Annotated in this window: 44 protein-coding genes and 2 pseudogenes (2 of these 46 running past the window's edge); 17 read left to right on the top strand and 29 right to left on the bottom strand. The window is 72.0% G+C overall.

The window, feature by feature from the left end:
• Nucleotides 1-474: the 3' end of an ATP-binding protein gene (locus ACIBVN_RS01470; RefSeq protein WP_397131429.1), read on the top strand. The gene continues 1,497 nt to the left of window position 1, outside the view; only the last 474 of its 1,971 coding nucleotides appear in the window; the start codon falls outside the window, past its left edge; the stop codon is at nt 472-474.
• A 15-nt stretch (nt 475-489) separates the two neighbouring features.
• Here the strand turns inward: ACIBVN_RS01470 and ACIBVN_RS01465 are convergent, their stop codons facing one another.
• Genes ACIBVN_RS01465 through ACIBVN_RS01450 form a run of 4 tightly spaced genes read right to left on the bottom strand, consistent with a single transcriptional unit; the run spans nt 490 to nt 6,421 of the window.
• The gene (locus ACIBVN_RS01465; RefSeq protein ID WP_397131427.1) at nt 490-1,617 is read right to left on the bottom strand and encodes a substrate-binding domain-containing protein; all 1,128 of its coding nucleotides are present in this window, start codon (nt 1,615-1,617) and stop codon (nt 490-492) included.
• Nucleotides 1,614-2,612 (bottom strand): ABC transporter permease, encoded by a 999-nt coding sequence (locus tag ACIBVN_RS01460; protein ID WP_397131425.1) that lies wholly within the window; start codon nt 2,610-2,612, stop codon nt 1,614-1,616. Before ACIBVN_RS01460 ends, ACIBVN_RS01465 begins: the two co-directional genes overlap by 4 nt.
• Nucleotides 2,606-4,117 (bottom strand): sugar ABC transporter ATP-binding protein, encoded by a 1,512-nt coding sequence (locus ACIBVN_RS01455; protein ID WP_397131423.1) that lies wholly within the window; start codon nt 4,115-4,117, stop codon nt 2,606-2,608. The genes ACIBVN_RS01460 and ACIBVN_RS01455 overlap by 7 nt, the downstream gene beginning before the upstream one ends.
• A gap of 12 nt (nt 4,118-4,129) precedes the next feature.
• Nucleotides 4,130-6,421 carry a LuxR C-terminal-related transcriptional regulator gene (locus ACIBVN_RS01450; RefSeq protein WP_397131421.1) on the bottom strand — a complete coding sequence of 764 codons (2,292 nt, stop codon included), beginning with the start codon at nt 6,419-6,421 and terminating at the stop codon, nt 4,130-4,132.
• Nucleotides 6,422-7,224: 803 nt separating this feature from the next.
• Between ACIBVN_RS01450 and ACIBVN_RS01445 the strand changes: the two genes are divergently transcribed.
• The 3 genes and pseudogenes from ACIBVN_RS01445 to ACIBVN_RS01435 all read left to right on the top strand — a co-directional run bounded on the left by ACIBVN_RS01445 (nt 7,225) and on the right by ACIBVN_RS01435 (nt 9,249).
• Nucleotides 7,225-7,452, top strand: a complete 228-nt coding sequence (locus ACIBVN_RS01445) for a hypothetical protein (RefSeq protein WP_397131419.1) — start codon at nt 7,225-7,227, stop codon at nt 7,450-7,452.
• Between the two features lie 9 nt (nt 7,453-7,461).
• A pseudogene (gene vph, locus ACIBVN_RS01440) lies at nt 7,462-8,324 on the top strand (viomycin phosphotransferase).
• A 49-nt stretch (nt 8,325-8,373) separates the two neighbouring features.
• Nucleotides 8,374-9,249, top strand: coding sequence for a LysR family transcriptional regulator (locus ACIBVN_RS01435; protein WP_397131417.1), 876 nt, complete (start codon nt 8,374-8,376; stop codon nt 9,247-9,249).
• Between the two features lie 10 nt (nt 9,250-9,259).
• Here ACIBVN_RS01435 and ACIBVN_RS01430 read toward each other — a convergent pair whose 3' ends face one another.
• From ACIBVN_RS01430 to ACIBVN_RS01405, 6 genes are all read right to left on the bottom strand, one after another.
• The gene (locus ACIBVN_RS01430; protein ID WP_397131415.1) at nt 9,260-9,985 is read right to left on the bottom strand and encodes an alpha/beta fold hydrolase; all 726 of its coding nucleotides are present in this window, start codon (nt 9,983-9,985) and stop codon (nt 9,260-9,262) included.
• Between the two features lie 47 nt (nt 9,986-10,032).
• Entirely contained in the window at nt 10,033-10,989 is a 957-nt protein-coding gene (locus ACIBVN_RS01425; RefSeq protein WP_397131413.1) for an alpha/beta hydrolase, read from the bottom strand.
• A gap of 85 nt (nt 10,990-11,074) precedes the next feature.
• Nucleotides 11,075-12,100: an alpha/beta hydrolase gene (locus ACIBVN_RS01420; RefSeq protein ID WP_397131411.1), complete on the bottom strand. Its 1,026-nt coding sequence runs from the start codon at nt 12,098-12,100 to the stop codon at nt 11,075-11,077.
• Nucleotides 12,101-12,131: 31 nt separating this feature from the next.
• Nucleotides 12,132-14,951, bottom strand: coding sequence for an AAA family ATPase (locus ACIBVN_RS01415; protein WP_397131409.1), 2,820 nt, complete (start codon nt 14,949-14,951; stop codon nt 12,132-12,134).
• Nucleotides 14,952-14,996: 45 nt separating this feature from the next.
• Nucleotides 14,997-16,211, bottom strand: a complete 1,215-nt coding sequence (locus ACIBVN_RS01410) for an MFS transporter (RefSeq protein WP_397131407.1) — start codon at nt 16,209-16,211, stop codon at nt 14,997-14,999.
• 142 nt (nt 16,212-16,353) lie between these two features.
• Nucleotides 16,354-17,169 (bottom strand): aminotransferase class IV family protein, encoded by an 816-nt coding sequence (locus tag ACIBVN_RS01405; RefSeq protein ID WP_397131405.1) that lies wholly within the window; start codon nt 17,167-17,169, stop codon nt 16,354-16,356.
• A 165-nt stretch (nt 17,170-17,334) separates the two neighbouring features.
• On the opposite strand from ACIBVN_RS01405, the gene ACIBVN_RS01400 reads away from it, so the two are divergent.
• Entirely contained in the window at nt 17,335-18,264 is a 930-nt protein-coding gene (locus ACIBVN_RS01400; RefSeq protein ID WP_397131403.1) for a helix-turn-helix transcriptional regulator, read from the top strand.
• A gap of 7 nt (nt 18,265-18,271) precedes the next feature.
• Here the strand turns inward: ACIBVN_RS01400 and ACIBVN_RS01395 are convergent, their stop codons facing one another.
• From ACIBVN_RS01395 to ACIBVN_RS01385, 3 genes are all read right to left on the bottom strand, one after another.
• Nucleotides 18,272-19,456: an Ig-like domain-containing protein gene (locus ACIBVN_RS01395; protein ID WP_397131401.1), complete on the bottom strand. Its 1,185-nt coding sequence runs from the start codon at nt 19,454-19,456 to the stop codon at nt 18,272-18,274.
• A 37-nt stretch (nt 19,457-19,493) separates the two neighbouring features.
• Complete coding sequence (locus ACIBVN_RS01390; protein ID WP_397131399.1) at nt 19,494-20,450, bottom strand: family 43 glycosylhydrolase; 957 nt, start codon at nt 20,448-20,450, stop codon at nt 19,494-19,496.
• Nucleotides 20,451-20,682: 232 nt separating this feature from the next.
• On the bottom strand, nt 20,683-22,350 hold the full coding sequence (locus ACIBVN_RS01385) for a GAF domain-containing protein (RefSeq protein WP_397131644.1): 1,668 nt from the start codon (nt 22,348-22,350) through the stop codon (nt 20,683-20,685).
• Between the two features lie 142 nt (nt 22,351-22,492).
• Between ACIBVN_RS01385 and ACIBVN_RS01380 the strand changes: the two genes are divergently transcribed.
• The gene (locus tag ACIBVN_RS01380) at nt 22,493-23,134 is read left to right on the top strand and encodes a response regulator (protein WP_397131397.1); all 642 of its coding nucleotides are present in this window, start codon (nt 22,493-22,495) and stop codon (nt 23,132-23,134) included.
• Here ACIBVN_RS01380 and ACIBVN_RS01375 read toward each other — a convergent pair.
• From ACIBVN_RS01375 to ACIBVN_RS01355, 5 genes are all read right to left on the bottom strand, one after another.
• A complete protein-coding gene (locus tag ACIBVN_RS01375; protein WP_397131395.1) occupies nt 23,041-23,796 on the bottom strand; it encodes a CBS domain-containing protein in 756 nt (251 codons plus the stop codon). The genes ACIBVN_RS01380 and ACIBVN_RS01375 overlap by 94 nt on opposite strands.
• 63 nt (nt 23,797-23,859) lie before the next feature.
• Complete coding sequence (locus tag ACIBVN_RS01370) at nt 23,860-24,519, bottom strand: DUF305 domain-containing protein (protein ID WP_397131393.1); 660 nt, start codon at nt 24,517-24,519, stop codon at nt 23,860-23,862.
• 197 nt (nt 24,520-24,716) lie between these two features.
• Entirely contained in the window at nt 24,717-25,202 is a 486-nt protein-coding gene (locus ACIBVN_RS01365) for an HPP family protein (protein ID WP_397131391.1), read from the bottom strand.
• Between the two features lie 108 nt (nt 25,203-25,310).
• Nucleotides 25,311-26,423, bottom strand: a complete 1,113-nt coding sequence (locus tag ACIBVN_RS01360) for a YbdK family carboxylate-amine ligase (RefSeq protein ID WP_397131389.1) — start codon at nt 26,421-26,423, stop codon at nt 25,311-25,313.
• 195 nt (nt 26,424-26,618) lie between these two features.
• Nucleotides 26,619-27,605, bottom strand: a complete 987-nt coding sequence (locus ACIBVN_RS01355; RefSeq protein ID WP_397131387.1) for an NAD-dependent epimerase/dehydratase family protein — start codon at nt 27,603-27,605, stop codon at nt 26,619-26,621.
• A gap of 200 nt (nt 27,606-27,805) precedes the next feature.
• On the opposite strand from ACIBVN_RS01355, the gene ACIBVN_RS01350 reads away from it, so the two are divergent.
• From ACIBVN_RS01350 to ACIBVN_RS01340, 3 genes are all read left to right on the top strand, one after another.
• On the top strand, nt 27,806-30,637 hold the full coding sequence (locus tag ACIBVN_RS01350; protein ID WP_397131385.1) for a SpoIIE family protein phosphatase: 2,832 nt from the start codon (nt 27,806-27,808) through the stop codon (nt 30,635-30,637).
• 98 nt (nt 30,638-30,735) lie between these two features.
• On the top strand, nt 30,736-30,861 hold the full coding sequence (locus tag ACIBVN_RS01345) for a hypothetical protein (RefSeq protein WP_397131383.1): 126 nt from the start codon (nt 30,736-30,738) through the stop codon (nt 30,859-30,861).
• A 78-nt stretch (nt 30,862-30,939) separates the two neighbouring features.
• A complete protein-coding gene (locus tag ACIBVN_RS01340; RefSeq protein WP_397131381.1) occupies nt 30,940-32,403 on the top strand; it encodes an aKG-HExxH-type peptide beta-hydroxylase in 1,464 nt (487 codons plus the stop codon).
• Nucleotides 32,404-32,414: 11 nt separating this feature from the next.
• Here the strand turns inward: ACIBVN_RS01340 and ACIBVN_RS01335 are convergent, their stop codons facing one another.
• A complete protein-coding gene (locus tag ACIBVN_RS01335; protein WP_397131379.1) occupies nt 32,415-35,270 on the bottom strand; it encodes a tetratricopeptide repeat protein in 2,856 nt (951 codons plus the stop codon).
• Between the two features lie 110 nt (nt 35,271-35,380).
• Here ACIBVN_RS01335 and ACIBVN_RS01330 point away from each other — a divergent pair, with 110 nt between their 5' ends.
• Complete coding sequence (locus tag ACIBVN_RS01330; RefSeq protein WP_397131377.1) at nt 35,381-36,148, top strand: BTAD domain-containing putative transcriptional regulator; 768 nt, start codon at nt 35,381-35,383, stop codon at nt 36,146-36,148.
• 58 nt (nt 36,149-36,206) lie between these two features.
• Here the strand turns inward: ACIBVN_RS01330 and ACIBVN_RS01325 are convergent, their stop codons facing one another.
• On the bottom strand, nt 36,207-37,934 hold the full coding sequence (locus ACIBVN_RS01325; protein ID WP_397131375.1) for a beta-galactosidase family protein: 1,728 nt from the start codon (nt 37,932-37,934) through the stop codon (nt 36,207-36,209).
• 118 nt (nt 37,935-38,052) lie between these two features.
• On the opposite strand from ACIBVN_RS01325, the gene ACIBVN_RS01320 reads away from it, so the two are divergent.
• From ACIBVN_RS01320 to ACIBVN_RS01310, 3 genes are all read left to right on the top strand, one after another.
• The gene (locus ACIBVN_RS01320; protein ID WP_397131373.1) at nt 38,053-38,883 is read left to right on the top strand and encodes a helix-turn-helix transcriptional regulator; all 831 of its coding nucleotides are present in this window, start codon (nt 38,053-38,055) and stop codon (nt 38,881-38,883) included.
• Nucleotides 38,884-39,039: 156 nt separating this feature from the next.
• On the top strand, nt 39,040-39,867 hold the full coding sequence (locus tag ACIBVN_RS01315) for an NAD(P)H-binding protein (RefSeq protein ID WP_397131371.1): 828 nt from the start codon (nt 39,040-39,042) through the stop codon (nt 39,865-39,867).
• Between the two features lie 98 nt (nt 39,868-39,965).
• Nucleotides 39,966-41,189, top strand: coding sequence for a family 16 glycosylhydrolase (locus tag ACIBVN_RS01310; protein ID WP_397131369.1), 1,224 nt, complete (start codon nt 39,966-39,968; stop codon nt 41,187-41,189).
• Between the two features lie 54 nt (nt 41,190-41,243).
• On the opposite strand, the gene ACIBVN_RS01305 is transcribed toward ACIBVN_RS01310, so the two are convergent.
• The 3 genes and pseudogenes from ACIBVN_RS01305 to ACIBVN_RS01295 all read right to left on the bottom strand — a co-directional run bounded on the left by ACIBVN_RS01305 (nt 41,244) and on the right by ACIBVN_RS01295 (nt 44,264).
• A complete protein-coding gene (locus tag ACIBVN_RS01305) occupies nt 41,244-41,966 on the bottom strand; it encodes a helix-turn-helix transcriptional regulator (RefSeq protein WP_397131367.1) in 723 nt (240 codons plus the stop codon).
• A gap of 13 nt (nt 41,967-41,979) precedes the next feature.
• Nucleotides 41,980-42,642, bottom strand: a pseudogene (locus ACIBVN_RS01300) (alpha/beta hydrolase fold domain-containing protein); the annotation flags it as partial.
• 524 nt (nt 42,643-43,166) lie between these two features.
• Complete coding sequence (locus ACIBVN_RS01295; protein ID WP_397131365.1) at nt 43,167-44,264, bottom strand: HesA/MoeB/ThiF family protein; 1,098 nt, start codon at nt 44,262-44,264, stop codon at nt 43,167-43,169.
• A 101-nt stretch (nt 44,265-44,365) separates the two neighbouring features.
• On the opposite strand from ACIBVN_RS01295, the gene ACIBVN_RS01290 reads away from it, so the two are divergent.
• From ACIBVN_RS01290 to ACIBVN_RS01275, 4 genes are all read left to right on the top strand, one after another.
• Nucleotides 44,366-47,533 carry a BTAD domain-containing putative transcriptional regulator gene (locus ACIBVN_RS01290; RefSeq protein ID WP_397131363.1) on the top strand — a complete coding sequence of 1,056 codons (3,168 nt, stop codon included), beginning with the start codon at nt 44,366-44,368 and terminating at the stop codon, nt 47,531-47,533.
• 46 nt (nt 47,534-47,579) lie between these two features.
• A complete protein-coding gene (locus ACIBVN_RS01285; RefSeq protein ID WP_397131361.1) occupies nt 47,580-48,593 on the top strand; it encodes a LuxR C-terminal-related transcriptional regulator in 1,014 nt (337 codons plus the stop codon).
• A complete protein-coding gene (locus ACIBVN_RS01280) occupies nt 48,574-49,620 on the top strand; it encodes a hypothetical protein (protein ID WP_397131359.1) in 1,047 nt (348 codons plus the stop codon). The genes ACIBVN_RS01285 and ACIBVN_RS01280 overlap by 20 nt, the downstream gene beginning before the upstream one ends.
• Nucleotides 49,621-49,693: 73 nt before the next feature.
• Nucleotides 49,694-51,010, top strand: a complete 1,317-nt coding sequence (locus ACIBVN_RS01275) for a cytochrome P450 (protein ID WP_397131357.1) — start codon at nt 49,694-49,696, stop codon at nt 51,008-51,010.
• A gap of 25 nt (nt 51,011-51,035) precedes the next feature.
• Here the strand turns inward: ACIBVN_RS01275 and ACIBVN_RS01270 are convergent, their stop codons facing one another.
• From ACIBVN_RS01270 to ACIBVN_RS01245, 6 genes are all read right to left on the bottom strand, one after another.
• Nucleotides 51,036-51,635, bottom strand: coding sequence for a TetR/AcrR family transcriptional regulator (locus tag ACIBVN_RS01270; protein WP_397131355.1), 600 nt, complete (start codon nt 51,633-51,635; stop codon nt 51,036-51,038).
• Nucleotides 51,619-53,955, bottom strand: coding sequence for a YhgE/Pip family protein (locus tag ACIBVN_RS01265; RefSeq protein ID WP_397131353.1), 2,337 nt, complete (start codon nt 53,953-53,955; stop codon nt 51,619-51,621). Before ACIBVN_RS01265 ends, ACIBVN_RS01270 begins: the two co-directional genes overlap by 17 nt.
• Nucleotides 53,952-54,509: an ATP-binding cassette domain-containing protein gene (locus tag ACIBVN_RS01260; protein ID WP_397131351.1), complete on the bottom strand. Its 558-nt coding sequence runs from the start codon at nt 54,507-54,509 to the stop codon at nt 53,952-53,954. The genes ACIBVN_RS01265 and ACIBVN_RS01260 overlap by 4 nt, the downstream gene beginning before the upstream one ends.
• A gap of 160 nt (nt 54,510-54,669) precedes the next feature.
• On the bottom strand, nt 54,670-55,836 hold the full coding sequence (locus tag ACIBVN_RS01255; RefSeq protein ID WP_397131349.1) for a M6 family metalloprotease domain-containing protein: 1,167 nt from the start codon (nt 55,834-55,836) through the stop codon (nt 54,670-54,672).
• A gap of 62 nt (nt 55,837-55,898) precedes the next feature.
• On the bottom strand, nt 55,899-57,422 hold the full coding sequence (locus ACIBVN_RS01250; RefSeq protein WP_397131347.1) for an alpha/beta fold hydrolase: 1,524 nt from the start codon (nt 57,420-57,422) through the stop codon (nt 55,899-55,901).
• Nucleotides 57,423-57,571: 149 nt separating this feature from the next.
• Nucleotides 57,572-57,671 carry the end of a multicopper oxidase family protein gene (locus tag ACIBVN_RS01245; RefSeq protein WP_397131345.1) on the bottom strand. The gene runs 1,403 nt beyond the window's last position, so only the last 100 of its 1,503 coding nucleotides appear in the window; the start codon falls outside the window, past its right edge; its stop codon occupies nt 57,572-57,574.

Here is a 57,671-nt window from a genome sequence, read left to right as displayed (position 1 = left end):
GACCCCGCCCAGGCCGCGGGGTTCGGCGAGGAGCTCCTGGAGCTGTGCGAGTCCCACCACACCCTGGTGTCGCGCGCGTACGCCCAGCTGGCTCTCGCCGTCGCGTGGTGGAACCTGGGCGACCGCCCGCGGGCCGAGGCCCTGGTGACGGCGGCCACGGAGTTCGCCGGGCAGAACGACGACCGGTGGTGCCTCGCCCAGTGCCTGGAGGTGCTGGCATGGGTGGCCTGCGCCCGGGAGGAGCACGAGAGAGCCGCCGGGCTGCTGGGAGCGGCGCATGCGCTGTGGCAGGCGGCCGGCGCGTCGCCCGAGCGGCTGTGCTACCACGCCCCCTCGCACGAGCGGTGCAGGGATCAGACCCGGCGCACGCTCGGGAGAGGGGCGTTCACGTCCGCGTTCCGCCAAGGGGCGCGGCTCGGGACCGGACAAGCCGTCACTTTCGCGGTCCGTCCCGGGCACCGGCACTCGTCCTGAGGCTCCCTGGCCCCGCTACCCCCGCCAGATCCGCTGGTAGGCCTCGCGGTAGCCGCGTGGCTCCCATGACGTGGCGCCGTTCACGTTCTCCGCCGTGGTCAGGTGGACCGGCGACACGTAGCCGCTCGGCGGGCGACCGGCGAAGGCGCGGTTCAGCTCGTCGACGATCTGGCTGCCCTGCGCGTTCAACGGCTCAGGGACGGTCGCCTGCTGGTAGCGCCGGTCGCGGATGCGCTCGAACGCCGATGGATCGCCGTCCCCGGCGCCGACGGAGTAGGGCGGCCCGCCGCCTGGCCGGCGCGCCGCGCGCAGCGCCGGAGCGGCGTCGGCCAGGTAGAGGTCGTTGATGGCGACCGAGTGCGTCCAGCGGTCGCCGAAGCGTGCCAGCAGGGAGGCGACCACCTGCGGCATGCGGCTGCCGGCGTCGGGGAGCGGGATGTTCTCGTACGCGAGGAGCTTGACGCCGGAGCAGCTCAGCAGCGTCCTCTTGATGAGCTGGGACTTGTTCTCCGCGAACGGGATCGAGGAGTCGGTGAAGATCACGGCTCCGGCGGCGCCGTTCGACCTGGCGATGATCCAGTACGCGCTGATCCTCGCCACGTCCTCCACCCGGCTCGTGACATTGGTGAAGAGCCTGGGATTCGCGCTGGGGCCCGGCGCGTTGGTCGCGTGCCAGCCCACGAGCACGATGCCGGCGGCGTTGGCCTGCCTGACCTGCAGGGCCACGGAATTCGGGTCGAACCCGCCGATGACGATCCCCGACGGCCGCAGCGCGATCGCCTCGCCCAGGGCCGCTCGTATCCCGGCGGGGGTGCCCTGGCCGTCGATCACGCGGAAGCGCCATCGTACGGACTGCGCGGCCTGCCGCACCCCGTTGGCGGTGCCGGCCACGCCGGGGTTGGTCATGGTCGACGCGACGAACACGACGCTCTTGCCGGGGACCGCTCGCGGCCCGCTCGTGGGACCGTCCCAGGGAACGTCCACCGCCTCGGCCCGCGCGACCTCCCGGGCGGCGGTGCGCACCACGCCGGGGCACGGGCTCACGGCGGTCCAGCCGGGAGCCGGCTGCTGCGGGCCGCGCGAGCAGCCGCCCGCGACCACGGCGGCCAGCGCCAGCGCCGCGGCGGCCCGCACGAGGTTCACGTCCGGCTCCTCGCCCGGCGCCGTGCGGCGTAGCCGGCCAGCCCGACCGCGATCAGCAGGGTGATGCCGTTGAACAGCGGTGTCACCCAGAACTCCGCCCCCAGCTGGCCGATGCCGGACAGCCCGATGGCCAGGACCGCGACGGCGACGACCGTGCCCCAGGGGTTGGGCCTGCCGGGTTTGATCGTGGTCGAGCCGAGCAGGGCGGCGACGAACGCCGGCAGCAGATGGTCGAGGCCGACGCTCGGGTTGCCGATCTGCTGCTGGGCGGCGAGCAGGATCCCGGCGAAGCCGGTCACCAGGCCGGAGATCGCGAAGGCGGCGATGACGTACCGGCGGATCGGGATCCCGACCAGTTCGGCCGCTCGCGGATTGGAGCCGATGACGTAGAGATAACGGCCCACGGCGAGCCGCTCCAGCATGAGCCAGAGCACGGCGGCCAGGACGAGGACGTAGAAGGCGGGTATGGGCACGTTCAGGAACGTCGACTCGTACAGGCCGGTCAGTCCCGCCGGCAGGCCTTCTGGACCGGGGAAGATCCGGGCGCCATGGGTCACCCAGCCCGTGATGGCGTACAGGATGCTGCCGGTGCCGAGAGTCGCGACGAACGAGTCGATGCGGACGAACTTCACGAGCAAGCCGTTGGCCATGCCGACCACGACTCCGCCGGCGAGCACGACCAGGCACGCCTGGGGCCACGGCCATCCGGCGTTGACCACGAGGAGCAGCGTCATGACATGCCCCAGGCCCAGGCCGTACCCGATGGAAAGGTCGAAGTGCCCCGTGACGATGGGGATCATCGCGCCCAGCGCCAGGATCGCGATGATCGAGTAGGCGGAGACTATGGCCGTCAGGTTGGCCATGGTGGGGAACGTGTCCGGCAGCACGAACGCGAACACGGCGGCCAGGATGACGGCCAGCACGAGCAGTCCGTAGCCGCCGACCAGCCGGCCGGCGGACAGCCGCCGCCGGCGCGTGGGACCGTTGATCAGCAACGGCCCGTCCCGTAGGCCGTGGCCGCGCGGGCGAGAGCGGCGGCGGTGAGGGCGTCACCGCCCAGCTCGGTGATCATCGCTCCGCGCGCGAACACGAGGGCACGGTCACACATGTTCACGACTTCCTCGAAGTCGGCCGAGACCAGGAGCGCGGCCATCCCGCTCGCCAGGGCGTCGTCGAGCAGCCGGTAGATCTCGGCCTTCGCGCCGACGTCGACGCCGGCCGTGGGCTCCTCCAGGATCAGCAGGCGGGGGCGGGCCTTGAGCCACCGCCCGATCAGCATCTTCTGCTGGTTTCCGCCTGACAGGTCGGTGAAGGACGCTTCCGCGTCGGCGGGGCGAACGCGCAGGCGCGTCATGAGCTCGGCGGTCTCGTCGCGCTCGCGGCGCGGCCTCAGCGGGCTCAGCGGCGATCGTCCGCGCGTGCCTGGGTTGGCCAGCAGGTTCTCCCGTACGCTCAGATTCTCCGCCACCCCCTCCTCGTACCGGTTGCCGCTCACGAGGCCGACGCCCGCGCCGACGGCGGCAGAGACCGAGACCGGCCGGTACGGGAGGCCGTCGAGCAGCACGTGTCCCGAGAGCATGGGGCATGCGCCGGCCAGCACGCGCCCGATCTCCCAGTGCCCGGCGCCCGCGAGCCCGACGAGCCCGAGCAGTTCCCCGGCCCGCAGGTCGAATCCGACCGGTCCCGCCTGGCTGGTGCGCACGTCCTCGAGGCGGAGCAGGACCTCTCGTGGCCTGCGGACCTGGCGCCGGTGGCGCCTGCTCTCCCGGCCGACGATGTCGCGCACGAGACCGGCCGGGTCGCGGCCGGCGAGCGGGCCGTGGCTGACGAGGCGCCCGTCGCGCAGGACGGCGACCCTGTCGGCGATCCGGTAGACCTCGTCGAGCCGATGCGTGACATACAGGATCCCGTGACCGCGCTCGCGGAGCGCACGCAGGACGTCGAAGAGACGGCCGCGTTCGGCGACGGGCAGTGAGGCGGTCGGCTCGTCCAGCACGACGATCTTCGCGTCCGTGGCCAGCGCGCGGGCGATGGCCACGAGTGAGCGCTCGGCGCGCGTCAGGTGGGCGATCGGCTCGTCCGGGTCGAGGTGACAGGCCACGATCCGGAGGGCGTCCCTGCAGCGGTCACCGACCGCGCGCCAGGATATGAGGCCGCCGCGCCGGGCGTATCCCGTGCCGAGGGCGATGTTCTCCGCGACGGACATCCACTCCACGAGGCCGAGATCCTGGTGGATGAACGCCAGGCAGGCGGTGGCGGCCCGGCTGCCCAGCGGCTGGCCGGCCACGATCACCTCTCCCCCGTCGGCCCGGTGGACCCCGGCCAGGATCTTGATCAGCGTCGACTTGCCGGCGCCGTTCGCGCCGAGCAGGGCGAGGACGTCGCCGCGGTGGAGTTCGAGATCCACGCCGTCCAGCGCGTGGATGCCGCCGAAGTGCTTGCGGAGCCCCCGGATCCGGATGAGCGGGTCGGGGGTGGTCGCCGGTCCCGGCGTGGTCATCTCTCGAGGTCCTCAACTGGCCTGGCGCGAGGCCCACGTCTTGGCTATCTGCGACCTGGACGTGAAGTTCAGCTTGCGCAGGATGTTCTCCACATGGCACTCCGCGGTGCGCTGCGAGATGACCAGGTCCTCGGCGATCTGCTTGTTGCTCAGGCCCTGGGCGACGAGTTCGGCGATCTCCCGTTCTCTGCGGGTGAGGATGGAGGCGACGTCGGATCCGGGCTGGACGCCTTCCGCGGGCCGGGTGAGCTTCTCCTCCAGCGCGAAGGCGGCGGCCTGGTCGGGAGTGAGCTGCGAGCCGCGCTCGAAGGCCGCCTTGAACGGCTCTTCCTTGAGGTGGTGCCGGACGGTGGACTCGCACCGGTCGTGGGCGCCCGCCAGATGCCTGAGCCCGGGCAGTGACGTCCCGATCGACTGCCAGGTCATGTGAGCGGCGCCCAGCATCCGGGCGGCCTGCTCGTACTGCTCGCCGTCGGCCAGGATCCAGGCCAGCCCCTCCAGGCACTGGGCGAGGCCCAGATGGTCGTTGCAGCGCAGCTTCAGCCGGACGGCGTCCCGCATCATGGTCGCGGCCTGCCCGTGCTCGCCCTGCCGCCATCGGTCCAGGGCCGCGACCCACAGCGCGTACGAGACCGACCACTCGGCGTTCGCCCGCACGGCCGTCTCCAGGACTTCCTCGCACAGCTTCGCGGAGCGCGGATCGCCCATGAGCACGGCGGTCATGGCCAGCTGGAAGAGCGCCACCCACGCGTTGCCCCGATGGCCCAGGGCGCGGCGCCGGGACAGGGCCTCTTCCAGGAGCTCGAAGGCACGGGTGAAATCGCCGGCCAGCAACGTGGCGAACCCGGTGATGTGGACGGCGCCGGCGAGCTCGGCCTCGTCACCCAGCCGCTCCGCCAGCTCCCGGCACTCATCCAGCAACGGCTTGGCGGCCTGCGCTTCCCCGCGGAGCAGCACGAGCCAGGCGTCGACCCACAAGGCCTTGGCCCGTAGAGCGCCGGCGCCGGGCTCCTGTGCCAGCGCCCGCTCCAGCCAGTGGTGCCCTTCGCTCGGGGAGCTCCACGAAAGCCGATGGCTCCACATCGCGGCGGCGATCTCGAGCGCGGCCCATGCCTCCCCCGGCTCGCTCAGGCAGAACTCCAGCGCGGCCCGTACGTTCCCCTGCTCCTCGGTGAGCCGCGCCAGCCAGTCCATCTGCTGCTCGCCGAACCACTCGGCCTCGGCCCGCGCCGCCAGACCGCGGCACCAGTCGCGGTGGCGCAGGCGCAGGGCCTTGTCCAGGCCGGATTCGGCGAGCCGCTCCGCCCCGTACTGGCGCAGCGTGTCCAGCATCCCGAAACGGCCCTGGCCGCGGCGCTGCACGATCGACTTGTCCACCAGCCGGCCCAGCACGTCCACCACGCTCTCCGGGGCGATCCCGCCCCCCGGGCACACGTGCTGGACGGCCTCCAGGCAACAACCGCCGGAGAAGACCGACAACCGCTCCCACAGCACCCGCTCCTCGTCGGAACACAGGTCATAACTCCAGTCCAGCAGCGCCCGCAACGTCTTCTGCCGCGGCGGCGCGGTGGTGGGGCCGGCCGTCAGCAGACGGAACCGGTTGTCGATGCGCTGGAGGATCTGCTCCACGGACAGGACCTGCACGCGCACCGCGGCGAGCTCGATGGCCAGCGGTATGCCCTCCAATCGCCGGCACAGCCGCGCCACCGTCCCGCTGTTGGCCTCGTTGACCCGGAAGTCCTGCACGACGGACGAGGCGCGATCCTCGAACAGCCGCACTGCCTCGTTGCACAGTGCGTCATCCAGTGACGTCTCAGCCGCGTCCGGCACGGTCAACGGCGGGACCTCGAGGATCTGCTCCCCCGCGACGTGCAGCGCCTGCCGGCTGGTGGCCAGGATGCTCAGCTCAGGGGACATGGCCAGCAGATCGCCGGTCAGGCCGGCACACTCGCGGAGCAGATGCTCGCAGTTGTCGAGCACCAACAGCGCCTGCTTGTCATGCAGGAACTCGGCAAGAGAGCCCAGGTCCGGCTGGGGGCAACCGACGGCGGCGGCGACCGTTTCCACGAGCAGGTCCGCCGCCACAAGCGGAGACAGGTCGATCAGCCAGACCCCGTCACGGAAGTCCCGTGACAGCTCCGCGGCGATCCGGCACGCCAGCCGCGTCTTGCCCACCCCGCCGGCACCGGTGAGCGTCACCATCCGGCCGGCCGCGAGCAGGCGCTTGCCCTCGGCTATCTCCTGCCTGCGACCGACGAAGCTGGTGAGCTCGAGCGGCAGACTCCCCGCACGCGATCGCGTCATCGCGGATGGCACAAACGTCCACCCCCCACATATCCCCGTGACCTGTTGAATTACCCGGCCCCGGTAATGCCATGGCACGGCAGACGTAAATGCTGCGCTAGCCACACTGAATTTTTGCCAACCGCCTTCACCCGTGCCGCTAAAGGGCCGGTTCGTTGGCGATCCCACTACTGCCGGCACCGGCGGCGGGGCGATCGCTGAATCCCGCGCCGCAGCCGACCGGGGTAGATACATCGGATGTCAAGGCTTGTTAAGGGGGTGTTTCGGTGCTATCCCCTTGGACCAAGGCCACCGGTGATCGGAGGAATCAGTGCCCCACGCTTGCGCGCCGACCAGCCGCAACACCGTGCCATCCTCTGCGGTGAGGTGCTTGAGCCGGTCGCGAACAGCGACACCGGACGGGCCAGGCACGACGAAGGCAGGGGCGATCGGGCGCAGCTTAGCCATGCTGGAGATCTTCCGGCGCGACGCCGGCGCGGTCCGATGGCCGACGGGCGGGCGGGGCGTGCCACCAAGAGTTGACCCTTTCAGGTCTCGTAGATGCGCATCCCCCCTGGCCGAGCCGGAAACCGAGCAAAGTGCACCCCAGCAGCATGCCGGGGAGTAGAACTAACCGCTGCGCACACATGCCGCCGAGCCCGCACTCTGGCGATGACGTAACCAGAGCCACATCACGCACATTCATGCAACACTCAAACTCAGCTCCGAACCCAGCGTCGCCAGCGCAACGTCAGTCGTCCGCTACCCCGAGAATCGCCCTCAAACGACCAGGCACGAGAGGCAGCACGACACTGCCGGACCTGATGCTGGTGCACGGCTTCGGCACGTCCGGTGCGCGCCAACCGCCTGGACGCCTCGCCGTCGCGGACCCATATAGGCTGTTCCTGCCCGCGGCCGCCTTCGGCGACCTCGGGGACCTGCCGTTCGTCCACTTCCACGGTCCTAGCGCAGATCGGCTGCGCGGCCCCGGTCTTCGCCGCGGGGACCACATTGACCTGGCGCCGGAGCCGTGCGGCGCTGCCGTCGAGTGATCGGTGAACATGGAGATCCGCGAGGACTGCCGTCCGCTGCTGAGCCGGCTGCTGCCGGAGGTCGAGTCAGGCAGCCTGGTCGTCCGCCGGGGGCAGTTCCATGACGTGGTCGTGGGGTCGGAGCGGGTCGTGTGCCTGCCCCGCACCGAGGCGGCAGCCGCGCGGCTGGCCGGACGGGCGGCGGTGCTGCGTACCCTCGCCGGCCTCGATCTCGGCTTCCGCACGCCGCGGCCGCTGCTCCAGGGCGAAGGCCGGCGAACCGGCGAGCCGCCGTTCCTGGTTCTCACCCGCATTCCCGGCGCGCCTCTTGAGGCCGATGCGCTCGATGACGCTGAGGTGGCTGAGGCGGTGGCGGCGCAATATGCCGCACTCCTGGCCGGGCTCGGAGGGCCGGCGCCGATCCGGAGGTGCGTGCGGTGTTGCCGCATGCGGCCGAGGATCGGTGGCGGGAGTTCGCCGCCGACGTCCGCAGGGAGCTGTACGCGCTCATGTCGGACGCGGGGCGCCGGCGGGCCGAGCGTGAGCTCGGCGCGCTGGACGCCCTTCCGCACCTCACCGCGGCGGTCGTCCATGGCGACCTGGGCGCCGAGAACGTCCTGTGGAGCCGGGTCGACGGGCGGCCCCGGCTCAGCGGGGTGATCGACTGGGACGAGGTCGTCCTGGGAGACCCCGCCGAGGATCTCGCGGCCGTCGCCGCCGGCTACGGCGAGGCGTTCCTGGAGCGGCTGCTGTCACTGGCCGGCCGGCCGTCGAAGGGCCTCCTCTCCCGCTTACACGTGATCCGCGGCACCTTCGCGCTCCAGCAGGCGCTGTCCGCTCACCGCGACGGCGACGCGGAAGAGCTGGCGGACGGCCTGGCCGGCTATCGGTGAGGAGGTCTCGGGCGGCGATAATAAGTGACGAGTGCCATCTCATACAGAGATGGGCCTGGGAGGGTTCCTCGTGGATCTGCGGCAGATGGAGGTGGCCGTCGCGGTCGCCGAAGAGGGCGGGTTCACGGCGGCGGCGCAGCGTCTGCACGTCGTCCAGTCGGCCGTCTCGAGCACGGTACGCGCCCTGGAGCGCGACCTGGGCACTCCGCTGTTCGAGCGCACCACCCATCGGGTGGCCCTGACCCCGGCCGGTGAGGCGTTCATCCCGGCCGCACGAGCGGCGCTACGGGCCGCCGAGCAGGCGCGGGCGGCAGTCGACGGCGTACGGGGACAGCTGCGCGGGCGGATCACGGTCGGCACGATGCAGGGGGTCTGGGCCGGCCTGCACCGTGCGCTGGCCGGGTTGCGGAAGGAGCATCCCGGCGTCGTGGTCCGCCTGCGGCAGGCGGCGGTGGTCGACATCCGGCGGGCGCTCCGGGATGGCGCCGTGGACCTCGCGGTCGTCGCGCTCGACCGCCAGCAGCAGCGAGGTCTGGAGACCCGGTTGTTGTCCCGGGAGGAGATGGTGCTGGTGACCTCGTCCGGGCGCGAGTTCGCCGGGCCGGTGACGCTCGCCGACGCGGCCAGGCTGCCGCTGGTGGACTTCTCGCCCGGCTGGGCGATCCGGCACTCGGTCGATCAGGCGTTCCGCGCGGCCCTGGTCGAGCGGACCACCACGTTCGAGGTGAACGACATCGTGGCGGCGTCCGAGCTCGTCCGCCACGACCTGGGCGTGTGCATCATGCCGGAGTCGATCGCGGCGAGATTCCCCGACCTGGCCTGCCACCGCTTCGCCCAGCACGCGCCGAGGTGGAAGGTCATGGTCGTCCGGCCCAAGGGAGAGGCGCCGCCGGCGGTCGCGGCGCTGCTCCGGCACATCACCTGAGCCTCCGGCGTCAGACGGAGGTTGCCCGGACCGCCTCGCGGATCAGGTCGGCCACGTCCTTGGGGCGGGACACCGCGACGGCGTGCGAGGCGCCTTCCACCTCGACGGCGGTCGCTCCCGCCCGCTTGGCGCCGAACCGCTGGACCTCGGGATTGATCGCCTGGTCGGCGGTGGCGATGACGGCCCAGGAGGGCTTGGTCCTCCAGGCCGCCGTGGCGGCGGTCTCGGTGAACGCCGCGGCCGCCAGCGGCCGCTGCGCCACCGCGAGGACCTTGGTGACCTCGGTGGGGACGTCAGCGGCGAAGATCTCCGGGAACGCCTCAGGGGCGATCGTGACCTCGACCGCGGGGTCTGCGCCCTCGACCGGGTAGGCCGCCTGCCGCAGGCTGGCCCCCAGCGGCGGCTCGGGGAAGCGCCCCTGCAGCTCGCCGAGGCTCTCGTTCTCCTCGAGCACGTACGCGGCGACGTAGACGAGGCCGGCGACGTTGTCGGTGGCGCCGGCCACGGTGATGACCGCGCCGCCGTAGGAGTGGCCGGCCAGCACGACCGGGCCGTCGATCTGGGCGGCCAGGGAGGCGATGTACGCCGCGTCGGAGGCCAGGCCGCGCAGCGGGTTGGGCGGGGCCACCACGGGAACGCCGTGCTGCTGCAGTTCGGCGATGACGCCGCTCCAGCTGGCGGCGTCGGCGAACGCGCCGTGCACGAGAACGACTGTGGGAGTGGTGCTTTCCGTCATGGGGAGGGCTCCTTGATCAGGGTACGCGCGGTTCGGACGGCCGGGTGTCAGGCGCTCAGGGCGTCGCGGAGGAACTCGCCGCCCTGCTGGGTGGCCGCCTTCGCGGCGTACGTGTCGCGCATCGCGTTGACCATGACGAAGTCGTGGATGATCCCCTGGTAGCGCACGGCCGTGACGGGGACGCCGGCGGCACGCAGCTTGGCGGCGTACGCCTCGCCCTCGTCGCGGAGCACGTCGGCCTCGGCCACGATGACCAGCGCGGGTGGCAGCCCGGCGAGCTCGTCCAGGCTCGCGCGCAGCGGCGAGGCGGTGATCTCCGCTCGCTGGGCGGGGTCGGTCGTGTACTGGTCCCAGAACCACCTCATGCCGTCGCGGCTGAGGAAGTAGCCGGTGGCGAACTGCTCGTAGGAGCCGGTGTCGAAGTTCGCGTCGGTGACGGGGTAGAACAGCAGCTGCGCGGCGAGCTTCGGCCCGTTGCGCCGCTTGGCCAGGATGGTGGTCGCCGCGGTCATGTTGCCGCCGACCGAGTCGCCGGCCACCGCGATGCGGGCCGGGTCGAGGTCGTGCTCGGCCCCGTGCTCGGAGATCCACTGCAGCGCGGCGTAGATCTCCTCGATCGCGGTGGGGTATTTCGCCTCGGGCGAGAGGCTGTAGTTCACGAAGACCGTCGCTGCCTGGGCCCGTACGGTCAGCTCGCGGACGAGCCGATCATGCGTGTGGGCGTTGCCGAACACCCAGCCGGCGCCGTGGATGTACAGGACCACGGGCAGGCTGCCCTGGGCGCCGACCGGCCGGAAGATCCGGATGGAGACCTCGCCCGACGGTCCGCCGGGGATGACGAGGTCCTCGATGTCGGCGTCCGGCACGGGGACGTCGCCGTCCTGGACGGCGTCGACGGCCTTGCGTCCCTCGATCGGGCCGAGGTCGTAGAGGAACGGCGGGTTCTTGGTCGCTTCGACGAACGCCTGTGCGGCCTCTTCGAGCACGGGCTTGATATCGGACATGCTGCCTGATCTCTTTCCATGGGCATGTGCGCCGCCGGTGGGCGGCTCATGCCGTCAGCATCGCAATCCACCCATACCGGACGCATCAGTATGTTGACTGACCATTTCGACGCGTCACTACCGGGGCGGACAGGGCGTCCTTGAGGAAGAGGCCGCCCTGCCGGACGGCGGCCAGCGCCGGCGGGCTGTCTCGCAACGGGTCGAGCGAGGCGAAGTCGTGGACGGTCCCGAGATACCGGACGGCGGTGACCGGCACGCCTGCCTCCAGCAGCCGGCGCGCGTACTGCTCGCCCTCGTCCCGTACGACGTCGGCCTCCGCGGAGACGATCAGAGCGGGCGGCAGCCCCGCGAGATCCGCCGTGGTCGCCCGTGACGGCGCGGCGGTGGGCTCGGCCAGCTCGTGCTCGTCGTCGGTGTACTGCTGCCAGTACCACTCCAGCGCCGCGCGGGTCAGCAGATAGCCGGACGCGAAGCGCCGCTGCGACGCGGTGTCGCAGCGCGGATCCGTCATCGGGTAGTACAGCAGCTGGGCCCGGATGCGGGGGCCGCCGCGCCGCTTGGCCATCATGGTGAGCGCCGTGGCCATGGTCGCGCCCGCGCAGTCACCGGCGACCGCCAGCCTCCGGCCGTCCAGCCCCAGGCCGGCGGCGTGCTCGGCCACCCAGGTCAGCACCGCGTACGACTCCTCGACGGCGACCGGATACCGCGCCTCAGGTGTCCGGGTGTACTCGGGGACCACGAACGCGGCGTCGCTGGCAGCGGCGAGCTCACTGATCATCCTGGCGTGGGTCTGCGCGTCGCCGAGCATCCAGCGGCCCCCGTGGACGTAGACGACCACCGGAAGGACCCCGGCCGTCCGGACGGGCCGGAACACCCAGAAGCCGGCGAGCTCGGACGGCCCCACCGGCGCCACCCGGAACTCGGCCTCCACTCCGGAATCCTCGCCCGGGTGGCCCTGGGTCTCCAGCAACGCCTGCCGGCCGTCGTCCGGGCCGAGCTGGTGCAGGTACGGCGGTGCCGCCGAGGCGTCGACGAGCCTCTGGACCAGGGGATCGAGGACGACGGCTGGGCCCTCGCAGGCGCCCCCGTCCGAGGCGGGCTCAGTTCCCACGCACCTCACCTTCCGTTCGTACGTGCAGGGGTCACAGATCGTCGAAGAGGTCGCGGAGCTGGTGACGGCTGCTCACGCCCAGCTTGGGATACACGTTGTACAGGTGAGAGCTGACCGTGCGGGGGGACAGCATGAGCTGCTCGGCGATCTCCCGGTTGCGCAGTCCCCGTGCCGCCAGCCGTACGATCTGGCGCTGCTGGGCGGTCAACTCCCCGAGCGGGTCCGCCTGGACGGGCGAGGTGCCGACGCCGCTGGCCCGCAGCTCCACGCGGGCCTCCTCGGCCAGGCCGGACGCGCCGAGCCGGGTGAACGACTCAAGCGCCGCAGCCAGGAGCGGGCGAGCGTCCAGCGGCCGCCGTTTCCTGCGCAGCCACTGCGCGTAGTGGAGCCGGGCCTGCGCCCGGGCCAGCGGCCACTGCTCGCCCGCCGGGTTCACCGTGGCGAGCCGGAAGTGGTGCTCGGCGTCCTTGGGGTCGCCGGTCAGCGCGTCGGCGTGGTGCAACAGCAGCGTCATCCGGGTCGTCGGCCGCGCGCCCGTCGCGGCGCGCACCGCCGCGACGACGCGCGCCCCCTCGTCCTGCCGGCCCGTCCGCTGGGCGGCCGCGGCCAGGTCGGCGACCGACCGGTGCGACAGGAAGTAGTGCAGCGGCACGCCGTCCTCGCCGAACAGCAGCCGGAAGTGGCGGAACGCCGAGTCGAAGTCGCCCGCCGCCGCGGCGCCGATGCCGGCGGCACGCAGCAGGCGTGCATGGGTGGCGCGGTTCTCCTCCAGGCCGACGGCCGTCCATGCGGGGTCGGCCGGCATGCCGGCGGACTGCCCGCGCAGGGCCCGCAAGGTCGTCTGCAGCGCCTCGACGTCGATCTCAAGATGCCTCAGCTTCTGAACGGCCGCCAGCGTCGCCGTCTCCTCCAGATGCTCGTCTGCCTCCGCCCACCGTCCGGTGTCGATCAGCGCCGAGCCCATCGCCGCGAGCGTGGGCGCGGCGGGGCCCATGGAGCCGTACGCGGCGAGCAGCGCGTACGCCTGGCGGAAGGACTCCACGCACAGCTCGGACTCGTCGGCGTACCAGGCGACGGCGCCGGTCGCGTGCATGCGGGTCATCTCCGCGACGCCGCTCGGCGGCTCCGGCCCGCTCCGCCGTCGACGGATCCGCCGCAGCAGCTCGGGGGCGCCGACCGGGTCGGCCCCGGCCAGGGTCACGTTACGGACCGCCTCGAAGGCGTCGGTCGTCGTCAGCTCGGAGTAGGGCGTGTCGCGGGCCCCGGCCTCGAGCCCGTCGAGAAGGGGGGCGATGGGGCGCCTGACCTCGGGCAGGCCGGACTGGAAGGCGACCGCCTGGAGCACGGCGGCCATGGCGAGCACCGTCATGCCGTCCTTGGGCGGCTCCGGCCGCAGTGCGCTCATCAGCACCTGGAAGCCCTGCCGCTGGTGGCCGAACAGCGACAGGGCTATGCCCGCACCGCAGGCCGCGACGCCCAGGAGGTCCCGATCCTCGGTCAGCGCGGTGACCTTGTCGTACAGCTCGCGTACCCATGAAGGGTCGCCGGCGTTCTGGGCGGCTCGCAGCGCCTTGGCGTACCGCCGTGCCCGGTCCTCGACCTCCGGACTGCGCTCGGCGGACCGTTCCAGCGCCCGTGCCGCCGCGAAGAAGCCGCCGCGTCGTTCGGCGAGTTCCGCGGTGTCCTCCAGCGCCGCCGCGACAGACTCGTCCTGGCCGGGGCACGCGGCGGCCAGATGCCATGCCCGGCGCGCGGGATCGGCGTCGAGAACGGCCGCGAGGTCGGTGTGCACCCGCTGCCGCAGGTGCGCCGGGGCTCCGTGATAGGAGCCCGCGCGCACGAGCGGGTGCCTGAAGGCGACCCGGCCGCCCGCGACGGTGATGAGCCCGGCACTCTCCGCGGGCGCCCACACCCCCAAATCGGACCCGGCTCCCGCCGCGGCCATGATGGTCTCCAGGTCCTCATGGTCAGACGAGGCGGCCGCGTAGAGGATCAGCCGCTGGGTGTCGGCCGGCAGGGCACGCAGCCGGGCGGCGAACATCTCCTGGATGCGCAGGGTCTGCGGCAGCCCGCTGCCGGGCACCGCCTGGCCCGCTCGTACGGCGCGGCACAGCTCGATGATGGCCAAGGGGTTTCCGGCGGCCTGTTCGAGCAGGTCGAGCCGTGCCCGGCCGGTGGGCGGCTCCGGTTGGGCGTCCAGCAGGCGTGCGGCCGCCGCGCGGCTCAGCGGCGCCAGGAGCAGCACGGGCAGGTCCGGCTTGAAGCCGTCCGGCGGCGTGTGGCCCCGTGCCGCGAGCAGCACCGTCACGGCCTGGGCAGCCAGGCGGCGCATCACGAAGCTGAGGACGTCGCGCGAGTCGCGGTCGAAGTGCTGGACGTCGTCGGCGACGAGGAGGAGGGGCCGGCGCCGGGAGACGCCGGCCAGAAGGTTCAGCACTCCGACGCGCAGCGGCATCGGGTCATGCTGCCGGGTGGCGGCGACGATCCCGAACGCCGCTTCGAGCGCCTCCCTCTGGTGTTCGGGGAGATCGCCCGTCTCGGGCAGCAGCGGGAGAAGCAGCTGGTGCAGGGCGGCGAACGACTGTTCCGCCTCGGCCTGGCAGCCCTGCGACGCCAGCACGAGGCTGCCGATCTCTCTCGCGCGGCCCGCCGCGGCCGTCAGCAGCGCCGTCTTCCCCGTACCGGCCTCCCCGAGCAGCAGCAGCGCCCGCGACTCGCTCCGGCCCGCGTCGATGGCGTCCAGGAGGTGGGCGGTCTCGACCCTCCGGCCCACCAGCTCGGGACCGGGTCCCTCGCTCGCCCGGCCCGGCCAGGAGAAGCCGTGACCGGCGGCGACCATCGGCTCATCCATGGTGTTTTCCCCCGTTATGTCCAGAACGGCGACCTATTCTGCCAGTTACTGATGCTTTAGGGCGGTTCCAGGGCGGCGCTCGGTTGTCCAGTAGAGCAGCGCGAGGACGGGAAGCGCGGCGCCCAGGGCGGTCACGCCGGTCCAGCCGTAGGCGTGATAGATGATCGAACCTGTCTGGGAGCCGATGGCCCCTCCGGCGAAGAACGTGGCGATGTAAACGCTGTTGAGCCGTGCCCGCGCACCCGCGTCCAGCCGGTAGATGGTGTGCTGGCCGAGAATGAGGGTGGTCTGCACCGCCATGTCGAGCAGGACGGCGGCGACGGCCAGCAGGATGATGCTGTGCCGGCCGAATCCGGCGAGCGCGGACGCCAGCGCGGCGGCGGCGAACGCCGCGCCGGTCATCGGGCGCACCAGCCCGCGGTCGGCCCAGTGTCCCGCGAACGGCGCCACCGCCGCTCCGGCCGCTCCGACCAGGGCGAACATGCCCACGCCGAAGCCGGAGTAGTGGAAAGCGGGGCCGGTCAGCTCGAAGGACACCGTGGTCCAGAACGCGCTGAACGCGCCGAACATCACCGCCTGGTACAGGCCGCGCCGCACCAGCGCCGGGTGGGTGCGCACCAGCCGCGCGGTGGAACGCAGCAGCCGCCCGTACGACACGTTCGTGCTGGGGGCGTGGCGGGGCAGGGCCGAGCGCAGCGCCAGCGCCAGCACGGCCATCAGGACGGCCGAGCCCAGGAAGACGACGCGCCATCCGGCGACCTGGGAGACCAGGCTGCTCAGGGTACGCGACAGCAGGATGCCGGTGAGCAGGCCGCTCATCACCCGCCCGACGACGCGCCCGCGGGCGTGGTCGGGGGCGAGACCGGCCGCGAACGGGACGAGGATCTGGGCGACGACCGAGGTTCCTCCGGCGATCAGCGAGGCGGCCAGGAGGACGGGGAAGGCGGTGGCGGTGCCCGCCACCACCAGCGCCGCCGCGGTGACCGCCAGCAGGACCACGACCAGCCGGCGCTTCTCGATGCGATCACCGAGCGGGACGAGGAGCAGCATGCCCGCCACATATCCGATCTGGGTCGCGGTGATGAGCCCGCCGGCGGCGGCCGTGCCGATCCCGAAGAACGCGCCAAGCGAGGACAGCAGAGGTTGCGCGTAGTACAGGTTGGCGACGGTCATCCCGGAGGCGACGGCCAGGAGCACGACGAGCCGGCCCGAGGGCGTGGCGGTCCGCTGGGCGGTCTGGAGTTGAACGGAAGGAGTCACAGCTGCCTCTCAGAGTGGAGCCGTCCGAATGTCTTCGAGGCCTTCCAACGGCGGGCATGCGCCGGCGCTTCCTCTGCCAAAGCGATAATCAGCGATGACTGTCATCTCGATCGGAGATGAGCCAGCTGATGCGGCCGGTCGTTCACGGCTTGGTGAGCGGTTCGGCCTGGTAGGCGCGGTGCAGCAGCTCCACGAAGGACGGCGCCTCAGGCAGGGGCACGGCGCCGATCCGGTGTACGGCCACACCCGGTGTCCATGAGTTCATGACCACGGCCCCGGACAGGGCCGGCAGGCCGGCGAGCGTGATCTCCTGGGTGCGCTGGGGGATGCCGAGGCGATCCAGCTGCCGGCGGACGATGGTCATCGTGATCCCGCTCAGCATCTCGGCCACCGGCCAGACCACCGCGGTGCCGTCCCAGAAGGCCAGGTTCCAGATCGACGCCTCGCTGAGCCTGCCCCGGCGATCGACGAAGGCGGCGTCGTCGAAGCCCTGTCCGACGGCCTGGCGGAGGAAATACGTCTTCGCCACCTCGCCGACGTGCTTCACGGCCGGGAGCATCCGTTCGTGCTCGACCGGCGCCAGCGCCAGCGGGCCTTGCGGGCCGGACGCGGCGGGTCCGGTACGGACCAGCACCTCCGGCTCCACCTCGGCCCCGGCCACGGTGAACTCGCCCGCCGGCGAATACACCGTGGCCGTCAGCGAGACGTCACCCGGGCCGCCCTCCAGGGCCGCACGCAGGTAGGACCGCACTCGATCATCAGGCAACGCCCGGCCGAACAACTCCACCGAGGCGACCCGCAGCCGCTCCAGATGGAGGTCCAGGCCCCGGATCCGCCCATCACGCACCTGCATGGCGGTGAAGTGCGCGTAACCCGCGAAGGCGAGCGGCGCCAGCTCCTCGGCGGCCACCGCCCGGCCGTTGCGTTGCACAACAGAAGAGGCAGCAAGAGTGCTCATTGACGTCTTCCCTCAGCTCGTGGTCAGGCCCCGGAGGATCGGGGGCCGCCAATGAGCCTGCCGCGGCGGGGCGACGTCTCCCAGAGCTCTGTTCCGCGTACGACCCGTGGTCCTACTACTGACAGGGTCAGTCTCATATCTCCCCCTATGCGTACGATCGGGACAATGAGCGATATGGACTTTCCGCCCGGCCCGGAAGGGGAGGCGGGTCCGGGCGGCGAGCAGCCGATCGATCCGCGTGCCGAGATCGGCGCGTTCCTGCGCAGCCGCCGGGCCAGGTTGACGCCGGAAAACGTCGGGTTGCCGGTCTTCGGGCGGCACCGGCGGGTGCCGGGACTGCGCCGCGAGGAGCTGGCACAGCTCGCCGGCGTGTCGGTCGCGTACCTGACCCGGCTCGAGCAGGGCCGGGGCAACAACGTCTCCGACGAGGTGGTCCACGCGATCGCGCGCGCCCTGCGGCTGACGGACGCCGAGCACACGCACCTGACGCACCTGGTCAGGTGCCAGCACAGGAAGCAGCCCGCGCCGCCCCACCAGCAGCAGGTACGCGCCACGCTCCGGCAGCTGCTGGCCTCCTTGGACGGGGTGCCCGCGTACGTGACCGGGCCGCGCTCGGACATCCTGGCCTGGAACCGGATGGCGACGGCCCTGTTCGGCGACTGGGACGGGCTGCCGTCCCGGGAGCGCAACTGGGCGCGGCTGGTGTTCCTGCGGCCCGGCCATCGCCGGCTGTTCGCGGAGTGGGAGTCGAAGGCCATCGACGTCGTCGGCGCCCTGCGCCTGTACGCGGGCTGCTATCCGGACGACCCGCAGCTGTTGACGCTCGTCGGCGAGCTGTCGGTGAAGAGCGAGGAGTTTCGCCGCCTGTGGGCCAGGCACGACGTCAAGGAGACCAACCACGGCACCCGGCGCCTGCGTCATCCCCTGGTGGGCGAGCTCACCCTCTCCTTCGAGTCGATGCGCCTGCCCGATGACCCCGAACACTCCCTGACCGTCTACCACGCCCCGCCAGGCTCCGCCGCGGCGGAGAACCTGAGGTTGCTGGGCAGCTGGGGCACGGACATGATCGGCACGACGCCCGAGGCCCTTTACTAAGTAGATTTCAGGGTGCGGCGACGACGGTCACCGTCGCCACCGCGGGCACGTCGGTCCCGGCCACGTCGCCGGAGAGCTCCACCGTCCCGGCGGTCCGCCAGGCGGCGGCGTCCGGTCGCCGCCACACGACCGGACGTTCCTGGGTGCTCCCGTCACTGAGCTTCACCACCACGCGTCCGGGGAGCAGGGGGGCGCTCCCCGCCGCCGTCTCGGCCGCGACCGCCTCGACCGACGACGCCGTCACCCCCGCCAGGCGCTCCCACTCGCCGCCGCGCAGCGGCACCACCACACCGTGCTTGGTGTTCTGCGGCAGCTCGAACTCGCCGTCGTACGGCGCCCACCCGCCCGACTCGAGGTCGGTCGTGACGAACGGGCGGTATCCGTGCTGGGCCGAGCCGTACTGGTCGACGAAGAGGAACCAGCGGTCGGCGTAGTTGTCCTTGAACACGAGCGGGCCCTCGACGTCGCCGTACTGCTCGCGGCCGATCCGCTCGCGCAGGACGACGGCGTCGTCGGCGAACAGCGACGACACCACGTCCGCGTAGAGCTGGCGACCGGCGGGTCCGTTGTCCTTGTGGAAGCGGAACACCTTGCCGCCGTGGCGGATCATCGTCGTGTCGATCGTGGTGCTGCCGGTGTCCAGGTACACCCGCGCCGGGCTGAAGGTCACGAAGTCCTTCGTGGTGGCGTACATGGTGCGGCTGTACGTGGGCCGGGTGTGGCCGGGGTCGTTCTCCTGGTCGAACAGGTTGGCGGAGAAGGTCACGACGTACTCGCCGAGCTGGTCGTCGTAGATGGACTCCGGCGCCCACGCCATCCCGGCGTCCGGCGGCGCGACCTCCACCAGTCGCCCGTCCGACCAGTTCACCAGGTCGTCGGTCTCCCACACCATGATCGAGCGGCTGCCGTGGGCGGACCACACGTCCCATCCGGCGTCGTCGCCGCCGAAGACGCGCAGGTCCGTGGCCACGAGATGGAACCTGTCGCCCGCCGGCGAGCGCACCAGGTGGGGGTCGCGCAGCCCGGTGGTCCCCCGCGTCGACTCCAGGATCGGCTCTCCGCCGTTGAGCCGGAACCAGCGGGCCGGGTCCTCGCCGCGGCTCAGGGAGAGATAGATCTTCTCCGCGTGCCTGTGGGGATCCTCGACGAAGTGCGCCATGACGTACCCGAACGGCGCCTGGTTTCCTGTCATCGGTCCCTTCCGTTCATCTCACGCTTCGACCCACCGGTCACGCGATCACGCCTGTCGCGGGATCGATCGTCCAGGAGTCGCGCCACTCGAGCTGCGCCTTGCCGCCGCCGATGCGCATCGGCAGCCAGACCGGCGCCGAGTGGAACAGGTCGTCCCTGATCCACCGGTCGCCCACGTACACATGACTGATGGCGTCGGAGCCGTGCACGGGGACGATCACCGAGGTCTGCGAGTCGTGGGTGGCCGAGCCGGGCGGCGCGAAGTCGGCCCACTCGCTCCACGGCCCCGCCAGTGACGTGGCCGTGGCGACCTTGTTGTCGTTCGTGGACCAGCCCGTCAGGTCAGAGCCGAACAGGTAGTACAGCCCGTCGGCCTTGACCAGCGCCGGCGACTCGTACCCGTGCTGACCGGCCGGGTGGTCGCCGGGCGGGGCCAGCGTGGTCGAGACGATCTCCTCGACCGCGAGGTGGTCGGCGGAGAGGCGGTAGATGTGCAACCCGTGCTCGCGGTCCTCCGACATCAGGTAGCCGGTGCCGTCGTCGTCCTGGAAGACGCCGATGTCGCGGCTGATGTTGCCGAGCGGCCGCTCGCTGCGCAGGTAGGTGTAGGGCCCCTCCGGCCGGTCGGACACCGCCCAGCCCAGCCGGGCGTAGGCGTAGTCGGGCGAGTCGACGTGCAGGAACATCACGTGCCGGCCGTCGGGGTTGCGCAGCACCTTGGGGCGCTCGACGACCCGCCCCGGGGCGATGTCCGGCACGCCGGGGTCCGGTGCGAGCGCGTGCCCGTGCGAGGTCCACGTCGCCAGGTCGGGCGAGGAGTAGCAGGCCACGCCGCCGAAGGTGCCGCCCGCCGACTTGTCCTCGCCCCAGGCCCAGAACAGGCCGTCGAAACGCTGGATGCCGACTCCGTGGAGCTGCGCCACGTGACCGTGCTGGTCGGTGAAGAGCTTTCCCGGGGCGATGGTCCCTCGTGGTGCGCGCGGATAGGTGGACACACAACCTCCCTCGACTCGGCGAGGGAAAACGTTACCAGGAACACTCGATCTGCCACGGCTCGGGACCGGGAGTTCCTCGACCCCCGGCTCCGCCTTAGCGATTACGGCCGACCAGGAAGAGGCCGCCCTTCAGGCGTTGGCATCGGCTCGAGACCCGGGAGACCGTCATGCCCGGCACCCACGGATATCGTTGTCTATCCGCCTCGGCGTGGAGGCGCCTGGTGGGCCGGCCTCACAGTGGGACCTGCCAGCGCAGCCGCGTGCCCCCCTCGTCGGGGATCTCGAGCTCGGCGGTGCCGCCCAACCGGGCGGCGCGGTCCTCGATGTTGCGCAGGCCGCTGCGGCGTCCCGTCTCTCCCAGGCCCACGCCGTTGTCGGTGACCAGGAGGACGAGCTCGGAACCCACGGCCTCGACAAGAACGTCGGCGCGGGTCGCGCGGGAGTGGCGGACCACGTTGGACAGGGCTTCGCGCAACACGGCCAGCAGGTGCGCGGCGACCGGCTCGGCCACCAGGGTCTCGATCTGCCCCGCCATGCGCAGGCCCGGCATGAAGCCCAGATGGCCGGCGGCGCCCTCCACCAGCTCCACGATCTGCCCGCGCAGACTGGGCGCGGCCTCGCCGGCGCCCTGCAGCGCGAAGATGGACGAGCGGATCTGCCGGATCGTCTCGTCCAGCTCGTCGATCGCGTGCTGGACCCGCTTGGCCGCCTCCGGCCGCTCCACCAGCCGGATCGTGCTCATCAACGTCATCGCCGTCGCGAACAGGCGCTGGATGACCACGTCGTGCAGATCCTTGGCGATGCGGTCCCGGTCCTCCAGCAGACCCAGCCGTTCGGCGTCCCGGCGCGCCTCGGCCAGCTCCAACGCGACCGCCGCCTGGCCGGCGAACGCCTGCAGCACCTGCTGATCCGCCCCGCTGAACGGCAACCGCCCGCTCCGCTTGGCCAGCACCAGCACCCCGCGCACGTCCGGCACGCTGCCGAACGGCACCATCATCACCGGCCCGTAACCCAACCGCCGCAGCGGCGAGCCAGGACGCGAGACGCTCTGCATGTCCGGGGCGGACATCGGCTCACCCTGGGTGAACACCTCACCCGCGAGCGTTTCCGACACCAGGAAGACGGCGCCCAGCAGCTCCTGCTCGCCCTCGCCCTCCGCGAGCTCCACGATCAGCGACTGTTTCGACGGCTCAGGCAGGAGCACCTCGACCAGGTCGGCGTCGGTGATCTTGCGCGCGCAACTCGTCACCAGGCTCAGCACCTGGCCTGGGTCGGCACCGGACAGCAGGCTGGTGGTCACCTCGGACGCCGCCTTCAGCCAGGTCTCACGCCGCCGTGACTCCTCATACAGGCGGGCGTTGTCCACGGCGATGCCGGCGGCGGTGGCCAGTGCTATGACGATGGCCTCGTCCTCCTCGTCGAACTCGCCGCCGCCGCGCTTCTCGGTCAGGTAAAGGTTGCCGAAAATCTCCCCGCGCACCCGTATCGGAACGCCGAGGAAGGTGCCCATCGGCGGATGGCCCGGCGGGAAGCCGTACGACTCCGGGTGGTCGGAGATATGGGCCAGCCTGAGCGGCCGCGCATCCTTGATCAGCAGGCCGATCAGCCCCAGGCCGTGCGGCCAGTGCTCGATCCTGGCGATCTCCTCCTCGCTCAGTCCCACCGGGACGAACTGGATGAGCGTGTGCTCCTGGCCGACCACGCCCAGCGCGCCGTAGCCGGCGTCCACCAGCTTCGTCGCGGTCTCTGTGATGCGGCGCAGCACGCCTTCCAGATCGAGCTCGCTGCCCACCGACACGACCGCCTCGAGCAGCGCGTGCACCCGGTCCCGGGTGGACAGCACGGCATCGAGCCGCGTCTGCAACTCGGCCAGCAGCTCATCGAGCCGCATGTGCGGCATCAACGGGTGCTGCTCGCCATCCACATCTCTCAGTGTCGCACCTGACCAGCCACAACGCCCATCGCCGGTGCTGGAGCGGGCGCGCTTCCCCGGAGCCTCCTTCCTACGTTTGTGCCGTGTGCGGCCGGATAGCGTGGTAAGTGTGATTCGTGTGTTCCTCGTCGACGATCACGAGGTCGTGCGGCGGGGTGTCGCGGCGCTGCTGGAGGCCGAGGAGGACATCGAGGTCATCGGCGACGTCGGCACGGCCGCGTCGGCGATCGCCCGCATCCCCGCGCTGAAGCCCGACGTGGCGGTGCTGGACGTGCGGCTGCCGGACGGCAGCGGCGTCGACGTGTGCCGGGAGGTGCGCTCCCGGGTGCCCGGGCTGGCGTGCCTGATGCTGACCTCGTTCGCCGACGACGACGCGCTGTTCGACGCGGTGATGGCGGGGGCTTCCGGCTATGTGCTCAAGCAGATCCACGGCTCCGACCTGGTCGGCGCGGTCCGTACGGTGGCGTCCGGGCAGTCCCTGCTCGACCCGCAGACCACCGCCGCCATGCTTGAGCGCCTGCGCCGGCAGGCGACCGCGAAGGACCCCCTCGCGGCGTTGTCGGAGCAGGAACGGCACATCCTCGAGCTGATCGGCGAGGGGCTGACCAACCGGCAGATCGGCGAGCGGATGTTCCTGGCCGAGAAGACGGTCAAGAACTACGTGTCCAACCTGCTGGCCAAGCTCAACATGCAGCGCCGCACCCAGGCGGCGGCGCTGGCGGCGCGGTTGCGCGACGGCCGTCGCGAATGACGCCTCCTACATCGCCGGGGGACCGTGAGGAGGTCGTCCTTGTCGAAGGTCACGTCGGACCGCACGTCCACGACGCCCTCGATCATCCGGATCCTCTCCGTCAGCGCGACGGCCTGTGATCTCCACTCGGCCGCGCCGCTGATCTGCACCACGCCCTGGTCGATCTCGATGGTGAACGTCTCGGGACTTGGCAGCACGGCTCCGATGTCCGCGTCCAGTTCCTCGGCCGGGCGGGTGACGGCCCGCAGCACGTCACGCTGGTGCAGGGTGCCCATGATCCGCCCGGTGACCACGTTGATCACGGGTATCTGCTTGATGCGCGTCGCGTGCATCAGCAGGGCCGCGTCCCGCACGCAGGTGCCCGGCGTGACAGTGATCGCCGGCGAGGTCATGAGCTGAGCCGCCGTCGTGTCCGCCGGCTTCTGGTGGTCCTGCCGCTGCCTGACGGGCTCGGACATCGGCATGCCGGGCCGTACCGTGTCGGCCCCCGTGAGCAGCAGGTCATCCTCGAAGACCACGCCCACCGGCCGCCGGTCCGCGTCGATCACGGTCACCGCGCTCACCGCGAACCGTTTCATCGCCTCCGCGATCTCCGTCAATGGGGCGTCCTTCATCACGGCGATGGCCACACAGCCCATGATGTCCTTGACCTCGATCGCCATGACATCCTCCTCCAGTGCGCCGGCACGGACTCGCGCAGGAGTGGCGAATGTCCCGCCGGTCGCTCACCAACCCCTCGTGCCCGGCCCGCGTGACTGCGTGCCCTGCGACTTGTCCCACGTCCCGCACGGCATGTCAGAACCGCCGAACCAGCCGGCCGAGTCCCGCTGCATCTGGAAGATCTCGGCACGCCGGTCATCGCGCGCTTCGGCGGCGAACGCGGCGACCTCGCCGTGCTTGGACCACTCGGACACCAGCAGCTGCTGAGACATCGTGACCGACGTCATGTGCTGGTCGATCATGTCGCACAGGAACGCCTTGTCCAGCGCATCACCCGACAGCCTGGACATATCGCGCATGAGTGGGGCGTAGCCGGTCCCCGTACCCGAACGCTCCGGATACCACTTCTCCAGCCAGGCCTTCATCGTGGCGGTCTGAGCGCCTTGCGTGGCCGAGATCGAGACGCCGAGCGCACGCATCCGAGGCCGGTCCGAGCGTTGCAGGTGCCGGGCCGCCGCCACCGCTTCGTTCTGGTAGGCCACCATGCGGGCCAGATAGTCGGCCTCGTCACTCACGCTCGCGTCGAGCACCGGCCCGGCGGACTCCGACGTGCCCCACCCCGCCAGTGGCGCGGCGCTCGCCTGCCCGGATGTGATCTGCGTGACCTGCTGGGCCACATCGGTGGCTGCGACGGTGACGCCGGTCAGGGCCACGGTCGCCAGCACGGATCCAGCCGCGATCCTCGCAACTGCCGACCGTTTCATGTCCCGACTCCAACACTCTGTCCAAGAATTGGCTTTTCCCTCTTCCTTTCCAGGCTGGCGGTTGCCCCCCTACCGGGCCAGGGCCGTACGACCCTCATGACCGGGACCAACGGCCTTCGCCGGCACCTGTGAGGCGTGGCGTGGCACGTCTCGGAGCGTCATCGCGCGCGGCCTCGAGAAGGTGTCCGGGGCAGGACGGGCTCCAGGTGGAACATCCCGGTGACCACCTCACCGGGCGTCTCGGCGGGCCGGACCCGTCCGGCGACGGCCGACAGCACGTCGCGGGCCGTGACCAGGCCGACCAGTCCGCCGCCGTCGACCACCGGCACGGCGTCGCATCCGGCGTCGAGCATCACGGCGGCGACCCGGGCCAACGGGGCATCCGGCAGGACCAACGGCCTGCGCTCGCTCCCGAGCAGCGCCCGGACCTGGCGCCTGGACTGCTCATAGGGCCCGCCCGACCAGGACGCCGCCAGCTGCTCGCGGGTCAGGACGCCCAGCACGTGACGCCCGTCGACGACCGGCAGGTGGTGCACGTCAGCGCGGCGCATCAGCTCCCAGGCCATCAACGGCGACTCGTCCGGCTTGACGACCACCAGAACACGGCTCATCACCTGCCTGGCGGTCAGCGATTCGACGGTCATGACTTCTCCCTACTCCACCCTCGCGACAACGAGTGCGCCACACCCGGGGACAAAGTCACGAAATGTTGTGACATTGGTCCCATAACCGGCGGGACGGTCGGCTGGGATTCAGCGGAGTGTCGCGCCGGCGAGCAGCTGGGCGAACCGTGGAGGTGTGCCAGCCTGGGACCACATCGTTCGCTGCCGGGCGGCGCCCGTTCCGCGGCCGTCGAGCCGGTGGATCAGCAGGGCGATCGGTTCGGGCTCGGGCAGGCGCGGCAGGAGGAGCTCCAGCAGGGCGCGGTGCGGCATGGCGCGTGAGGTGTACGGATCCACGGCGAGCGCGTCCAAGCCGTGGCGGGCGGCGGCGTTCAGCTCGGCGACGACCTGCCTGTCACTCAACGTCTTGATCGGCACACCACGTGCCACGTCGGCGATGGCCAGGCAGACAAGTGCTCGTGCCATGGCGGCCAGCAGGACGGCGTCCTCGACCGAGAGGCAGGTGTCCATGACGCGTAGTTCCACTGTCGGGTAACGCGGCGACAGGCGGGCGTGGAAGTACACGCTCCGCTCGTCCATGGCCCGGCCGCAACGGATCAGCTGGCACACGGCGGCGTCGTAGTCGGCCGCCGATCGCCATGCCCCGGGCGGCACCGCCGTCGGCCAGCGGCTCCACTGCCGGTGGCGGCGGCTGGCCCAGCCGGTGTCCACGCCGCCGGCGATGGGGGAATTGGCGCTGAGTGCCAGGAGCGTGGCCAGGAAGGGCCGGAGCCGGGTGAGGACCTGCACGCCCAGCTCGCGGGAGGGCATGCCGACGTGTACGTGGCAGCCGCAGGTGCCGGTGCCCGCGACCAGGCCATGGCGGGCCGCCAGCTCCTCATAGCGGGCATCGGCCGTGAGGGCGGACAGACCGGGCGTGTGTCGCGGGACGATGCCGGAGGCGACCAGGTGGCAGCCCAGTTCCTCCGCCGAGCGCGAGGCGAGCAGCCGGTGTCGGGTCAGCTCCTCTGCCAGCTGCTCCAGGTCGGTGCACACGCCGGTGACCGTCTCGAGCTGGTAGCGCATGGCCTCGGCCTTGATGTGGGGGTCGCCGCCGAGCAGCGCCAGGACCGCCGGGGCGCTGAGGGCCGGGCGGCCGTCGGCGCGGTCCAGCAGCAGGAACTCCTCCTCCACCCCCACCGTCAGCGTCCGGCTCCCGGAACAACGTGCCACAGCGGTGGCGACCGTGCCGCTCGCTCCCATCACGGCCTCCCTGAAGCGATGACCCGCTTCGTGCCGCCCGCTCCCATCGCGGCCGCCCCGAAGCGATGACCCGCTCAGCTTCAGGATGGCCGCGCGACGAGGTTCTCAGAAGTGACCAAAGTCCCTGCTCAGTGGGACTTCCGGCCCTACGGGCACCCCGGCGACTCGGCCGCACGCCGCGATCTGCGCCGGTCGTCAGCCCAGAGCGTCGAGCAGCTCGCGCTCGCGCCGGACGCTCAGGCCGGCGCGCCGGTCCCGGTCCAGGCCCTGCTCGCGTTCCCAGGCCAGCGTGTCGGCCAGCAGCTCCGCCCGGGGCCGATGACGGAGTCCCGCGGCGCGCGCCGCCGCCCCGCTCCGCGCCGAGAAGCCCTCCCAGCCCTGCTCGACCAGCCACATCGGCAACGACTCTGCCCCCATGTACTCGGCCACGCCGTTCGCCAGCAGCCACGCCGAGTCGGCGGCGACCACCGGACCGGTGTGCCCGCCGATGGTGCGGGACAGCTCGATCCACTCTCCGAACGGAACGACCGGACCGACCGCGTCATATGTGCCGGTGCGCCCCGCCTCCCCGGCATCCAGCAGCCAGGCCGCGAGGTCCCGCACGTCGACGGCCTGTGTCGGCAGGGCCGGCGCGTCGGGAACCAGCATCGGCCCTCGCGGATCGCGCGCGGCACGGGCCACCCAGTAGCCGGAGCGTCCGCTGCGATCGCCCGGTCCGCCGATGAGACCGGCGCGCGCGATGAGGAGGCGGTCGCCGACGGCCGCCGCCGACGCCTGCTCGCAGGCGACCTTCGCCTCGCCGTACGATTCGCGGCCGGCCTCGTCCTGATCGGCCGGGGCGAGCAGCGCCGTGGACTCGTCCGCGTCCGGCGCGGCATGGGAGGCGTAGGCGCTGACGGAGGACACATAGGCCCAGTGCCCGGCCCTGCCGCCCAGTGCGTCGAGCGCCGCACGGACGAAGCCCGGCTGCCATGACACCTCGATGACCGCGTCCCATTCGCGGTCGAGCAGCGGCTCGTACGCCGCCGGATCACGCCGGTCGGCGGCCACCAGCCGCGCTCCGTCCGCGACGGGCCCGCTCTCACCGCGAGCCAGGCACGTCACCCGATGGCCGCGCTCGACCGCCTGCCGCGACAGCTCCCGGCCCACCCATGCCGTCCCACCCAGAATCAAGATCTCCATCCAGACACCCAAGCACCGCGAACACCGGACACCCATCCGGGTTCACTGTGAGCGGACCCGGGACCCGCCGCAGGGCGGCGCGTTTTGCCTGGTCTTGGGGGGCAGTTCATTAATCTGCGAAGAGGTGATGTCCCGCGTCCGCTGTGATTGGCATCGGACCGATGGCATACCTCTCGTGGCTTGGGGGCGAAAGGATGGTGGTGAACGGGCCCTCCCCCGCGGCTTCGGGCGAGGAACGGCTTCGTCTGCTCGTCTCGGCGTGCGCCGGGCTGAGCGACATCGAGGTGCTCGAATACGCCCTGGACCAGGCGGTCGCCGCCACGCGCGCGCTCGGCGGGATGATCCACTGGGCCGGGCCCGTCGGGAGCCGGCAGCCGCGCATGGTGGCCGCCTCCGGGCTGCCCCCGGCGGCGCTGGAGGCATGGGGACAGACCCGGGACGTGGTCATGCGGGTGCTGCGCGACGGAACGTCCGTCCGCGTCCCCCTCACGCGCGCCGCGTCTGAGGCGGCCGAGGCGATGCCCGTGATGATGACGGCCGTGCCGCTGCACGGCCCCGACACGCCCGTGGGCTGCCTGTCCGTGTTCTGTGACGAGACAGTGGAGCCGGACTTCCTGCGGTCCTTGGCCGCTTGGCTGGACAAGCGCCTCGCCAGGACCGGTGCCGGTTCGGCCGCGAAAGGTCCGTGGTTGCAGGAGCGGTCCGCCGACTCCGGGCTCAGGCAGGCGTTGAAAGCGGTCAAGATCGGATCGTGGGACTGGAACATCCGCACCGGTGAGCTGTGGTGGGACGACCCGGCGCTGACCCTGCTGGGCATCGACCCCGCCACCGCGCCGCACCACATCGACACCTGGGCGGGCATCGTCCATCCGAAGGACCTGCCCAGGGTGATGGCCGCGACCGAGGAGGCCATCCGCACCAGGGCACTCTACGAGGTCGAGTACCGCGCCCGCCGCCCGGACGGCACCACCGGTTGGATGCACGCGCGGGGCCGCCTGGTCCTGGACGAGCGGGGCGAGCCGGTCCGCATGGTCGGCACGGTCTGGGACACCACCGAGAGCCGTGTCGCCCGCGAATCGGCCGGCCGCGCGCTGCGCGACATGAGTGACGCCTTCATCGCGCTGGACCGCGACTGGCGGATCACGTTCGTCAACCGCGTCGCCGAATCCCTCCTCGGCTCCGCCGAGCTGATCGCCCAGGTGGTGTGGGACCTGACCGCCGGGTGCCCGCCCGAGCTGCAGGCGATGTGCCGCCAGGTCGCCGCCGAGCGCGTGCCCGCCAGCCTCGACCTGCGGTGGCCGACCGACGACCGGTGGTACCACGTGCGCCTGGTGCCGGTGCCGGACGGCCTGACGCTCTACCTCGCGGACATCACCGACAAGCGCGTCCAGGACGAGCAGCGCGCGGCCGCCGTACAGGCCGCCGCCGAACGCGCCACCTGGATCCAGGAGCTGACCCTCGCACTCGGCGAGGCGGTCACCCTCCGCGACGTCATGCAGGTCATCGCCCGGCGGGTGCTGCCGCCGTTCGACGCCGCGGGACTCACCGTGCTGGCCGGCGAGGGGGATCACCTGCAGGTGGTCGAAACCATCGGGCGTCCATCCGACATCCTCGGCGAGTTCAGGAACCGGACGACCCTGGCCTCCGCGGCCCTCGCCGACGTGTGCCGGTCACACGTACCGATCTTCATCACGTCGAAACCGGAACGCCGCGCGCCGGACGGCGACGAGGCCCGCCGGACCACGGCACCGGACACGGACAGCTGGGCGGTCCTTCCCCTGCGCGTGCCCAACCAGCCCGCGGGTTGCTGCGTGATCTCCTTCGACCGGCCCCACGAGTTCGCCAGCGAGGAGCGCACCCTCCTCACGGCGCTCAGCGGGCTGATCGCCCAGACGCTGGCGCGGGCCCGCATGTACGACGTGGAGCACACCCGCGCCCAGGAGCTGCAGCGGCACCTGCTCCCCCGCGACCTGCCGTCCTCGCCCTGCCTCGCCGCCGCGGCCCGCTACCTGCCCGGCGGCACCGGGGCGGTCGGCGGCGACTGGTACGACATCATCCCGCTCTCGGCGGACCGGGTCGCCCTGGTCATCGGCGACGTCATGGGCCACGGCCTGACCGAGGCCGCCACCATGGGCCGGCTGCGCACCGCCGTACGCACCCTCGCCGACCTCGAGCTGCCGCCTGGAGAACTGCTCGCCCACCTCAACGACCTGGTCAGCGACCTCGGCGACGACTTCTACGTCACCTGCCTGTACGCGGTGTACGACCCGGCCGACGGCCGGTGCGTCATGGTCAGCGCCGGCCATCCGCCGCCCGTCCACGTGCTCCCTGACGGCACGGTCCGCGCCCTCGACGTGACCTCCGACCCGCCCCTGGGCGCCGCCGAGCCGCCGCTCAGCACGTACGAGCTGCACCTGCCAGAAGGCAGCCTGCTCGTGTTCTACACCGACGGCCTGATCGAGTCCTCCACCCGCGACATCGACAAGGGCATGGCCGAGCTCACCGGGCTCCTGACCGGCCTGCGCCCCGGCCCCTCGGGCACCGACCTCGACCGGCTCTGCGAGTCCGTCACCGCGGCCATGCTGCCGGCCCAGCAGCAGATCCCCGACGATGCCGCCCTGCTCATCGCCCGCACCCACCGCCTCGCGGCTGAGAACATCGCCTCCTGGGACCTTCCTGACGACCCGATCGCGGCTCGCGAGGCCCGCGAGCACGTGCGGCAGCAGCTCGCCACCTGGCGACTGGACGACCTCGTCGCGACCACGGAGCTCATCGCCAGCGAGCTGATCAGCAACGTGATCCGCCACGCCAGAGGCCCGCTCAACCTGCGCCTGCTGCGCAGCCGTACCCTCATCTGCGAGGTCACCGACGGCAGCCTGACCACCCCCCGGATCCGCCGTGCCGCCGAGACCGACGAAGGCGGGCGCGGCCTCCAGCTCGTCGCGGCTCTCTCCCAGCGCTGGGGCACCCGCTTCACCACCGACGGCAAGTGCATCTGGACCGAACAGGCCCTCCCCGCGGCCGGGACGTGACAGGGCCCGGCTGGAAGAGATCGCCACCACACCGGCCCCACACCCGGGCTTCCTAGATTCGACTCGCCAAGTGATCCATGGCGAACGGAGGAAGCAGCATGCCAACTCAGACCGTTGAACTGCCGACGTTCTCGCTGGCGGGAGACGCCGCGCCGAGCGTGACGACCGACGCGCCGCACGAGCGCGCGTGGACCCCGCCCTTCTCCTCTCCTCGCGCCGAGTAACAGGGCCCGAGTAACGATGGCCGGCGGCGGGATGTCCCCCGTCGCCGGCCCCCTACCGGTGAAATCGAGGTGACGTCATTGGCTCCCGTATCGAATGTCGAGCTGATCTCCGACATCGATCTGGCACTCGGCTCGAACCGCCGGTTCGGCTCCGCCGAGGCGATCGAGGCCAGGAACCTGGCCCGCTACCGGCTGGGCCTTCAGGTACTGGCCCGCTACCACCCCTGCGCCGCCGGCAGGCTGTCGCGGCTGTCCCTGGCGGGCGACGCCGAGCTGCGCCCGCTGATGTACGACCCGGTCCTGCGCAACGCGTTCGAGAACGACATGACCGCGCTGGAGCGGCAGGACGGCGAGGCCGCCGACCTGGTGGCCTACCTGGAGAGCGGTGTGGCGGACGCGCTCGACGGCGTCGGGCCTTGTGAACGTCTTTCTCGCCCGGCGGTGCGTCCGTGGCCGGATCGCGCCGTCTCGTGGGTGTGGACGGACCTCGAGACGGGCTCCGAGTCTGAGACGGCACTGAGCGCCCGTCTGGAGGAGCTGCTGGCAGGGACGCTGTCCCAGGACGGCTCCGGCAGCCGGGTGCGTCCCGACGCCGGCCTGCTCGCCGGGCTGCGCCAGGCCGCCGAACTCCTCGCCGAGCTGCTGCCCCACACGGGCGCCGGGGTGCTGCCGCACGTCTCCCTGGTCGGGTTCGTACGGGACGAGCTGGCCGACGGAACCCTCAACTCGATCTCCGGCGGCGACCCGCTGCCCTCGGCTCTCTTCCTGGCCCCTGAGCGGCTGGCCGATCCCTGGACCGCGGCCGAGACGCTCTTCCACGAGGGACTGCACCTGAAGCTGTTCGACGTGCTGCGGACCGGCTCCATGGCCGCCGAGTCCGAGCAGCTGATCCCGATCCCGTGGCGCGTGCAGCCGTGGACCCTGACGCGGGTGCTGTTCGCCATGCACGTCTACGCCCACCTGGTGCTGTTCCGCGCGGCGGCGGCTCAGGCGTCCCCGGCCCTGCGGGCACGGTACGGCGAGCCGCCCGCGGCCGAGTTCGTCGATCTGGCCACCCCCGGCAGCCAGGCAGCCGCCGGCGGCGGGTACACCACCAGCCTGGAACGGGCGACCTATCTCGCCCAGCAGGCCTCCCAGGTGCACGGCGAGCTGCTGACCCCTACCGGCAGGCAGTTCGTCGACTGGCTGATCGGCGGCGTGGCCCCCATCGCTCCCGGAATCCTGCCAGGACAGGCGCCCGCCGCGCCCCGGCGGCCGGCCGCCGAGGTGACGTTGGAGGCGCGGGGCTACCGCCGGGCGGAGCCGGTGCAGGTGTGCCCGATCCCCGAGCAGCGGCAGCTGGTGGCGTTCTCCCCGGCCCCGCGGAGCTTCCGCTGGCTGAACGACCATGCCTGGACGATCTACGCGCTGTGCGACGGCCGGGACCTGTCGTCGCTGCGTGAGCGGTACAGCCAGGTGGCGGGGCCCGGCGCCGAGGACCGGCTGAGCCCCGGGCTGGCCGGCCTGCTCCACGCCGGGCTCATCGTGCCCGTGGGTTCCTGAGGATCCCACGGCTACCCGGCCGTCCCCAGCTCCTTGAAGAGCTGTTCCGCGGTGGCGAGGTGGTGGGCGGCGGCGCTGTCGCCCCGGTCGGCGTAGGCCTCGCCGAGCTCCTTGTGGGTCTCGGCGAGGCCCTTGCGGTCGCCGATGCCGGATCGGATGCGCAGCGCCATGGCGAAGTGCGCGAACGCGTCCTTCTCCCATCCGAGAAGGTGATAGAGCCCGGCCAGGTCGTTGATCACCTGACCCTCGCCTCTCGCGTCGCCGGTTTCCCGATGGATGGCCAGCGCGCTCAGGAGATGCCCGAGCGCGGACTCGTACCGGCCGAGCTTCGCCTCGGTCAGGCCGATGTTGTTCAGCGCACGCGCTTCGCCCTTGCGGCTGCCGGTGGACCGGCGCAGCGCGAGCGCCTCGCGGTAGAGCTCCAGCGCTTCGGCGTGGCGGCCGCGGGCGTCCAGCACCACGCCCAGGTTGTTGAGCGTGTTGGCCTCGCCGTGGGTGTCGCTCGTGCGCCGGTGGATGGCCAGCGCGCGTTCGTAGTGGGCGACCGCCTCCTCCATCCGGCCCAGGTTCCGCAGCACGATGCCGAGCAGGTTCAGCGTCTGCCCCACGGCGTCGTCGTCGCCCGCGTCCTCGAGGATGTCCAGCGCCTCGCGCAGTTCGGTGAGGGCCGCGCCGTACCGGCCGAGCAGCCAGGAGACGGTGCCGATGCTGCGCAGCGCGGCGCCCGTTCCTGCCGGGTCTGCGAGGCGCTGGTAGATCTCCAGTGCTCTGCGGTGCTCTGCCAGGGCCTCGGGGTAGCGGCCCAGGTACTCCAGGGTCGCGCCGAGGTTGTTGTGGGCCACGGCGGCCTCCAGGTGCTCACCGGCCCGCTCGGCGGCGCTCGCGGCCAGGGTGTGCAGCTCCGCGGTGCCGGCCAGGCTGTGGCGTAGGCGCAGCAGCCGGGCCAGTGCCGCGGGCAGCCGCCAGGCGGCCTCCAGGTCGTGGGCGGCGGCGTGACGGGTGGCGGCGAGCACGTTCTCGTACTCGTCCTGCAGCACGAGCGGGTCGTCGATGGTGCGGTACCACTCCAGCAGCCGGCGTACCGCCTCCTCGCGCACCACCCCGTCGTCCTCGGCCTCGGCTCGGTGGCGGGCGTAGTCGAACAGGAGATCATGGAGGTGGTAGCGCTCCTCCGGCGACCGGCTGTGACGGGCCTGAATCAGGCTGCCCGCCCGCAGCGCGTCCAGACGGGCGCGAGCCTCCGCGGCGGAGACGCCGAGCATCGCGGCCAGCGCCCTGGCCGTGAAGCCGCCGCCACCGGGGATCAGGCCCAGGCGGCGGAAGGCGATCCGGCCGGCCTCGGTCAGTGCCTGGTAGGACAGGTCGAAGGTGGCGCTGACGGCGGCGGACGGGGCGTCGCCGAGGTGCAGCGTGCCCAGCCGGCCGCGCTCGGCGAGGTCCGCCACGTACGTGGCGATCCGGCGATGAGGGTGGTCGGCCAGGTGAGCGGCGGCGATCCGCAGGGCCAGCGGCAGGTGCCCGCACTGGCGGGCGAGTTCGGCCACGGCGGCGGGCTCGGACTCGGAGCGGTGACCGATGACGGCGGACAGCAGGGCGACCGCCTCGGCGGCGCTCAGGATGTCGAGGTCGACGGTACGCGTGGCGTTGTGCAGCGCCAGGCCGGAAAGCCGGTTCCGGCTGGTGACCAGCGCCAGACAGCCCTCGGTGCCCGGCAGCAGCGGCTGGACCTGGGCGGAGTCGGCCGCGTTGTCCAGCAGCACCAGCACGCGCCGGCCGGCGAGCAGCCGCCGATAGGCGGCGGCGAGCTCGTCCTCGCTGCCGGGCACCTGCTCCGGAGGCATGCCCAGGGCGCGGACGAACCGGTCCAGCGCCTCCCGAGGCGTGATCGCCTCCTCCGGGCGGTGCCCGCGCAGCTCGATGAAGAGCTGCCCGTCGGGGAAGCGCTCGGCCATCCGGTGTGCCCAATGCACCGCGAAGGCGGACTTGCCGACGCCGGGCATGCCGCTGATGACCGTCACCGCCTCCAGGCGGGTCCCGGCCGGCGCGGTCAAGTCCCGCAGAGCGGCACCGCGCCCGGTGAAGCCGGCCAGGTCGGGGGGAAGCTGCCGGGGTACGGGCGCGTCGAAGCGTTTGCGGCGCTCCTCCTCCCGCTGGAGGATCCCGGCCCGTGCGCGGCGCAGCTCCGGCCCCGGATCCAAGCCGAGCTCCTCGGCGAACACCCGGCGCGCCTCGTCATAGGCGGCCAGTGCCTCCCTGGGTTGTCCCGAGCGGTCCAGGGCGTCGATCATCCTGCTCCACAGGGACTCGCGCAGCGGGTGTTCCGCCAGCAGCCCGCGGACCTCCCCGGCGATCAGGGCGTGCCTGCCGAGCCTGGCCAGCGTGTCGGCGTACTCCTCGAAGACGGCCAGCCGGAGCCCGTCGAGCCGGAGCCGCTCCGCCGCGATCAGCGATGACTCCGGCACGTCCGCGAGCGCTCCCGCCCGCCACAGGCCGAGTGCCTCCTGGAAGCGTCGCACGGCACGTTCCAGGTGGCCGGCCTCTGCCAGCTCCCGTGCCAGGGCGGCGAGCTGCTCGAAGACCTGGGCGTCCGACGAGGTGCCCTCGAGCCCCAGCCGGTAACCGCCCGGCTCCCTGACCAGCCCGCCGACGCCCTTCCCGCGCAGCCGGGAGATCAGCGAGTGCAGGGTGCTCTCGACACTCCGTGGCGGCGCCGTGCCCCACAGCTCGTCGACCAGGCGTTCGACGGGAACGGTCCGCCCCGCTCTGATCAGCAGGATCGCCAGCAGCGCACGCTGCTTGGGCGCGGTCAGCGGCACCCGTGAGCCGTCGCGCCAGAGCTCCAGAGTCCCGAGGATCCGGAATTCCACGCTGCCCCCTTGAGCGCGCAAGCCCCGCGCAAGCCTGGTCTGGCAGTTTAGATCTAGATCGGCGCCGTCCGCTAACACGGATTCGGCCTGTCCCGATTCAGGAGGTGGTCGTGCTCCCGACGTCCCGCGGACCCCAGGTCGGTCTGCTCGGCCCGGTCCAGGTCGTCCGCGGCGACGGCGTGGTCCCGGTTCCGGCACCCAAGCACCGCGTCGTCCTCGCCATCCTCGCGATCAATTCCGGCCGCCCCGTCCCGGCGGACCGGATCATCGAGGAGCTCTGGCAGGGCTCCGAGCCCAAGTTCGCCCGCAAGACGTTGCAGGGATACATCTGGCGGCTGCGCCGCGTTCTCGGCGAGGACCTGCTCACCCGAGGGGGCGGCTACGAACTGCGCGGCACCCCGCAGGGGACGGACGCCGCCCGCTTCGAGCGGCTGCTGGCCGAGGGCCAGCGGGCGCTCCGGACCCGTGAACCGGCCCTGGCCCGCGGGCGGCTGGACGCGGCGCTGGCGCTCTGGCGCGGGCCCGCGCTCGCGGACGTGCCTGCCGGCCCGATGATCCGGGCGCACGCCGACCGGCTGGAGGAGGCGCGGCTGCTGGCCGTCGAAGCCATGCTGGAGGCCGATGTCGAACTCGGCCGGCAGGCGGCGACGATCCCCGTGCTTCGCGAGCTCACCGCCGCGCACCCGCTGCGCGAGTCGCTGCACGCGCTGCTCATGCTCGCCTTGTACCGGTCAGGACGCCAGGTCGAGGCCCTGTCGGTGTACGCCGGCCTGCGGGCGACGCTGATCAGCGAGCAGGGCCTGGAGCCGGGCAGGGCGGTGCGGGAGCTCCATCGGAGGATCCTCGCGGCCGACCCCGCCCTCGACCGGGCGCTCTAGTCTGCGGAGATCGATCTGGCACGCCGCCGCAGTGGCCTGGCAAGGTAGTCCTGGCGCGTCACCCCAGGTCTGCTTCCTCCCGGATCTCCAGGACCGTGCCGGGCCGATCCAGCTCGAGCAGCACGATCTCGTTCTGCCCGGCCCGCAGCAGCGGCGCCGGGACGTAGAGGGTGCGCTGCGGGCCCTTGTCCCAGTAGCGGCCCAGCAGGACGCCGTTCACCCAGACGTACCCCTTGCCCCAGCCGGGCAGCGCGAGGAACGCGTCGGCGGGCTCGGCGACGTCCAGCTCGCCGCGGAAGAACGAGCGGGCCTCACCGATCACCTCCGCGCGGAACGGCACCGCCGAGACGTCGCCCAGCGGGATCGGCGTCGCGGTGCCGCCGTGCAGATACTGGTGCTGGTGCAGCACCCCGCCGAGCAGCCCCTTCCGCTCGCCCATCAGCGGCCCGTAGTTCGGCCTGCCCATGGATTCCACCAGCAGTTCCACGGTGGCTGGGCCGGGCACCCGCACTTCCGGCGCCGGCTGGTCCCGCTCCAGCACCGCGACGAACTCGCCGTCCACGAAAAGGTGGGCGCGGTCGCGCAGGTCCGGCACGGCGAGCGGGTACGGCTCGCGGGGCCCTGGCACGTCCATCCGGTAGAGCACCAGGCCGTGGTTCAGGCCCAGTTCCTCGAACGACGGCGGGACCGGGGCCGTCACCTCGGGCAGGGCGATCGCCTCCAGCGCGTCGCGCAGCCGTACCGACGCGGTGGGCGCGAACGTCGCCGGCAGCAGGGTCGCGGGCGGCGGCGGCACATCCGGCAGGTCCTTCGCGTAGCGCGACAGCACCTCCCGGTAGCGCCAGTACTTGTCCGTGGCGGCGCCGCGCTCGTCGATCGGCGCGTCGTAGTCGTAGGACGTCACGATCGGCCGCCACTCCCCGGACGCCATCTCGCCGGTCAGGTTCGCCCCGGCCCAGGTGCCGGGGTTGCTGCCTCCGTGCGCCATGTAGAGGTTGACCGAGGCGCCTGCCGCGAGCACGCGTTCGAGCACGTCGGCGGCGTCCTCGGCGTCGCGCACGACGTGCTGCTGCCCCCAGTGGTCGAACCAGCCGCCCCACAGCTCCATGCAGAACAGCGGATCGCCGGGCCGGTGCGCGCGCAGCGTGGCGAACGCCTTCTCCGGGTCGGAGCCGAAGTTCACGGTGGCCAGCACGCCGGGCAGGGTGCCGCCGGTCAGGAACAGGTCGCTGGGGCCGTCGGAGGTGAAGAGGGGGACCTCGACGCCGCGAGCGGCCAGCCCGTCGGCCAGGTGGCGCAGGTAGGCGCGGTCGGTGCCGTAGGAGCCGTACTCGTTCTCCACCTGCACCATGATCACATTGCCGCCCCTGGTGACCTGGCGCCCGGCCACCTCCGGGATGATCCGGTCGAGGTACCGGTCAACGTGCGCGAGGTATTCGGGGTCGCTCGTCCGGATCCGGCCGGTGATCCAGGCGGGCAGGCCGCCGTTGTCCCATTCGGCGCAGATGTACGGCCCGGGCCGCACGATGGCCAGCAGATCCTGCTCGGCGGCCGCGTCCAGGAACGCTCCGAGCTCCGCCACCCGGTCGAAGACGCCCGGACGGGGCTCATGCAGGTTCCAGGGCACGTAGGTCTCGACGGTGTTGAGCCCCATCGCCCTGAGCATGGCCAGGCGGTGCCGCCACTGTCCGGGGTGCACGCGGAAATAGTGCAGCGCCCCGGACAGGACCCGGAACTCCTCCCCGTCCAGCCGGAACGCGCCCGCCTCTATTGTGAAATTACGCATTTGTCCTCTTCCGGGTAGGCTTTCGCGGTCCCGAGCATGGCCGAGCGGGCGGCGGCAGGCCATGGACAAACCGCCGGCATTTATTGGATTTGACGTGTGCGCTGGGGAGAACGGACCGATGGCGTTCCGGCAGTGGATGCGGTACCTCACACCGGACGCCCGGCACCGCCGGCTGGGGCTGGTCTGCCTCGGCGTCGGCCACCAGCAGGGCATGCTGCCCACGGTGGGGCCGCGCGTCCTCCCCCACCACGTCGCGGTGGTCGTCGACGAGGGGTCGGGCTGGTTCTCGCAGGCGGGCGGGCCACTCACGCAGGTCGAGTCACCCGCGGTCATCTGGCTGCTGCCCGGCGTCGAGCACCATTACGCGCCGCGTGCCCCCGGCTGGAGCGAGTGGTTCGTGGACTTCACCGGACCCGCCGCGCACGCCTACCAGGACCTGGGCTTCGTCGATCCGGAACGTCCGGTGACACCGCTCACGACCGCCGGACCGGCCGTGCACGCCATCGGCCGCATCGCGCAGGCGGTCCGCCGCGGCGGGCCCTACCTGGAGGTCGAGACGTCGGCCATCGTGCACGAGGTGCTCGTCGCGCTGCGGCACGCCCGCGCCGGCGAGGACTCGCTGGGCCATCCGGTCCTGGAGAGCCTGGCCCGCCACGCGTGCCTGCCCGTCCCGATCTCCGAGCACGCCCGGCGCCTCGGCATGCCGCTGGCCGAGCTGCGCCGCGCCGTGCGGCGGCTGGCGGGGATCAGCCCGAAGGACTACGTGCTGTCCATCAGGCTCAACCAGGCCAAGGACCTGCTGGCCGGCACCGATCTGCCCATCGCCGCCGTGGCCCGGCGGGTCGGCTACGACGACCCCGCGTACTTCACCCGGCTGTTCACCCGCCGCGCCGGCCTGCCGCCCAGCGAGTTCCGCGCCCAGCAGTATCGGGGTTTTCCGGCGACGTGACCACCGCTGATGATCCGCCGACCTGCTCAGCGGACCTCGGCGTGCCCCCGCTGATCGCCACCGCCGGCAGGGATCTGTCGCAGCGGCTCTCCCCGCCGGGGGGAGTGTGAGAATAGGCACTTCTGCTGGATTCGTTCGAGTGTTCTAGGAGAGGCGATGTACCTGGTCACGGGTGCCACCGGCAACGTCGGTTCAGAGTTGGTCACCGCGCTGGCCGGTGCCGGCGCACCGGTGCGCGCGCTGGTCCGCAGGCCGGACACCCCGCTGCCGGAGGGAGCCGAGGCCGTGCTCGGCGACCTCAACCGGCCCGACAGCCTGGCGGGGGCGCTCGACGGCGTACGCGGGATGTTCCTGCTGCCGGGATACGAGGACGCCGCCGGGCTGCTGGCTCGGGCGCGGGACGCGGGCGTGCGGCACGTGGTCCTGCTGTCGGGTGAATCGGCCGCGCTGGAGGACATGACGAATGCGGTCTCCCGCTACATGACGCTGGCCGAACGTGACGTGCGCGCTTCTGGGCTGTCGTGGACGTTCCTGCGGCCCCGGGCCTTCATGTCCAACGCGCTGCGCTGGTTGCCGCAGCTGCGGGCGGGAGACACGGTGCGCGTGCCGTTCGCGAACGTGCGGGCCGCGTGCGTCGACCCCCGCGACATCGCGGACGTCGCCGCCCGGGCGCTGGCCGGCGATGGGCACGAGGGCCGGATCTACGAGCTGACCGGCCCGGAGTCTCTGCTGCCCGCCGACCAGATCGCCGTGCTGGCCGGCGTGCTCGGCCGGGATCTGCGCTGCGTGGGCCTGTCGGATGAGGAGGCACGTGCCGACATGGAGCAGGCCATGCCCCCCGAGTACGTCGCCGCCTTCTTCAGCTTCTACAGCGACGGCACGCTCGACGAGTCGAAGGTCCACCCCGACGTGCTCGAGGTGACCGGCAGGCCGCCCCGCACCTTCGCGCAATGGGCCACCGCCCACGCCGAGGACTTCCGCTGACCGAGCGCGGCACCTGCTCGGCCGCGGCCTTGACGGTGATCTTGACGGGTGCCGAAGCACCGAAGATGATCAGTGCCACCGCCTCCGAAAGGCAGTAGATGCGAAACCTCCTCCGGGCCCTGATCGGGTCGGTCCTGTTATGCGCGGCGACCCTCGGCGCGATCCCCGCTTCCGCGGCGGTGACCGTCACCGTGGACGCGCTGTCGACCAGCCTCGCCGCGCCCGTGGCCCACCGCCCGATGACCGCGACCGCCAAGGTCAGCGCCTCCGGCACGGTGGCCGTCCAAGCCCTGACCATCGCCGTACGGGACTCCGCCGGCGACATCGTCGACTTCCCCGGCGCGATCGCCACCACGCTCTCCACGACCGTGACGACGTTCACCACGGAGCCCAGGGCCTATCCGGCGGGCACGTACACCTACTTCGTCGCCTACCTGGTCGACGACGTCTGGACGGAGCTGACCCCGCGCAAGACGTTCACCGTGGCCGCCAACCCCGTGACGTTCGAGCAGGATTTCACCGGCGCCGCCGGCCTGGGGCCGAACGCCGGCCTCAGCAGCCCGGTGTGGTTCAACGACCCGTGCTGGCGGCAGGCCTGCACCGGCAGCATCGCCGAGTACAAGATGGACCACGCCAAGCTCGACGGGCAGGGCAACCTCGTGCTCACCGCCGACGACCAGGTCACCCCCGGCGCCATGTGCGGCTGGAAACCCGGCACGGACCAGAGCTCCGAACCGGACCTGCCCTGCCGGTACGCCTCCGCCCGCCTCACCATGCTCGACTGGGAGAACAACGAGGGCCTGCCCTCATGGTCGCAGGCGGGAGGCCATCTGGAGGTGCGGATGAAGGCCCCGCTCGGCAAGGGCCTGTGGCCGGCGTTCTGGACGGTCGGCGGGAACAACGCGCAGGTCGGCTGGCCGCCGAGCGGCGAGATCGACGTGGTGGAGACGCTCGGGAACCACCCGACGCTGGTCGAGCAGCACGCGCACGGCGGGCCGGAAGGCGGCGACATCAACTTCGGCGACAGCACCGAGCTGCCCGAGGGCGAGAGCATCGCCGGCTGGCACACCTATGCCGTGGACTGGGACAACAGCGCCACCGGCTACATCAAGTGGTCGATCGACGGCGTAGTGACCCGCACCATGACCGCCGCCGCGGCCGACTCCGCCTGGAACCTGTCCTTCCGGCACCCGCACGCCCTCATACTCAACCTGGCGGTCGGCGGCGGTGACGGCTGGGTCGGCGACCCGGACGCCGACACGGTGTTCCCCGCGCGGCTCGTGGTGGATTACGTGCGCGCCTACCAGAAACCGCTGGCATAGAGGCGATGACGGCAGCGCCTGGTCGCGGCCGGAGTCGCTGAGCGAGCGGAGTGCCTAATCGCGGCTCGAGTCGCTGAGCGAGCGGAGCGTCTCGGCGTGCCGGGCGCGCTGGGCCAGGCCGTGGTCCAGCGCGGCGATCGGGCGCGGCACGCACGGCTCGTCGCGCAGTTCGGCGGCGCGGATCCGGTCCAGCCGGAAGCCCCGGCCCGCGCTGCGGCTGCGGCACCATCCCAGCAGGTACCAGTCCCCCGCCGCGGCCAGCAGGCCGCTGGGCTCGACCTCCCGCTCGCTCGTGCGGCCAGCGGAGTCGGCGTACCTGATCCACGCCACCTGCTGCCGCGCCACGGCCTGCTCGACGGCGTCGAGTACGTCCGGCGCGGTACGAGCGGGCAGGATGTGGATGCGCCCGGTCAGGGCGCGCACCTCCGCGGCGGCGGACTCGCCGAGCGCGGCGGCCAGCTTGCGCATCGCGGCCGGCCCGGCGGCCGAGAACGGCGTGCCGTCCTCGGCTCCGGCCAGGGCCGCCGCGACCGCCAGCGCCTCGGCCGCGGTGAGGTTGATGGGCGGCAGCGTGCCGTCACGGTCGACGAACCAGCCGCCGTGCCGCCCCGCCGCGTTGCGCACCGGGACGCCCGTCTCCATGAGCGCCTGGAGGTCACGCTGGACGGTACGCCGGGACACCGCGAACCTGGCGGCCAGCCATCCGACGGTGCGGGGCCGGGGCGCGATGGCGCGCAACTCGTCCACCAGGGCGTACAGGCGCTCGGTACGGTTCATGACGGCTATCAGGTTAGGCCAGGCACCGGCGGACGAACTCCTCCTGCTCGGCCAGCTCCTGCCTGGCCAGCGCCGTCGGGTGCAGCGTGAAACCGTGCCAGCCCTCCACCGCCACCACCAGCTCGGCCGGATTGCCCGCGGCCGACCAGCGGGCGGCCATGAACAGGGTGTCGTCCAGCACCGGATCGGCGGTCCCGACGCTGAACCTGGCCCGCGGCAGGCCGCCCAGCTCGGCGTAGAGGGGGGAGATGTCCGGATCAAGCCGTTCGTCCGGTGACAGCCCCGGAAACACCTTGCTCCGGAACCACGTGAGCATCGGGGCGTTGATCAGCCGGTTGCGCTCGCCCGCCAGGCGGGCGCTGGGCGTGCCATGGGCCAGGTCGTAGGAGCCGAAGCTCAACTGCGCGCCCAGGAACGCCTCGCCGGGCGCCAGCCCGTGCCGGTCGCGCAGCCGCAGGAGGGAGGTGACGGTCAGCCGCGCTCCCGCGGACTCGCCGCCGATGAGCAGCCGCCGCGTGCCGAACTCCCGCTCCGCGTGTTCCACCACCCACAACGCGGCCCGCTCGGCGTCGTCGGTGCCCGCCGGGTAGGGGTGCTCGGGTGCGAGCCGGTACTCCACGCTGAGCACGGCCACCCCGCAGTTGGCCGCCACCTCCCGAAGCCGCTCGTCCTGTTGGTCGGCCGCACCCGCCGCCGCCGTGGTAGTGCAGGAACACGCCCGCCGGGTCGCGCCCGTCCGGCGGCAGGACGACGCGCAGCGGGATCCGGCTCCCGTCGGGCGCGGTCACGGTTCGCCAGCTCACCTCGGGCACCGCGACGGCCGCGGAGAGCCCGGGGGCGAAGCGGCGCGCCGCCCGCGCCGCGACCGGATCGTCCTGAACGTGCAGGGGGACGTGGCTGTCGAGCAGCTGCTCCATGCGGTCGTTGGTGGCCTGGGTCTCGGCCAGTTCCTCGGGGGCGGAGCCGATGAAGCGAATGGTCGATAGTGCGTTCATGCCGGCCAGGTTCTCCGCAGCCCGCGACACCGTACTGTCACGGTTGTGTCGTGATCTCCGTCACTGTCGCCCCCTGGCCCCATCGCGCCGCCGGGGGCCACGGGATCGCGACCCCGTGGCCCCCGGCCGGTTTCTCAGGTGGACATGCAGATGTTGCCCGTCAGACGGGTGCTCTCGACTCGCACGATCTCGATCTTCACCGTGGTCACCTCCCCCCGCATACCGCGCAGGCTGGATTGCGCTGCCACTCGTCGGGGTGATTCGCCACGCAGCCGTGCGCGAAATCGAGGACGAGTGGCCGACCGGCGTGTGCCGGTGGCTCGAAACGGGTCAGGTATCTGAGCACCTCGAAGGCGGCATAGGAGCCGAGCAGCCCGACGACCGGGCCGATGCCCCGGTTGAGCTGCGGCCGGCTCAGGTGGAGGCGCATCGCCGAGATCGCGTTGAGCGTCTTCTCGTCCGGATCCGTGTACGCCGTGACGTCGACCGGATCCGCGGGTACGCACGCGCGGCAGGCGCTGACCCCCGGATCGACGGACCACACCGCGCCGGTGGTGACGAGGAATCCGCCGCGGACGAAGGGCACGCCGTGCCGTACGCAGGCCTGGTTGACCCACAGGTCCACGTCGGCCGGCTGGTCGATGCCGGCGGCCACCACGTCGGGCCTGGTCCGGTCGATGAGCTCGGCGAGCCTGCCGGGCCCGTCGATCGACATGTCGACGGTGTCCACCTCGATGGCGGGGTCGAACGCCCGCACCCACTCGGCGGCGCGGATCACCTTACGCGCGCCGATGTCGTCCCAGCGGTACAGGTACTGCCTGGCGAAGTTCCGCGGGTCCACCTGATCGCGGTCGAGGAGGGTCAGCCTGCCGACGCCCAGTCCGGCCAGGTGCGGGATGACGGTGGAGTTCAGCCCGCCGGTGCCGAGCACCAGCACATGTGACTCCCGCAGCCGCCGCCGCAGGTCCGCACGGCTGCGGTCAAGCGTGGCGAACGATTCGAAGAAGGCCAGGTTGCTGAAGTGCCTCTCGGCTTCGTCCGGGTCGAGCCCGCCCAGGCGATCGCCGTCCTCGACCAGCCCGTGGGCGTTCAGCGCCTGTACGGCGGCCTGCACGTCGGCCACGTCGGCCGTCAGGATGTCGGCAAGATCCTCGACTGTCCTGCCGCCCTCGCCGAGCAGGGTCAGCAGTTTCTCCACCGAGCCGTCGGGATCGGCCAGGAGGAACTGGTCGCGCGGATCGTAGACCAGGCGCAGCCGGTCGCCGGCCCGTTCCCAGGAGAGTCCTTTGAGCTGTGGTCTCATCGATGGTGCCTCGTTCATGTGCCGTTGGCGACCAAACTTCGCACCGGCCCGCACGGATCGCGCATGGATCCTGCATGGATCTTGGTGCTACGGTCTGGGGCGTGCCTGCGCCCGATGTCCGGTATCTCCTTCTCGGTCCCCTGGAGGTCTCGGTCAGCGGCCGTGCCGTGCACCTGACCGGCAGGCAGCGCGCACTGCTGGCGACGCTCCTGCTCGAACCCGGGCGCGTCGTGCCCGCGGGGCGCCTGGCCACCTGGCTGTGGGGGGAGAGCCCGCCGCCGACTTCCGCGCCGCGCATACGCGCGCTGGTCGCTGAGGTCCGGCGCGCTCTGGGCCCCCTGGGACAGTCGATCATCCTCACCCGCAGCCCCGGTTACCTGGCCGAGGTCGGACCGGGCGAGCTGGACGTCGCCGAGTTCACCGACCTGGTCGAGCGTGCGCGCCGCGCAGGCGCGGAGGCTGTGCCGATCTACGACAGGGCGCTGGCGATGTGGCGGGGCGAGCCCTTCCCCGACCTGACCGGTCTCGCCGCCCAGACCGAGCGCAGCCGCCTCGTGGAGCTGCGGGTCGAAGCGGCCGAGCGGCGGGCCGAGCTCCTGCTGGAGCGCGGCCACGGCGAGGACGTCGTCGCCGGGCTGCGCAAGCTCGTCGCCGAGCAACCGTTGCGCGAGCGACCGCACGAACTGCTCATGCGGGCGCTCCACCTCGGCGACCGGTTGCCCGAGGCGCTGGCGGTGTATCGCGATCTGCGTAACCGGCTCGTCCGCGAGCTGGGCGTCGAACCGTGCCGGGAGCTCCGCGACCTCCATCAGCGGTTGCTGACGGACGAGGGCCGCCCGCGCAGGACCCAGACGCCACATCAGTTGCCGCACGGTCTGCCCCGTTTCGTCGGCCGTACGGAAGCGCTGCGACGCCTCGACGCGGCACATCGGGTGGCCGTCGTCGGCCCCGCCGGGGTGGGCAAGACGGCGCTGGTGCTCCATTGGGCGCACCGCGCGGCCGAGCGCTTCCCCGACGGGCAGCTCTTCATCGACATGCGGGGGTTCGGCCCGGCTGAGCCGAGGTCGCTGCCCGAGACGCTGACGCTGCTCCTGCAGGGACTGGGGCTGACAGCCGCGGACATCCCGGTCGACGTGGACGCGCAGACTGCGCTCTACCGGACCCGCCTCGCGGGCCGGCGGGTGCTTGTCGTCCTGGACGACGTCGCGGATCCGCGGCAGGTCCGCGAGTTGCTGGCCGCCCCTCCCGGTTGCCGGATCGTCATCACCAGCCGTGATCGCCTCAGCGGGCTGGTGGCGGTGGACGGCGTCGAGCGCATCGCTCTCGACGTGCTCGACGAGGACGAGGCGCTGCGCCTGCTCACCCAGACCGTGGGGGCGGACAGGGCGCGCCACGATCCGGACGCCGCGGCCGAGCTCGTACGGCTGTGCGGCCGGCTCCCGCTCGCGCTCTCCATCGCCGCCTCCTGGGTCGGGGAGTACGTCCATCGGACGGTGGGTGACTGCGTTCACCGGCTGACGGCGCGGGGACGCATGACCGGACTGCGCGTGGACGGAGACGAGAACGTGGCCGTCCGGGCGGCGCTCGACGCGTCGAACGAGGCGCTTCCCGCGGACGCCCAGCGGATGTTCCGGCTCCTCGGGCTGGCGCCCGGCGCCGAGATCTCCGTCGCCGCGGCCGCCGCGCTGGCCGGAACGAGCGACACCAGGGCGGAAGAGCTGCTGGGCACGGTGGCGCGCATCCACCTGGTCGAGGAGTCCGGTCCTGGCCGGTTCGCCGCTCACGACCTCGTCCTGGAGTACGCCGGACAGCGCAGCCTCGAGGCCGACGCGCCCGCCGAGCGCGAGGCCGCCCTGCGGCGCCTGCTCGACCACTACCTGCGCCTGCTCGTCGCAGCCACCGAGGCCTGCGGCTTCCAGACCCCGCGCTCGCCCCGGGGCGAGGGCCCGCCGTTCAGCGATCCGGCCGAGGCCGCCGCCTGGTTCGACGGTGAATGGCAGAACCTGGCCGCCGCCGTGTCGCACGCGGCCGCGCACGGCCCGCGGCCGTACGCCTGGCTGCTGGTCGAGGCCGCTCAGGAGCTGCTCCATCACCGGGCGACGCTCGGGGAGCGGCTACGGGTCGCGGGGATCGGGCTGAACGCCGCTCAGCAGGAGCAGGATCTCCGGGGACAGGCCGCGATGCACCTGGTCCTCGGCACGACTCGATGGCGCATGGCCGATCTGAAGGCGGCCTTGTGGGAGAGCGAGCGTGCGCTGGCCCTGAGCCGTCAGGCCGGTTGGGAGCAGGGCGAGGCGATGGCGCTCCTCGCCTGCGGGGTGACGCTCAAACGGCTGGGACAGCCGGAGCAGGCGATTCCGCACTACCTGCGGGCGGTGGCACTGCACCGCGCGTCGGGCGACGCGCACGGGGAGATACGCGGCCTCGGCAACCTGGCCTCCGCCTACATCCTGCTCGCGCGGCTGGAGCGGGCCGAGGAATGCCTCCACGCCGTGCTGCCCCTCGCCCGCGAGTCCGGCGACCGGCACATTCAGTCGCTCACTCTGGTCAACCTCGGCCTGGTACGCCAGCAGCAGGCGCGGTTCGCGGAGGCGACGGAGGCCCTGGAGGAGGCGCTGACCGTGTCCCGCGCGGCGGGCCTGCGCTACGCGGAGGGCGTCGCCCAGGAAACGGCCGGCATGGTGCACTGCGCCGCGGGCCGTCACGAGCAGGCGATCTCCGCTTTCACCGCCGCTCTCGACATCGCCGTGTCGGTCGAGAACGGCGACTCCCAGCTGGCCGCACTGCTCGGCCTCGCGGAATCGGAACTGCGGCTCGGCCGGCTGGACAGCGCCTTCGGACATCTCGGCACCGCCCGCCGGTTCGCCGAGGAGTCGGGCATGAGCACCGGTCAGGTCCTGCTCGGACTCGCCCGCGCCGAATATGTCGTACGAAACTATGACAAGGCGCGCGAACTGGCCGGCCGATCCCTGTCTCTGAGCCAGAACCACAGCCCGCTGGACGTGCCGCGGCTCCATGCCCTGCTGGCGGCGATCCACCTGGCGCAGGATGCGGGTGAGGAGAGCATCCGGGCTGCCGAGCAGGCAGCGGACCTGGCCGCCCGCTCAGGACAGCGGCTGGAACAGGCCCGCGCGCTGCTGATTCTCGGACACGCCCGGCAGCTGGCCGCCGACCAGGAAAGCGCGCGAAGGAGCTGGCAGCAGGCACACGAGCTGTTCACCGTCATCGGGACGCCGGAGGCGCACCTGACCGCGTCGCTCCTGCGATGACGGAAAAGGACGACGCGGGCCCGCAGCGGTGGGCGATCATGGAGGCATGCTGCGCATCCTCGGCCTGTCCGCGGCCGAGCAGGCACTCTACGAGGCGCTGGTGGAGCACTCCCCCGTCACGCTCGAAGAGCTGGACCGGCTCGCCGCCCAGCACACCCCAACGGGGCTGACCGGCGCCGTCGTCATCAGGCTCGAGGAGCTCGGGCTGATCGCCCGGCTCCCCGAGGATCCGCCCCGGTGCGTCGTCGTCCCGCCGGAGATGGGGCTGGACGCGCTGATCCGCGAGCGGGCCCGCGAGCTGGCCGACGCCCGGCTGCGCGTCGCCCAGCTCTCCACGCGCTACCACCGGACCACGGCCGCGCAGGAGTCCGGCGGGCTGGTGGAGGTGGTCATCGGGCGGGAGGCGGTCCTGCGCCGGTTCGAACAGCTCCAGCGCGGCACGCGCCAGAAGATCCGCGTGTTCGACGCGCCGCCGTACGCGGGCGTCGTGGGCGGGAACACCCAGGAGTTCGACCTGCTGAGCCGCGGTGTCGACTACCGGGTCGTGTACGACAGGCGGGCCATCGAGGTGCCGGGGACCTTGCAGGCCATCGCCGACTACGTCGCCGCCGGCGAGCAGGTCCGCGTCGGCGACGTCCCCATGAAGCTGGTGCTCAGCGACTATCCCATGGCGCTCGTGCCGCTCCGCCACGACCTGCAGATGGTCGAGTCCGCCCTCGTCGTGCACGACTCGACGCTGCTGGACGCGCTGACGGCGCTGTTCGAGATGTACTGGGAGCGGGCGGTGCCGCTGCACGTCAGCCACGGACGCGCGCAGCTGGCCGAGACCACGAGCCCGACCGGCGCGCAGCGGGACCTGCTCGCCCGGCTGGTGGCGGGCCAGACGGACAAGGCGATCGCGGCCCACCTCGGATGGAGCGACCGCACGGTCCGCCGCCACGTCAGCGCGATGATGATCCAGCTGGACGCCCAGACCCGTTTCCAAGCCGGCTACCAGGCCGTCCTGCGCGGGTGGCTGACCGACGAGAAGAGCCCGCAGCATGACGCACCCACCGCATGACGGCCCCGGCGGCAGAGCCGGGCACGCACTCGGCGCGGCGGGGCTCACGCCGGACGAGGAGGCGGTGTACGAGCTGCTCGTCGACTGCTCGCCGGCGACGCCCGCCCGGGTCGCGTCGCTGGGCGCGGCGGCGGGACTGCGTCCGGAGGTCCTGCCCGGACTGCTCGGGACGCTGGAGGCCAAGGGGCTGGTCACCAGGTCCTCCGACGAGCCGCCCCGGTATTCGGCCGTCGCCCCGGAGGTCGCACTCGACGTCCTCCTGGTCACAGCCGAACGGCAGCTGCTCCAGGCCCGCGAGCGCGCCGCCGAACTCGACCGGGCCTACCAGCGCCGCGCCACCGAACAGGCGCCTCCGGTCGTCGTCGAGGTCGTGACCGGCCACCGGGCGGTGCAGCAGCGGCACACGCAGATGCAGCGGGCGGCATCGCAGCAGTTGCGCTGCTTCTCCAAGCCGCCCTACTTCGACCCGCAGGGCAGCGTGGCGGCGCAGCACGAGCTGCTCGCCCAGGGCGTCACCGTACGCATGATCTACGAGCGGGAGTTCGTCGACCGGCTCGGGGCGCTGCGCCAGATCGAGACGATGATCGGGGCGGGCCAGCAGGCGCGGGTGCTGCCCAGCCTGCCCATGAAGCTCTACCTCATGGACGACCGCTTCGCGCTGCTGCTCCTGCGGCACCAGCCCGACGATCCCGACGCCGACGCCGCGCTCGTCGTCCACCCGTCGGGCCTGCTCCAGGCTTTGAGCCGGCTCTTCGAAGGCCTGTGGCAGCGGGCTCTGCCCCTGCGCCTGCGCCCGCCCGCGCCCGGCGCCGCGTCGCCTCGCACCCGCCAGCCCGGCCACGACGACGAGCGGCTGATCGCCCTGCTCGTGGCCGGGCTCACCGACGAGGCCATCGCCCGCCAGCTCGGCATCGGCTCCCGCACGGCGGAGCGCCGCATCGCGGACCTGATGAGCCGGCTCGGCGCCCACACCCGCTTCCAGGCGGGCGTCCAGGCGGCCTTCCGCCATCCCCCGGCCACGGATTGACCTGATCTGCACCTTGCCAAGCAGGCGCTGAGGAGAGATACGTGGAAGAAGATCCATGTCCCATGGAGGAGACGTGTCGGTGATTCCCGGACCACCCCCGCGAGGTGACGGCGGGCTGCATGACATCGCTTCCGCGGGCGGCCTGCACGCCTACCAGCTGCGGCTGCACGCTGAATACGGGCCGGTCGTACGCTTCGAGCTGCCCGGCGCCGCCTCGGCGGTCTCCGTCGCGGACCCGGTGCTGCTCGAGGCCACCGCCGGGATCAACAAGCGGCCGGAGGAGCTGTTCGAGTTCCTCGCGCCGCTGTGTGAGGCCGGCAACCTGCAGACCCTGCCGGCGGACGAGCACACGCCGTGGCGCCGCGCGGTGCTGTCCGTGCTGGCCGGCCGCCGCTCGCACGAGACCCACTTCGCCGGCCTGGCCGCGCTGGCCGGCGACCTGGCCGACCAGTGGGCGGAGCGCGCCGGCGAAGGACCGGTCGAGCTGCAGAAGGACCTGAGCGCGCTGTCGCTCAGGATGATCTGCCAGTACGCCCTCGGCAACGGCGTCGACGACCCGGAGGAGGTCGTGGCGGCCTTCGAGGTCGTGCTCACGGAGTACCTGGGCCGCCTGTACCAGCCCGCCGACCCGGGCACGGAGGAGCAGGGACGGAAGCGCGCGCAGGAGGCACTGACCTACCTGCGCACAGTCGTGAACGGCGTGCTCGCCTCCGCCCGGCCGGACGGCAACGACCTGGTCGCGGCTCTGGCCGCGGCCGGGATGAGCCCGGCCCGCATACGGGACACCGTGTTGATGATCATGCTTGCCGCCCACCACACGACCGGCGTGGCGGTCTCGTGGACCCTCCACCTGCTCTCCCGGCACCCCGCTGAGGCGGAACGGGTCACGGCGGAGATCGACCAGGTGCTGGCCGATCGTGACACGCCTGAGTACGCCGATCTCAAACGGCTGCCCCGGCTGCAGATGGCGCTCAAGGAATCGATGCGCCTGTATCCGCCGGGTCCGTACGGGGCTCGCCAGACCACCGAGGAGCTCGTCCTGGCCGGCTACGAGATCCCCGCCGGGACGACCATCTTCTACCCGTTCTGGGCCGTCCACATGAACCCGCAGTACTGGCCGGATCCAAAGGCGTTCATCCCTGGCCGGTTCGCTCCGGAGGAGGCCGCCAGGCGGCCGCGCTACGCCTACATCCCGTTCGGCCTCGGACCGCGCAGTTGCGAAGGCGCGAGCCTGGCCATGGTGGAGGCCGAACTGGTGCTGGCGATCCTGCTGCGGAGATTCCGCTTCCAGCCGGCCTCCGGGCACGACGTCGTCCCCGTCGAACGGTTCGTCTTATGGGCCGCGGACGGCATCCGTATGAACCTGACGCCACGACCAGCACCCCGGTGACCTGGTCCCGCCGCCCGGCCCGCGCCTACTTGATGCGGCCGTGCAGGAGTTCGACCAGTGTCGCGTGAGTCCGCTCGATCGGCCGGTCCGGATGCAGGGCGCGGCGCTCGATGGCGACCGTCAGGACCATGCCGAACACGGCCGTCGCCGCCGTCTCCACGTCCAGATCGGCCCGGATCTCGCCGTTCGCGGCGGCCCTGCGCAGCACGTTCGCGTAAACGCTGAGCGCGCGCTGGCGCAGCTTCGCCACCGCCTCCTGCCACACCGTGTGCCACATCTCGGCCAGCAGCACCCGGGCGAAGGCCCCGTGCTCCTCGAAGAACGTGAGCTGGCCGAGCACCACCGAGTCGAGCGCGTCCAGCGCGCTCTCCCCGGTGTCGGCGCCGGCCAGCGCCTCGGCGAGCTTGCTGATCGAGTGCTCGAGCAGCGCCTCGAACAGCCCTTCCTTGCTGCCGAAGTTGTAGAACACGGTGCCCTTGGCCACCCCCGCCCGCTCGGCGATGGCGTCGACCGTGGTGGCCGCGTACCCCAGCTCGGCGATCAGCTCCACGGCCGACCTGAACACCTTCTGCCGGGTGTCCTGCCGGCTCCCGCGTCTGGCGGTGCGTTCACTTCGTTCGCTCACAGTGCCAGCTCCGGGTGCAGGCGCTTGACGGACCAGCTGCGGCCACGCTCCACGGCGAGCGTGGTGAGCGGAGCCCGAGTACGAGGAAAGCCGACAGCACGCCGCAAGCCTGCCACACCACGGTCGGATCGCCGCCGCTGATCAGCCTGCGCAACGCCGACACCACCCAGCTCATCGGCAGCCACGGCGAGATCGTCTGGAAGAACCCGGGCGACGTCTCGATGGGGTACGTCCCGGCGGCCGAGGTGAGCTGCAGCATCAGCAGCGCCAGCGCCACGACCCGCCCGGGCGGGCCGAGCAGCGCGTTCACCGCCTGCACGACCGCCATGGACGCGGCCGCCGCGAGCAGCAGCAGCCCGATGACCCCGGCCCAGTGCGCGGCCTCCAGCCCGAGCCCGAAGCGCAGCACCGTCACCAGCGCGCCCACCTGCGCCGCCCCGAGCGCCGCCCCCGGCAGCCAGCCCGCCAGCGCGATCCGCACCGCGCCCGTGGTGCCCGCCAGCCGCCGCCGGTTCAGCGGTTTCAGCACCATGTACGCGATCATCGCACCGACCCAGAGCGACAGCGGCAGGAAGAACGGCGCGAAGCCGGTGCCGTAGTTGGGCACCTCGTTGTCGACGGTCTTGGCCAGCCGGACCGGGTCGCTCATCACGTCCGCGCGGGCGTCGCGCTGCTCCTTGTCGTAGTCGGGAATCCGGGCGGCGCCGTCGCCGAGCCCGCCGGCCAGGTCCTTCGATCCCTCGGCGAGGCCGGTCATGCCCTTGTCCACCTGGCCCGCGCCGTCGTGGAGCCGATCCACGCCGGTGCGCAGCTCGCTCGCGCCGTCGCTCAGCCTGACCAGCCCGCCGTTCAGCCGGCCGATGCCGTCCGTGACCTGGCGGGAGCCGTCGGCCAGCGCGGTCGCGCCCTGGTAGAGCCGGTTCGCGCCGGTGGCGGCCGTGCCCAGGCCCGCGTGCACCTTCGCGGCACCGCCGGCCAGCTTGCCCAGACCCGCGTCCAGGGCGTTGAGCTGGTCCCTGGCGCGGTCCAGCCTGGAGCCGAGCCCGGGCGCCGCAGCCGCGATCTCGCGAGCCTGCTTCGCCAGCTCCCGCGCCTGGTTCCTCAGGTCCGCGACGGCGTCGCTTCCCGTGCCGCTGCCGGCGCTCGCCTGGGCGGCGTCCTGGGCCCGGTCCGCCTGAGTGGCGGCCCGTCGCGCGGCGGCTGCCGCGTTCCGCAGCAGTTCGCGCACCTGGGGGTCGGCGTCCGCGCCGAGGCGGTCGATCGCGGCCTGCGCCTGCGAGCTCGCCTCCCTGGCGCTGTCGGCCGCGCCGCTCGCCTGGGCGTTCGCCACGCGGGCGCGGTCAGCACCCGTCAAGGCGGCGCCGGTCGTCCCGCCGCTGCCGGCGACCTTGTCGGCGGCGGCGGCGACCGCCTCGGCGGCCTCGGAGATCTTGGGACCCCATTCGTCCAGCACGGGGACGTACGTGTCGGCGAGCTGGTTGACCGTGCGGGTCTGGGCGTGGACCTGCTGGTATGCCTGCCTCGCGCCGGAGCTGAGCGGAGCCGTTCCTTCCGCGTGGAGCTTGTTCAGGCCGTCGCGCAGTTGCCCGATCGCCTGCTGTGCCTGTGTGAGGCCCCGCGTGACCTGGGCCGAGCCGTCACGCAGCCGGCCCGTGGCGGTGTTGGCGCTGCTCAGGCCGGCGGAGAGCCGCCGAGCGCCGTTCTCGGCCGTGCCCAGGCCGCTGCTGAGCCGGGAGACGCCGTCACCGAGTCGCACGGCGCCGTCGTGCAACTTGCCGGCGCCCTCGGCGGCGTCCACCGTCTTGTCGTGGATGTCGCCGATCGAGACGAAGACGTTGTCGAAGTAGTCATGGATCGCCGTGCGCTCGGCCGCCGCCCGTACCTCGTTGAACACCGCGTCCGAGACGCTGCCCATGACGTAGCTGCGGCCCGTGTCCACGCGCAGCCCGAGCCGCGCCGGGCTCGGGGCGGCGTCGTCGTCGGCGGGTGAGGCCAGCTTGGCGCTGAAATCGGCGGGCACGGTCAGCGACAGGTAGAAGGTGCCGTCCGCGACCCCGTCGGCCGCTTCCCGCGCGGTGGTCTCATGCCAGCCGAACACATGGCGCTCCAGCAGCTCGGAGGCCAGGTCGCGGCCGGCGTGCAGGGTCCTGCCCGCGGCTTGAGCCGGTTGGTCCTCGACGACCAGCGCGACCGGCACGCGGTCCAGGTTGCCCTGCGGGTCCCAGAACGACCACAGATACAGTCCCGCGTACAGGAGCGGCAGGACCACCACTGCCGCCAGCGCCGCCCGGGTCAGCCGCGACCGCAACAGGCCCTTCACGACAGCTCCACAAGCTGGTCGAAGCGGGCGGGCGGCGCCACGCAGGCGGCCACCACCGTGTGGTCCAGGTCGCGCAGCAGGTCCCACAGCGCCTGCTGCCGGTCGGCGGGCAGGCCCGCGTCCACGTTGTCGGCGACGATCATCTCCGGCTCGTCCAGCAGCGCCAGCGCGACGCCCAGCCGCACCTGCCGCTCCCGGTCCAGTTCCCGGACCAGCACCCGCTCCTGGCCCGCCAGCCCGACCCGCTCCAGAATCTCCTGGTACGGCCGGCGCCGCCGCTCCCGCAGGTGCTCCCCGGCCGTCAGCGACCGGTCCAGATCCGTCACCCCGTCGACCAGCGCCAGCGCCACGGCTCTGCGGATGGCGCGGCGCCTGACGTGCCCGGCGACCTTCAGGGTGCCTTTCGTGGGCTTCATCCGCCCGGCCAGCGTCAACAGCAGGCTCGTCCGCCCGCTTCCCGCCGAACCCGCGACCGCCGTGAGCGTGCCGGCCCCGGCCGTCAACGAGACCTCCGGATACACGCCCTCGACCGCCAGCCCCTCCGCAATGATCAACGTTACTCCCGCAATCTTTATACTGACCAGTCAGTACAAAGATAGGCCCCAGGCGGAAGGACCGCGCCCAAGGAGATGTGGTGGCATTCATCACCTTCCGGCGCCACCACGACGCCTCAGAGCGCGGTCGTTCCCCGGGGCTCCCGGCCCCGGACCGGCACTACGTCCGGCGGACGCGGACGATGTCCGCTCCGCCCGTCGAGCTCACGACGTCGATGCGGACGCCCGCCGTCGCGTCTGTGAAGGACTGCGCCGGCTGGTAGGCGGCGTCGTCGAGCGGCGCGCAGCCGGCGCCCGGTGTGGAGCCGGGCGTCGCGTCCAGGACGCGCAGGGGCCCGCTTCCGGTCGGCGCCGCGGAGTCCACCTTGTAGATCAGCACGCCGGAGGAGCACGCGGTGGAGTCGAGCCCTTCGGCCCTGCGCGATTCGGCGACATAGGCCGTCGTGGGACCGGTACGGACGACGGCCAGCTTGGTGCCACCCTGGCGCTCGACGGGACTCAGCTGGACGGTCCGCTGTCCCTTGGCGTCCAGGCAGGCCACCTGGGAATCGTCGATCCAGCCGAGTTTCCACGAGTGCCAGGCGAAGAATCTCGGCGAGGGGCCGCTGATGAGTCCCATGAGGTCCCAGCCGCCGACGTACCCGTGGGTGTCCCCCGTGAAGGCGTAGAGGTCGGGAAGCCCGAAGATGTGTCCGGTCTCGTGGTTGAGGACCTTGAAGCCCCAGCGCCACATGTCCTGGCCGAAGGTGACGGCCCACTTGACTCGCCGGCCGTCGGCGACGATCCCTGCGGCATTGCGGTCGTAGATGTAGGTGGGCGAGAACTTGATCGCGGGGGCGGCCTTGGTGGCCACCACGTAGACCACGTCGTACTGGCCGAAGTCCACGTGGGGATCCGCCGCGGCGACGGCCTGGCGGACGTAGAGCTCGTGCTGTTCGAAGCTGATGCCGCGGTCGAATCCATAGGTGGTGGAGTCCTGCGGCATGCGCAGCCATCGGTGAACCGGGGTGATGTCGAGCCGTACGCGACCGTAGGAGGCCTCGCGCAGCCAGTCGGCGCCCGGCGTCAGCTGTGCCGCGTCCGTGGCGGTGGACTCGGTGGCCGGCGCGTCGGGGAAGTCCACGAACAACATGGCCGCCCGCACCGTGCCCGCCGCCCGGCGAAACTGGACCCGGTCCGTGTCGTGGCCCTCGTCCGTCCATCCCGTCTGACCTGGCAGGGCACACGCGGCGGCCGGCGCGTGGCGTCGCGCGCCGGTCTGCTGCCGGATGGTCGCCTGGGCCGGGACCGCGGTGAGCACGACCACGGCAGTGGTGACCAACGACACCAGGACACGCCTCCGGCGCGCGACGGCTCGACGTAGAGCAGAGATGTGTAACATATGACGCACTATTGCAGGCGAACAGCCGATCCGCCACGGGGAGCCGGAGCCGCCCAGTGAAGCCGGCTCGACGGCCACGCCGGAGGCTTCCGCTTGAGCGTGGTCTCGGCTGTGCCCACGGCGCAGCGGGTGCCGGGTGGGGGCACGGCCAGCGAGATCAGGTACTGGTCGAAGATGTCCGTCTGGCACTTGTCCTTGCCGTAGATACGGTGCCCCCAGCCCTCGTAAGTGAGCAGCACCGCCTTGGGACCGAGCTGGCGGGCCACGTTGGCGGACCAGCCGTACGGCGTGGCAGGGTCGTGCAGCGAGCTGCCGAGCAGCAGCGGGGCGCTGCCCGTGTACCGCAGCCGATGCGGCGGGTTGGTGGTGGGGTAGTTCAGGCAGATCGGCATGTCATCGATCGGGTACGGGTGATACCGCATGTCGGGGGCCAGTCGTGCGGAGCTGCGCATGAGAGCGGCGTACTCCCGGTAGTTGCGCACCCGGAGGTTGTAGTCCTGGCACAGCACCGCGGTCGGCAGCACCGCGACTTCCCCCGCCACGGGCTGCCGGCCCGGCAGCGGCGGCAACCAGTCCGGCAGCGGCCCCCCGGCCAGGGCGTTGATCACCTCGCTCAGCAGGCGCCAGTCGGGCCCCTCGTTGCCCAGCACGCCGTTGTAGATGACCTGCAGCTCGGTCATCGGGCGATCCGTCACGCCCGGGTAGTACAACTCACCGCGTCGCGCCTTCGCCAGCAGGTCCTGCCAGATCGCGCGGATGTCACGCCCGTGCAGGACGCAACTGCTGTCGGCCTCGCACCAGGCGGCGAACTCGTCGAACCCGTCCTCGGCGGCGATCGCCTCGGTGTAGAGGAACCCCTTGACGCCGAGGCTGTGGTCCATGTTGCTGTCGAGCGCGAGCGCCCGGATCCGGCCCGGGAACAACTCGGCGTACATCTGCCCGATCAGGGTGCCGTACGAGATCCCGTAGTAGGTGAGCCGCTCCTCGCCGAGGGCGGCGCGGAGGGCGTCCAGGTCACGCGCGACGTCGGCGGAGTCGACGTGGTCATAGAGCGGACCGGTACGGGCCCGGCAATCCTTGTGCAGCTTCCTGGTGAAGGCGTTCCAGGCGTCGAAGTCGGCCTGGCTCGCCATGACGGTGTGCGGCATCTGGTTGTACACGGACGCGGAGCAGATCACCGGGTTGCTGCGGCCCACGCCCCTGGGGTCGAAGCCGACGATGTCGAACCGCCGCTGGAGCTCCTCGGTGAAGAAGCCGGGGGCGCCATAGGCGGCCTCCACGCCCGACACGCCCGGGCCACCCGGGTTGATCACCAGGGAGCCGATCCGGGCGGCGGGGTCGGTGGCCTTGCGCCGGGCGACGGCGAGGTCGATGGCCGGCCCGTTCGGCTCGGACCAGTCGATCGGGACGGTCAGCGTGCCGCACTCGGCGGCGGGCTCCTCCTCACAAGGCGCCCAGGCGATGCCGCTCTGCCCGGCGGCCGCCGTGGCTCCTGCAGCGGCGGCGTTGGACATCGGAACGGGTAAGAGCACCAGCGTCAGTAAGGCGGCGAACAGAGATGATCTTCTTCGCACGTTGCTCCGATCGTCGGTCGAACGGCCGGCCTCCGTACGTCGCGCCGGCCTGATTTCGATCATCCCAGTCCGGCGCCCGGCCGGCCGCGAAAACCGGCCGGCATTCCCTACATGTGGTGGTGGGCGGCGGGGATCGTGCGGGAGATCTGGTTCTCGGTGCCCGGCTCCACGATCACGAACTGGCCCATCATCCCCGAGTCCTCGTGC

Origin of the sequence: Nonomuraea sp. NPDC049400 (assembly GCF_044466425.1) — a bacterium.
Lineage (GTDB): Bacteria > Actinomycetota > Actinomycetes > Streptosporangiales > Streptosporangiaceae > Nonomuraea.
This window is presented reverse-complemented; position numbering and strand designations above follow the sequence as displayed.

What these genes read in the sequence shown, in the direction of transcription:
- ACIBVN_RS01455 (WP_397131423.1), bottom strand. Translation starts at nt 4,117, where the DNA reads ATGACCACGCCGGGACCGGCGACCACCCCCGACCCGCTCATCCGGATC.
- ACIBVN_RS01450 (WP_397131421.1), bottom strand. Translation starts at nt 6,421, where the DNA reads ATGACGCGATCGCGTGCGGGGAGTCTGCCGCTCGAGCTCACCAGCTTC.
- ACIBVN_RS01445 (WP_397131419.1), top strand. Translation starts at nt 7,225, where the DNA reads ATGCTGGTGCACGGCTTCGGCACGTCCGGTGCGCGCCAACCGCCTGGA.
- ACIBVN_RS01435 (WP_397131417.1), top strand. Translation starts at nt 8,374, where the DNA reads ATGGGCCTGGGAGGGTTCCTCGTGGATCTGCGGCAGATGGAGGTGGCC.
- ACIBVN_RS01430 (WP_397131415.1), bottom strand. Translation starts at nt 9,985, where the DNA reads ATGACGGAAAGCACCACTCCCACAGTCGTTCTCGTGCACGGCGCGTTC.
- ACIBVN_RS01425 (WP_397131413.1), bottom strand. Translation starts at nt 10,989, where the DNA reads ATGTCCGATATCAAGCCCGTGCTCGAAGAGGCCGCACAGGCGTTCGTC.
- ACIBVN_RS01415 (WP_397131409.1), bottom strand. Translation starts at nt 14,951, where the DNA reads ATGGATGAGCCGATGGTCGCCGCCGGTCACGGCTTCTCCTGGCCGGGC.
- ACIBVN_RS01405 (WP_397131405.1), bottom strand. Translation starts at nt 17,169, where the DNA reads ATGAGCACTCTTGCTGCCTCTTCTGTTGTGCAACGCAACGGCCGGGCG.
- ACIBVN_RS01400 (WP_397131403.1), top strand. Translation starts at nt 17,335, where the DNA reads ATGAGCGATATGGACTTTCCGCCCGGCCCGGAAGGGGAGGCGGGTCCG.
- ACIBVN_RS01395 (WP_397131401.1), bottom strand. Translation starts at nt 19,456, where the DNA reads ATGACAGGAAACCAGGCGCCGTTCGGGTACGTCATGGCGCACTTCGTC.
- ACIBVN_RS01385 (WP_397131644.1), bottom strand. Translation starts at nt 22,350, where the DNA reads ATGCCGCACATGCGGCTCGATGAGCTGCTGGCCGAGTTGCAGACGCGG.
- ACIBVN_RS01375 (WP_397131395.1), bottom strand. Translation starts at nt 23,796, where the DNA reads ATGGCGATCGAGGTCAAGGACATCATGGGCTGTGTGGCCATCGCCGTG.
- ACIBVN_RS01365 (WP_397131391.1), bottom strand. Translation starts at nt 25,202, where the DNA reads ATGACCGTCGAATCGCTGACCGCCAGGCAGGTGATGAGCCGTGTTCTG.
- ACIBVN_RS01360 (WP_397131389.1), bottom strand. Translation starts at nt 26,423, where the DNA reads ATGGGAGCGAGCGGCACGGTCGCCACCGCTGTGGCACGTTGTTCCGGG.
- ACIBVN_RS01355 (WP_397131387.1), bottom strand. Translation starts at nt 27,605, where the DNA reads ATGGAGATCTTGATTCTGGGTGGGACGGCATGGGTGGGCCGGGAGCTG.
- ACIBVN_RS01345 (WP_397131383.1), top strand. Translation starts at nt 30,736, where the DNA reads ATGCCAACTCAGACCGTTGAACTGCCGACGTTCTCGCTGGCGGGAGAC.
- ACIBVN_RS01325 (WP_397131375.1), bottom strand. Translation starts at nt 37,934, where the DNA reads ATGCGTAATTTCACAATAGAGGCGGGCGCGTTCCGGCTGGACGGGGAG.
- ACIBVN_RS01320 (WP_397131373.1), top strand. Translation starts at nt 38,053, where the DNA reads ATGGCGTTCCGGCAGTGGATGCGGTACCTCACACCGGACGCCCGGCAC.
- ACIBVN_RS01315 (WP_397131371.1), top strand. Translation starts at nt 39,040, where the DNA reads ATGTACCTGGTCACGGGTGCCACCGGCAACGTCGGTTCAGAGTTGGTC.
- ACIBVN_RS01310 (WP_397131369.1), top strand. Translation starts at nt 39,966, where the DNA reads ATGCGAAACCTCCTCCGGGCCCTGATCGGGTCGGTCCTGTTATGCGCG.
- ACIBVN_RS01305 (WP_397131367.1), bottom strand. Translation starts at nt 41,966, where the DNA reads ATGAACCGTACCGAGCGCCTGTACGCCCTGGTGGACGAGTTGCGCGCC.
- ACIBVN_RS01295 (WP_397131365.1), bottom strand. Translation starts at nt 44,264, where the DNA reads ATGAGACCACAGCTCAAAGGACTCTCCTGGGAACGGGCCGGCGACCGG.
- ACIBVN_RS01285 (WP_397131361.1), top strand. Translation starts at nt 47,580, where the DNA reads ATGCTGCGCATCCTCGGCCTGTCCGCGGCCGAGCAGGCACTCTACGAG.
- ACIBVN_RS01280 (WP_397131359.1), top strand. Translation starts at nt 48,574, where the DNA reads ATGACGCACCCACCGCATGACGGCCCCGGCGGCAGAGCCGGGCACGCA.